General features: G+C 57.9%; 42 protein-coding genes and 2 pseudogenes (2 of these 44 running past the window's edge). 21 read left to right on the forward strand and 23 right to left on the reverse strand.

The genetic code is table 11. The features are described from left to right. The 4 genes in view from nodC to XI06_RS25210 are tightly spaced (at most 54 nt apart) and all read right to left on the reverse strand, a layout consistent with a single transcriptional unit that may run on beyond the window. Positions 1-957 carry the 5' portion of a chitooligosaccharide synthase NodC gene (nodC, locus tag XI06_RS25195; RefSeq protein ID WP_271606756.1) on the reverse strand. The gene continues 420 nt to the left of window position 1, outside the view, so the window shows 957 of its 1,377 coding nt (coding positions 1-957); it begins with the start codon at positions 955-957; the stop codon falls past the left edge of the window. A 16-nt stretch (positions 958-973) separates the two neighbouring features. Next, positions 974-1,633, reverse strand: coding sequence for a chitooligosaccharide deacetylase NodB (gene nodB, locus XI06_RS25200; RefSeq protein WP_271606757.1), 660 nt, complete (start codon positions 1,631-1,633; stop codon positions 974-976). Next, the gene (locus tag XI06_RS25205; RefSeq protein WP_271606758.1) at positions 1,630-2,262 is read right to left on the reverse strand and encodes a NodA family N-acyltransferase; all 633 of its coding nucleotides are present in this window, start codon (positions 2,260-2,262) and stop codon (positions 1,630-1,632) included. Before XI06_RS25205 ends, nodB begins: the two co-directional genes overlap by 4 nt. A 54-nt stretch (positions 2,263-2,316) precedes the next feature. Further along, complete coding sequence (locus XI06_RS25210; RefSeq protein WP_271606759.1) at positions 2,317-2,646, reverse strand: hypothetical protein; 330 nt, start codon at positions 2,644-2,646, stop codon at positions 2,317-2,319. 451 nt (positions 2,647-3,097) lie between these two features. On the opposite strand from XI06_RS25210, the gene nodD1 reads away from it, so the two are divergent. The 9 genes from nodD1 (at position 3,098) to XI06_RS25255 (ending at position 15,039) form a co-directional block, all read left to right on the forward strand. Beyond that, positions 3,098-4,042 carry a transcriptional regulator NodD1 gene (gene nodD1 / locus XI06_RS25215; protein ID WP_271606760.1) on the forward strand — a complete coding sequence of 315 codons (945 nt, stop codon included), beginning with the start codon at positions 3,098-3,100 and terminating at the stop codon, positions 4,040-4,042. Between the two features lie 635 nt (positions 4,043-4,677). Further along, the gene (nodD2, locus tag XI06_RS25220) at positions 4,678-5,670 is read left to right on the forward strand and encodes a transcriptional regulator NodD2 (protein ID WP_271606761.1); all 993 of its coding nucleotides are present in this window, start codon (positions 4,678-4,680) and stop codon (positions 5,668-5,670) included. Between the two features lie 357 nt (positions 5,671-6,027). Next, positions 6,028-6,450 carry a hypothetical protein gene (locus tag XI06_RS25225; RefSeq protein ID WP_271606762.1) on the forward strand — a complete coding sequence of 141 codons (423 nt, stop codon included), beginning with the start codon at positions 6,028-6,030 and terminating at the stop codon, positions 6,448-6,450. Positions 6,451-6,570: 120 nt separating this feature from the next. Next, positions 6,571-7,284, forward strand: a complete 714-nt coding sequence (locus tag XI06_RS25230; RefSeq protein WP_194394345.1) for a MerR family transcriptional regulator — start codon at positions 6,571-6,573, stop codon at positions 7,282-7,284. Positions 7,285-7,609: 325 nt separating this feature from the next. After that, positions 7,610-8,722: a branched-chain amino acid ABC transporter substrate-binding protein gene (locus XI06_RS25235; protein ID WP_271606763.1), complete on the forward strand. Its 1,113-nt coding sequence runs from the start codon at positions 7,610-7,612 to the stop codon at positions 8,720-8,722. Between the two features lie 475 nt (positions 8,723-9,197). Next, positions 9,198-10,229: an LLM class flavin-dependent oxidoreductase gene (locus XI06_RS25240; RefSeq protein WP_271606764.1), complete on the forward strand. Its 1,032-nt coding sequence runs from the start codon at positions 9,198-9,200 to the stop codon at positions 10,227-10,229. A 1,942-nt stretch (positions 10,230-12,171) separates the two neighbouring features. Continuing rightward, entirely contained in the window at positions 12,172-12,549 is a 378-nt protein-coding gene (locus XI06_RS25245; RefSeq protein WP_271606765.1) for a NolY, read from the forward strand. A 694-nt stretch (positions 12,550-13,243) separates the two neighbouring features. Continuing rightward, positions 13,244-13,471, forward strand: a complete 228-nt coding sequence (locus XI06_RS25250; protein ID WP_271606766.1) for a hypothetical protein — start codon at positions 13,244-13,246, stop codon at positions 13,469-13,471. Between the two features lie 842 nt (positions 13,472-14,313). Next, positions 14,314-15,039, forward strand: coding sequence for an outer membrane protein (locus XI06_RS25255; protein ID WP_271606767.1), 726 nt, complete (start codon positions 14,314-14,316; stop codon positions 15,037-15,039). Between the two features lie 347 nt (positions 15,040-15,386). On the opposite strand, the gene XI06_RS25260 is transcribed toward XI06_RS25255, so the two are convergent. Further along, positions 15,387-16,112 carry a LuxR family transcriptional regulator gene (locus XI06_RS25260; RefSeq protein WP_271606825.1) on the reverse strand — a complete coding sequence of 242 codons (726 nt, stop codon included), beginning with the start codon at positions 16,110-16,112 and terminating at the stop codon, positions 15,387-15,389. A 1,347-nt stretch (positions 16,113-17,459) separates the two neighbouring features. On the opposite strand from XI06_RS25260, the gene XI06_RS25265 reads away from it, so the two are divergent. After that, positions 17,460-18,176: a sulfite exporter TauE/SafE family protein gene (locus XI06_RS25265; protein WP_271606768.1), complete on the forward strand. Its 717-nt coding sequence runs from the start codon at positions 17,460-17,462 to the stop codon at positions 18,174-18,176. Positions 18,177-20,051: 1,875 nt separating this feature from the next. Beyond that, on the forward strand, positions 20,052-21,389 hold the full coding sequence (gene hemN, locus XI06_RS25270; RefSeq protein WP_271606769.1) for an oxygen-independent coproporphyrinogen III oxidase: 1,338 nt from the start codon (positions 20,052-20,054) through the stop codon (positions 21,387-21,389). A 405-nt stretch (positions 21,390-21,794) separates the two neighbouring features. On the opposite strand, the gene XI06_RS25275 is transcribed toward hemN, so the two are convergent. Then, positions 21,795-22,364: a hypothetical protein gene (locus tag XI06_RS25275; RefSeq protein ID WP_271606770.1), complete on the reverse strand. Its 570-nt coding sequence runs from the start codon at positions 22,362-22,364 to the stop codon at positions 21,795-21,797. Between the two features lie 1,370 nt (positions 22,365-23,734). Between XI06_RS25275 and XI06_RS25280 the strand changes: the two genes are divergently transcribed. Next, on the forward strand, positions 23,735-25,024 hold the full coding sequence (locus XI06_RS25280; RefSeq protein WP_271606771.1) for a carbohydrate porin: 1,290 nt from the start codon (positions 23,735-23,737) through the stop codon (positions 25,022-25,024). Positions 25,025-25,392: 368 nt separating this feature from the next. Here the strand turns inward: XI06_RS25280 and XI06_RS25285 are convergent. Continuing rightward, positions 25,393-27,069: pseudogene (locus XI06_RS25285) on the reverse strand (NEL-type E3 ubiquitin ligase domain-containing protein); the annotation flags it as partial. Between the two features lie 669 nt (positions 27,070-27,738). Here XI06_RS25285 and XI06_RS25290 point away from each other — a divergent pair. Together XI06_RS25290 and XI06_RS25295 are read left to right on the forward strand one after the other, a co-directional pair. After that, on the forward strand, positions 27,739-29,565 hold the full coding sequence (locus tag XI06_RS25290; RefSeq protein WP_271606773.1) for an NEL-type E3 ubiquitin ligase domain-containing protein: 1,827 nt from the start codon (positions 27,739-27,741) through the stop codon (positions 29,563-29,565). 245 nt (positions 29,566-29,810) lie between these two features. Further along, positions 29,811-29,945: a hypothetical protein gene (locus XI06_RS25295; protein WP_271606774.1), complete on the forward strand. Its 135-nt coding sequence runs from the start codon at positions 29,811-29,813 to the stop codon at positions 29,943-29,945. Positions 29,946-30,789: 844 nt separating this feature from the next. Here XI06_RS25295 and XI06_RS25300 read toward each other — a convergent pair. After that, a complete protein-coding gene (locus XI06_RS25300; RefSeq protein WP_271606775.1) occupies positions 30,790-31,185 on the reverse strand; it encodes a hypothetical protein in 396 nt (131 codons plus the stop codon). Between the two features lie 155 nt (positions 31,186-31,340). On the opposite strand from XI06_RS25300, the gene XI06_RS25305 reads away from it, so the two are divergent. Beyond that, positions 31,341-31,958: a J domain-containing protein gene (locus XI06_RS25305; protein ID WP_271606776.1), complete on the forward strand. Its 618-nt coding sequence runs from the start codon at positions 31,341-31,343 to the stop codon at positions 31,956-31,958. An 816-nt stretch (positions 31,959-32,774) separates the two neighbouring features. Here XI06_RS25305 and XI06_RS25310 read toward each other — a convergent pair. Further along, positions 32,775-33,758: a pectinesterase family protein gene (locus XI06_RS25310; protein ID WP_271606777.1), complete on the reverse strand. Its 984-nt coding sequence runs from the start codon at positions 33,756-33,758 to the stop codon at positions 32,775-32,777. 256 nt (positions 33,759-34,014) lie between these two features. Further along, positions 34,015-35,307: a glycoside hydrolase family 28 protein gene (locus XI06_RS25315; protein ID WP_271606778.1), complete on the reverse strand. Its 1,293-nt coding sequence runs from the start codon at positions 35,305-35,307 to the stop codon at positions 34,015-34,017. A gap of 809 nt (positions 35,308-36,116) precedes the next feature. Between XI06_RS25315 and XI06_RS25320 the strand changes: the two genes are divergently transcribed. Next, positions 36,117-36,299, forward strand: coding sequence for a hypothetical protein (locus tag XI06_RS25320; RefSeq protein WP_271606779.1), 183 nt, complete (start codon positions 36,117-36,119; stop codon positions 36,297-36,299). Positions 36,300-36,397: 98 nt separating this feature from the next. Here the strand turns inward: XI06_RS25320 and XI06_RS25325 are convergent, their stop codons facing one another. From XI06_RS25325 to XI06_RS25370, 10 genes are all read right to left on the reverse strand, one after another. After that, positions 36,398-36,754 (reverse strand): hypothetical protein, encoded by a 357-nt coding sequence (locus XI06_RS25325; RefSeq protein ID WP_271606780.1) that lies wholly within the window; start codon positions 36,752-36,754, stop codon positions 36,398-36,400. Positions 36,755-37,647: 893 nt separating this feature from the next. Then, positions 37,648-37,896 (reverse strand): hypothetical protein, encoded by a 249-nt coding sequence (locus XI06_RS25330; RefSeq protein ID WP_271606781.1) that lies wholly within the window; start codon positions 37,894-37,896, stop codon positions 37,648-37,650. Positions 37,897-39,921: 2,025 nt separating this feature from the next. After that, complete coding sequence (locus tag XI06_RS25335; RefSeq protein ID WP_271606782.1) at positions 39,922-40,833, reverse strand: hypothetical protein; 912 nt, start codon at positions 40,831-40,833, stop codon at positions 39,922-39,924. Positions 40,834-41,257: 424 nt separating this feature from the next. Next, complete coding sequence (locus XI06_RS25340; RefSeq protein ID WP_271606783.1) at positions 41,258-42,073, reverse strand: hypothetical protein; 816 nt, start codon at positions 42,071-42,073, stop codon at positions 41,258-41,260. A 3-nt stretch (positions 42,074-42,076) separates the two neighbouring features. Continuing rightward, positions 42,077-42,688 (reverse strand): helix-turn-helix domain-containing protein, encoded by a 612-nt coding sequence (locus XI06_RS25345; RefSeq protein WP_271606784.1) that lies wholly within the window; start codon positions 42,686-42,688, stop codon positions 42,077-42,079. After that, entirely contained in the window at positions 42,666-43,448 is a 783-nt protein-coding gene (locus XI06_RS25350; RefSeq protein ID WP_271606785.1) for a TIGR04255 family protein, read from the reverse strand. Before XI06_RS25350 ends, XI06_RS25345 begins: the two co-directional genes overlap by 23 nt. 1,741 nt (positions 43,449-45,189) lie before the next feature. Further along, positions 45,190-45,396, reverse strand: a complete 207-nt coding sequence (locus XI06_RS25355) for a cold-shock protein (RefSeq protein ID WP_265440490.1) — start codon at positions 45,394-45,396, stop codon at positions 45,190-45,192. A 678-nt stretch (positions 45,397-46,074) separates the two neighbouring features. Further along, the gene (locus XI06_RS25360) at positions 46,075-48,195 is read right to left on the reverse strand and encodes a prolyl oligopeptidase family serine peptidase (RefSeq protein ID WP_271606786.1); all 2,121 of its coding nucleotides are present in this window, start codon (positions 48,193-48,195) and stop codon (positions 46,075-46,077) included. 931 nt (positions 48,196-49,126) lie between these two features. After that, positions 49,127-49,579 carry a hypothetical protein gene (locus XI06_RS25365; RefSeq protein ID WP_271606787.1) on the reverse strand — a complete coding sequence of 151 codons (453 nt, stop codon included), beginning with the start codon at positions 49,577-49,579 and terminating at the stop codon, positions 49,127-49,129. Between the two features lie 520 nt (positions 49,580-50,099). Then, positions 50,100-50,309 carry a response regulator transcription factor gene (locus XI06_RS25370; protein ID WP_183233657.1) on the reverse strand — a complete coding sequence of 70 codons (210 nt, stop codon included), beginning with the start codon at positions 50,307-50,309 and terminating at the stop codon, positions 50,100-50,102. 594 nt (positions 50,310-50,903) lie between these two features. Between XI06_RS25370 and XI06_RS25375 the strand changes: the two are divergent. Next, positions 50,904-51,097: pseudogene (locus XI06_RS25375) on the forward strand (isocitrate lyase/phosphoenolpyruvate mutase family protein); the annotation flags it as partial. Positions 51,098-51,439: 342 nt separating this feature from the next. Here XI06_RS25375 and XI06_RS25380 read toward each other — a convergent pair. The 3 genes from XI06_RS25380 to XI06_RS25385 form a co-directional block, all read right to left on the reverse strand. Beyond that, the gene (locus XI06_RS25380) at positions 51,440-52,021 is read right to left on the reverse strand and encodes a DUF2285 domain-containing protein (RefSeq protein ID WP_271606788.1); all 582 of its coding nucleotides are present in this window, start codon (positions 52,019-52,021) and stop codon (positions 51,440-51,442) included. Between the two features lie 10 nt (positions 52,022-52,031). Beyond that, entirely contained in the window at positions 52,032-52,241 is a 210-nt protein-coding gene (locus tag XI06_RS43980; protein WP_442869473.1) for a transcriptional regulator domain-containing protein, read from the reverse strand. 449 nt (positions 52,242-52,690) lie between these two features. Further along, on the reverse strand, positions 52,691-53,362 hold the full coding sequence (locus XI06_RS25385; protein ID WP_271606789.1) for a type VI secretion system ImpA family N-terminal domain-containing protein: 672 nt from the start codon (positions 53,360-53,362) through the stop codon (positions 52,691-52,693). Positions 53,363-54,130: 768 nt separating this feature from the next. Between XI06_RS25385 and aepX the strand changes: the two genes are divergently transcribed. The 4 genes from aepX to XI06_RS25405 form a co-directional block, all read left to right on the forward strand. Then, the gene (aepX, locus tag XI06_RS25390) at positions 54,131-54,997 is read left to right on the forward strand and encodes a phosphoenolpyruvate mutase (protein WP_271606826.1); all 867 of its coding nucleotides are present in this window, start codon (positions 54,131-54,133) and stop codon (positions 54,995-54,997) included. Positions 54,998-55,240: 243 nt separating this feature from the next. Beyond that, on the forward strand, positions 55,241-56,059 hold the full coding sequence (locus tag XI06_RS25395; protein WP_271606790.1) for a phosphocholine cytidylyltransferase family protein: 819 nt from the start codon (positions 55,241-55,243) through the stop codon (positions 56,057-56,059). Positions 56,060-56,066: 7 nt separating this feature from the next. Continuing rightward, positions 56,067-56,675, forward strand: coding sequence for a CDP-alcohol phosphatidyltransferase family protein (locus tag XI06_RS25400; protein WP_271606791.1), 609 nt, complete (start codon positions 56,067-56,069; stop codon positions 56,673-56,675). Positions 56,676-56,829: 154 nt separating this feature from the next. Further along, positions 56,830-57,671 carry the 5' portion of a pyridoxal phosphate-dependent aminotransferase gene (locus XI06_RS25405; RefSeq protein ID WP_271606792.1) on the forward strand. Its footprint extends 277 nt past the window's final position, so only the first 842 of its 1,119 coding nucleotides appear in the window; the start codon lies at positions 56,830-56,832; its stop codon lies beyond the right edge, outside the window.

A 57,671-nucleotide genomic window follows, 5' to 3' on the forward strand; every position in this document is an offset into this window, starting at 1 on the left:
GGCGAGAAGCAACGGGCCGAGATTTTGCCCGACAACGTCTAGCGTCAGATAGCCATCGAGCTCTGGCAGCAGGCGTAATGCAAGGAACGTGTCCCGGAAGGTACTGCGCGCCCAGCGGAGTTGCTGGCGTAGATATGGCCCAAGGCTATCCGGGACGACTGTTGCTGCGATCGCGTCCGAGACGTATTCCGTTCGAAATCCCGCCTTGAGCATGAGGATCGTTAGATGGCGATCCTCGCCGAAATCGCTCGGCTTCCCACGAAAGAATTGGGCTTCGTATTGATCGAGAAGCAAGGCCAGCGCGGAGCGACGATACATGGCACATGGGCCGCAGCAGCACATGACGGCGCCGAAACGCGCCTGCGCCGCGCGCTCCTCGTTGCATGCCAACCAGTATTCCATATCGATCAACTTGGTCAGCCAGGTTTGGCTGCGGTTGCTCGCTATCAACTGACCCATGGCCGCACCGACTTCCGGGTCGTGCATCTTCAATACAAGCTTAGTGACGACGTCAGCGGCAAGTATCGTATCCGAGTCAACGTTGAGGACCAAGTCACCGGATGAGCCGCGTATTGCGGCGATCTGCGCCTTGCGCTTTCCAACGTTGTTTGCCAGCAAGATGACGCTGAACCTCGGATCGTTCGCATAGATTTTGTGTACAGGCGCGACAACGTCGCGATTTGCAGATCCGTCGTCGACCACATACACCTGTAGCTTTCCGGTGTAGTCTTGACTCGCCAGCGACTCCAGACATTGGGCGAGCGTGATTGGATCCTCGTTGAAGCACGGTACGATGACGTCTACACTGGGAAGGACCGCCTCCGATTGTCCCAGGTTGTCCTGCAGCGATGGGTTCGTCGCCGGTTGGGCATAAAGCGCTTGCGCGCTCTTGTAGATCGTCGAGAGCAGCGCATAAGACGAAACAGCGACGGCGCTTGTTGTAGCGAGCAGGTCCATAGGGTGTCAGTTTTTTTCAGTGAAGTTGAGGGAGTGGACGGATTACAAACCCGCGCCGTTGTAGCGCCGGGATCAGATGTGACAGCGCGATGGTGGTCTGATCGCGTAGCGTGGCATCAGTGCACGGTCGCTCCTCATCAGGAGGATATCCGTCGTGCAGGAGCACAATTGCACCCGGGCGAACGCTCGCCAGTACTGAATTCACAATTCTATCAACCCCGGGGCGGGACCAATCCCTCGGATCGACCGACCAGTGCACAGCTGTGAGACCAGCGCTCGCTGACACAGCGAGCACCTCTTGTGTCCACATGCCGTAAGGTGCTCGCATGTGCCTGGGTGAGGCCTGCGGGCACGCCGAACGGATCGCCTCGCTCGCCGCCAGAACTTCATCGCGTACCTCCGCTGGTCCGCATCTGGATAGATCCGGATGCGTCATCGTGTGGTTCGCAACCTCGTGCCCTTCCGCGATCATTCGTCGAATGAGTTCAGGTTGTTCGGCCGCGTACGTGCCGATCACGAAGAACGTCGCCGGAGTCCGATGTTGCGCCAGCACATCGAGCACCTCTGGCGTGCAAAATGGATTTGGCCCATCATCAAAGGTCAAATACACGGGGCGACTTCCACTCACGTCAGCGTAGTCGCAACGGACAGCAGATAGGGGGAAAAGCTCTTTCACAACTCGGGCCCGTTCCGATCGATGATCGTCCCGGCCGGCCACTCGCTCATCGAGCGTCCAACCGGAAAAACCACCACGATCACGTCTTCGATGCGGATCGGCGACAAATTGGGATAGACATCCGGATGCGTGGAGCGGACGCGAATGCCAGATATGAGGGTGGCGAGCCCCTGCCTTTCGACCAGTCGGGTCATATGCTTCTCAAGCGCAGGCCGAACCGTGCCAAAGCCGAATGGAATCCCAAGCTTCTGCAGCATGGGATACATCACGCGCATTGCCTGGCTAATTCCCAGGCCTTCAAGATCCGGGCGCACCGCATATAACCCCAGTTCGCCCACGAGAAGGTCGACCCCACCAACGTTGATGAAACGGCGTAGTAGCCCGACGTGAGCAGCTATCCCACGCGCGTCGTAACCGATTACGCGGACCTCAGGTCTTGCACCGGCCCAACTTCGGTTGCCCTCAAATGGCTGCGCATTGAACGCACCGGTCGGCCCGTAACTTTTGCGGAAGAACTCGGCGAGCTCGGCATGATCAGCGAGCCGCAGTTCGCTTTCCCAGCGAAGGCTCCACTGCACTTGAGCGCGCGCGGTAGGAGCTCCCGCAGTCCGGGATGCGGCAATGTTCATGGCGGGCTTCCTTGCGCCAGTGGAATTATGAGCGGAGATGGTCACGAGAATTCGCTAGTCGCCGAACCGCTGATCAATACTGAAATGTGCTGCCTTGCCCCCTCGGAGCGCCGCACTCCTCGCCTGCACCGCGCCATGCGCCTTCGCTCGCGACGAAGCGATCTCATGGTTCGCACTCGTCATCCGGCCAATGCCCTGCGCGAGATAGGCCGGAAGATGCCGGCGAGGCAATTGGACTAGCCAGAACCTGCCTGCACCACGGAGCTTTTCGGCCTCGTCTAACATCTCTGTCGACGTTTTGACGTCTGCGGGCAGGCCTTCGATGCGCGGCGCCTCATCGATGGCGCAGCCGAGTGGCATCAGATCACACTGGTTCTTATACATCTTCGACACGCCCTGAATGCGGTGGACAGGCGAGCCATTTGGAGAGTCGCCTGAATGACTGGGCATCCGCAATCTGCGCCTGCCGCTATTTCCCGACACTAGAACGCAGCTGAACGCGCTCTCAAGTGTACGCGGGTAAACCTGCAATATGGAAACGGATGAAACACGCATACCAAGGTTTATGGAGATCTGCCTGGCGTCTCGATCGAGCGGCTTTCGCACCGAGACGAAGCGACGCGGCTCGCACGGCGCGCACATAGCCGCGCTCGAAGCGGATGCGCCGGCTGCTCGCACGTCCAGGAGCTTTTCTCTGAGCCAGCGTGAGCGAGCAGCAGCCATCGTGGTATGCCTGATTACTTTTGCAAACTGATGTTTGCTATCCAACGTCCAGCAATTTGGTAAAATCGATTGTTCCGATGGAACACATCCACACGATGGATAGACTTACAACATGCGGTTCAAGGGACTTGATCTAAACCTTCTCGTTGCGCTCGATGCTCTGATGACGGAGCGCAATCTCACAGCGGCGGCGCGCAAAATTCACCTGAGCCAGCCCGCTATGAGCGCTGCGATCGCGCGGCTGCGCACCTATTTCCGCGATGAACTGTTCACCATGAGAGGTCGCGAGCTCGTCCCGACACCTGGCGCGGAGGCGCTTGCAGGTCCGGTGCGCGAGGCCCTGCTGCATATCCAACTCTCGATCATATCGCGGGACGCGTTCGACCCTACTCAGTCGAGCCGACGCTTCAGGTTCATCCTCTCCGATTTCATGACGATCGTCTTTCTTCGCAAAATTGTGGACCGCATTGCACAGGAAGCCCCCGCGGTGCGCTTCGAATTGCTGCCATTTTCCGATGAACCCGATGAGCTGCTCCGCCGGGGCGAGGTGGACTTTCTCATTCTGCCGGAGCTGTTCATGTCGAGCGCGCATCCTAAGGCGATGCTGTTTGACGAGACCCTCGTATGCGTCGGATGCCGCGAGAACAAGCAGCTATCGCGGCAGCTGACATTCGAGAAATACATTTCGATGGGGCACGTTACGGCGAAGTTCGGACGGGCGCTCAGACCAAACATCGAAGAGTGGTTTTTGCTTGAGCACGGCGTCAAGAGACGCATTGAGATCGTTGTGCAGGGCTTTAGCCTGATTCCGCCCATATTGTTAGACACAGGCCGTATCGGCACAATGCCCTTACGACTCGCCAAACACTTCGAAAAGCGGATGCCACTGCGGATCGTCGAACCGCCGCTCCCGCTGCCCACATTTACTGAGGCTGTGCAGTGGCCTGCGTTCCACAATACTGATCCGGCGAGCATTTGGATGCGGCGGATATTGCTGGAGGAAGCATCCAACATGGCATCTGGGCATCTGGATCCTCCAACTCGCAGGCGCTGCTAGGCTCACCGTAAGCCACTCTCGGCACGATCCAAATACGCTAACAATCCTTCGACCTAGTCGGCCGCTTTCGTCACTTCTACGTCTCTGAGGCCAAGCTGCCAGCGACGGGCGATCGGCTGCGAAGACTTGCCGAGTCGTGAGCGTGGTGACCTCGCAGATGAGGCGCTTGCACCGCAAACAGGCGACGCCGGGCACTATCGCGGCACAACACGCCTCCTCCGGTACAATAATGTTTGGCTTGCCGCAAAAAATCGCTTGAACCACACACTGCGTCAGGTTGTAGGTTGGCCGCCGTGATGAAAGCTGTGCTAGGCGGCTCTCGACTGGACGCTTTGGCGAACTCACGGTACTGGCCGGACATTGGGTTGATCTGCCATTAACCAACCGGCCGGGTCCTGTTGCGTGGGTCGCGGGAACCGGCGACACCGATCACCTTTGGGACTCCTGACGGCTTCCGGCCGCTGCTGGTCGGCCTACCGCCTTGCTCTCCATTGTTGCGGTCAATGCACGAGCGTCTTTTTCGCGGTCGTGGGATGGAAACGATGTCCATTCGTGCGAGCCAATAGGACCTCTCCAGACGCAGCCATCACCGCTTGGTGTATGCGCCCAATTACGTTCGTGCCGGATAAGAAGACATGCGTTTCAAAGGTCTGGATCTAAATCTTCTCGTCGCGCTGGATGCTCTAATGACTGAGCGCAACCTCAGCGCAGCGGCCCGCAAGATCAATCTTAGTCAGCCGGCCATGAGCGCAGCTGTTGCCCGGCTGCGCTCCTACTTCCGTGATGAGCTGTTTGGGATGAGGGGGCGGGAACTTGTCCTGACCTCACGCGCGGAAGGACTCGCAGCCCCCGTACGCGAGGCTCTAACGCACATCGATCTTTCAATTATCGCGCGGGACGTGTTCGATCCAGCTCGATCGAACCGGCGATTCAGGATCGGCCTTTCTGATTTTATAACAGTCGTATTCTTCCGAAATGTCGTGGAGCGCGTCGCGCGAGAAGCACCGGCCGTCAGCTTCGAACTGGTCGCGCTCACCGATGAGCACGATGAACTTCTCCGCTGCGGCGAAGTCGATTTTGTTATCCTGCCGGAATTGTTCATGTCCGGAGCGCACCCCAGGGCGACCCTATTCGAGGAGAGACTGGTCTGCGTAGGTTGCTGCTCAAACAGCCAACTACTACGGGGGCTTACATTTGATCGGTATATGTCGATGGGGCACGTCGCGGTTAAGGTCAAAGGCGCGCGCAAGACGCCGGTCGAAGAATCCCTTTTACTCGATCTAGGTCTCAATCGGCGCATCGACATTCTCGTGCAGAGCTTCAGCATGATCCCGCCCCTGCTGGTAGGCACCAACCGCTTAGGGACGATGCCATTAGGGCTCGTAAAGCATTTCCAAAGAACAATGCCCCTTCGCATTGCGGAGCTCCCGCAGCCATTCCCCGCCTTCACTGAGGCGGTTCAATGGCCCGTGCTTCACAATAGCGACCCGGAAAGCCTGTGGATGCGAGAGATATTGTTGCAGGAAGCTACCCGCATGGCAACTGGGCAAGAGGCCTTCATCATCTGCACTTCGGAGCGGGCTGATACTGCCGGAGATTTCGCACGATCCGTCTCGCCGTTGTCGTAAGGACGTTCGTAAGATCTGCGAACCTCATATCCCAACGAATGTCTCAACGCATACAGTTTTGGCTCGCCTCGCTCGAATTCATGGACGCTCTATAAAGATGATCGCAACAGACGGCTATCATGACGACGTTGTGTACGTCTTCCGCACGTTGGCAATAGGCTCGACGTGCGAGCGGCGGGTCAGACTGTTGGCCTGGTTTTAGAGACAGGGACGTACGTTGCACCCGGCCGCCGGGCGCACCTGCTGTCGATACAGCAGAATCGGCGCCGGGCTACCCTCGTCAACTCTCCGAATCAGCAGTGGCCCCCGAAGAGCGGAGACGCTTCAGCTTCTTCGGAAGCCGTACCATCACGCACCGTGAGCGTGATGGTCATTGATCATGCACATGACCACGATCTCTTGCGCCGTCGAGGCAAGCATCGCGCACGCATGTTGCCCTGTCGCATCACATGGGAGTACATCGCATCTTCGTCGCTCCGCGCCGCGGGTCTGACTTCTTTTGGCCCTATCGCAGCCAAACGTCTTGACGACGTGCGCTGCCATGACGCAATGACAAGCAAGGAGCTGAACTTGGAGCAATGCAGCGGCGTATTCGATCCGGAAGAGCTTTCCGTCCTGGGACGCTTTTATGATAGTGCGATCACCGCGCTACCCCCATCGATGCGAAGTCCGGAAAATCGCACAGCAATCGCCAAACTCATCCTGGAGCGTACAACGGCTGGCGAGGCTCAACTGGCATGCCTGACGAACTTGTTGATCACCATTTCCCCTCAGGGTTGATCCCCCGCCATTCTGAGGATAGTCACCAGTCTCGCGCTGGAATGGAAGACGATCCAGCTAGAGCTTTGAAATAGCTTGAATCACACGTGACGTCAGGTTGTAGGCTTTGAAATGAACAACATGAGCAAAGCTACACCACGAAGGCGTCGATGGCGCATTGGCGAACTTGCAGAGGCGACCGGAGTAACGGTACGCACGCTGCATCATTATGAACACACCGGGCTCCTAGCAGCTTCAGAGCGTACTGACGGCGGCCACCGGATGTACGACCGCGAAAGTGTGCAGCGGGTTCACCAAATTCGAGCGCTACGTGAGCTTGGCTTCTCCCTTGTCGAGATCCGTAAAGCTATGGAGGGCACGACCTCACTTACCGATCTTCTGCGCAAACATTTAGAACGGATAGAGCTTCAAGTCGCTCGAGCAACTCTGCTGCGAGATCGCTTGCGCAACATGACCATCGACAGTGATATCCAGGTAAGTGTGGATGAGCTGCCTGCCACGCTCAACGCCATGTCGCGGGTCGAGACGCATAATCAGACGTCCCGATGCACCTGCAAGTTAGCTGCAGATCGCGAAGAGCGGTGGCGGCGGATCCGCGACGACCTGCGTGATTGTATGGATCGAGGCGAGCATCCTTGCGGCGAGCGGGCAAAGGCTGTCGCAGTTGCAGCACGCTTGCTGATCGGCGAAATCGCTGGCGCCGATTCACGCGTTTCGATGATCCTGAAGGTACTTGCACGATTAAGCGCCCCCCGTAGTTTGGCTGGTTGGGATCCCTGCCTGATGCAATATCTCGATCTGGCCCTTGGCGGGTTGGAGGATCAGCCGTACTGATGTCCTCCTGGCCGACCGCAAGGCATTGCTGATCGGCCCTGGCAATCTGAAAAGGCGATGGCGCTTGGCTGATCGGCGGCTCTGACGCGGTCCGACGGAAGCCGGACAGCCCTCATGACCTCCGATCGGCGATTCCTGAGGCACAGATCGAGGCTCCGTTAAAAAGGGGCTTGAACCGCACGTAACGTCAATTTGTAGGCTCAACCGTGGTCGAAACTGGCCGACCTTGACGCCAGGACTTCACCTGGCACACGGCCTCGACGTGCAGGCAGGCCTGATCACAGCTGCTCGCGGTTCACTTCAGGTAAGCATTGGGAGCTCTACGATGTTAAATGGGCGTTACGCTTCTGCTGCGAGTGCAGCGCTTCTCTTCTGCGCCCTCGCCTCGGTTGCGCGCGGCTCCGAGGTAAATATTGCCGTAGTTGGCCCAATGAGCGGAAGCAGCGCTGCCTTCGGCGCGCAAATGCGCGATGGTGCGGCTGCGGCGGTGGAGGCGCTCAACGCTTCTGGCCTACTCGTCAATACTAAGGTGATATTGACTGTCGCCGACGACGCTTGCGACCCGAAGCAAGCTGTCGCAGTTGCGAATAAGCTCACAACAGAGCGGATTCGGTTGGTCGTTGGCCATTTTTGTTCTTCTTCGTCGATCCCGGCTTCCGAGATTTACGCCGAAGCAGGCATCATTCAGGTGTCACCAGGCTCGTCAAATCCTCAGCTAACAGAACGCGGCCTGGAGACTGTCTTTCGGATCTGCGGCCGCGACGACCAACAGGGCATCGTTGCCGCAAAGTATATTCACCGAAACTACCCTAACGACAAGATCGCGGTGCTCGACGACAAGAGCACCGCAGGTAAGGGTATCGCCGACGTGGTTGACGCACAGCTTCGGAAGTTCGGTGAACAGGTCATTCGGCGAAGCTACGTAGCCGGTGAAAAGGATTACAGAGCGCTGGTCTCAAGAATGAAGAAGGATCGGGTGCGCGTCGCTTATATCGGCGGCTATCATACCGAAATCGGATTGTTTGTACGCCAGGCGTCAGAAGCAAGAGCGGGACTCATCGTCATGGCGAACGATCCGTTGATGACCTCTGAGTTCTGGGCCATTACAGGCAGCGCCGGAAATGGCACGTTGTTTACCTTCATGCCGGACCCCGCCAGGAATGCCGATGCGGCCGGCGTGGTGGCCGAACTCAAAGCTTCCAACCTGACCGCTGAAGGCTACACGCTTTATGCCTATGCGGCCGTGCAAGCATGGGCAGAGGCGGTGAACCGGACCGGTTCTTTCAATGCTGTGCGCGTAGCTAGCGCACTTCGTTCACGACCGACCGATACCGTGATTGGCCCAGTCCGGTTCGATAGAAAGGGAGACAATGCGGCTCCTGGCTTTCTGGTTTACCGCTGGCGAGAGGGCCGTGTTGAAACTGTCGAGCAGAACTGATTGGCGTCATCGCTATCTCCCCGAAGCCAAAGCGACACGGATAATGAGACGCGCTCAGATCGGAGAAGCGATACTCGCAAGCTCTCTCATACTTGCAGCCTTCGGAGCGTTTTTCGCGTTCGTTGCAGCGCTTGCAGAGCTCCCCGACGTCGCCCTGACGGAGACGCTACGTCCGATGATAGACAAATAATAGCCGTGCCGGGCTGATCTGGCTCGCGAGGCATAGGACCTCTGAAGCGAATAACGATGCTTCTGGTCGAGCATAACTCGCCTTTGGAGGCGATTCGCGGACGTCTATCAACGGCGCGGCGACGGCATTTCGAATTCTCGTCACCCGCTCACACGGTGCAGGCCCAGATCCACGCACTCAAAGAAAAACAGCCTGGCCGGTCCAAATGACGAACGAGACCTCTTTGAACTCAAAGGCACGCAGCAACCAGGACCCGCCATCTGACCGTAATCGGAGATTGATCGAGTGAAGAGTGGCCTTTCTTCAAGACTAAGGTGCGGCATTTTCGACCATTTAGATGACGACGGCCAAGATGCCGCACGACAATATGAAGATCGTCTCAAGCTGATCGAGGTGTGCGACTCGCTCGGCTTCTACGCTTATCACCTGGCCGAACATCACTGCACACCTCATGGCAGAGGGCCCTCGCCGCACCTGTTCCTATCAAGTGTCGCGCAGCGCACCCGGCGATTACGGCTCGGTCCGCTCGTACTGTTGCTCAACCTTTATCATCCATTGCGCGCATTCGAAGAGATCTGCATGCTTGACCAATTGAGCGGCGGCAGGCTCGAGATCGGGATAGGCCGCGGCTCCCAGCCGATTGAATGGGGCTATTTCGGCATCAGTGCAGACGCCGCACCAAGTCGTTATGCGGAAGCCAGTGAAATCTTGAATATTGCGCTGAAGGGACACACGCTATCTTATCAGGGAGACCACTTCGAGTTGAGCGACGTGCCCTTAGCGTTGAGGCCCCATCAACGTCCCTATCCGCCCATCTGGATCGCAAGCAATCGGGCTGAGTCGGCGCAGTGGGCCGCGGCAAATGCCGCCAATCTGGCGTGCATAGGCCCCGCCTGCGTTGTCCGGAACGTTACGGACACCTACCGTTCCCATCGACCCCACAGCACAGCCGCACACGGCCGCGAGCCACTTCTCGGGCTGGCCCGCATGATCGTGATTGCGAAGTCTGATCAGGACGCTCATGCGGCGGCCGAAACTGCGTATCGCCGATGGCTGGAGAGCTTTAAGTTTCTTTACGAGCTTAACGCCATTCCGACACCGCGCGCCCTTCCGCTGACCTTCGATGCAGCACTTGAGAGCGAATTGTGCGTCGTTGGAACGCCGGCCTCCGTCCGACAGGTCCTTCTCCAGCAGATGGAAGTGGCGGGTGCCAACTACTTGCCTTGCCAGCTTGCATTCGGAAACCTTCCGCTGGAGATTTCCCTGTACACCGCAACTGCAATTAAAGCTGAAATTCTCGATAGCTTTGGCGGATAATGTTCGCGTTGGGGGATCGTATGCGTGGCAAGTATACCGACGCACTGAGGTTATCCGAGGCTGGTTGCCATATTGGTTGTCCTTGCCCGGGGCGCAAAGGCGACCGTCAGCCTCAATGGCGGCGATATCTGACCGCCTCGCGCTCCTATTTTGGGGACAGCTTTGGCTAAGTTGTCTGCGAACCGCTTTATCAATTATCCGCGGTCGAACGCTCTTCGTCCGCTTCGATCTCGCGGACCTTTTCAATGAAGACCCGCGATTGCTCAGGGCTCATCCTGCATCTGCGGGCGGCCGGAGCTGGTCGGACAGTCCGGACGAGACTCTATGACCCTCCCTTCGGCTTATGGGGATCGATGAGTTTCTCTCACCTTCGTGAGATCTGGAGTCCAATTTAGAGGTATTCGCCTGCGCTCGCTGCTGGGACCTTTCTGGGCCGCCGGTCATCAACGAATCAGCAAGCTCGTCTAAGAGGCCCATAAGCTCACTGCACCAAACCGGCAGGAAACAACTAACTGACCCGCTTTCGATGTAAGAGGTGAGATTACGCGCGTCCGCGATCCACGAACTGGATGCATCCCATCGACACTTTCGATTTTACCAATTTCAGCCAAATACCCATAAGTCGATCGCCGGTTTCCGGAAAGCACATTCCACGGATGTCGTTTGAGCAATGAACCGATTTTACTTTCAGCATAGTCGCAGGGCGCTTCAAGGTTCTCGTGGCTGCTTCGCCAACGACAGCCATCAATCTTTGGAATCGACGCACGAGCGGCGTAAATGCGGTCAGATCGCTAATCGCAACGTCTGGCGCGTAATCTGTCGCGCTGGCGCCTCCCCCTTTGCAATCATACTAAGGCCCTCCAGGAAGATCGACTCTCACGCACACTGCTTGGCCAAGGCAAATGCGCGCGCTGCATAGAATTGGAGCAGGCGAACCGTCCTCTAGACCGGTGCAGGCTGCACTTTTTGCCCTGACCAGGCGGGCAGCACCGACGATCCGACGCTGTTGCGGCCTCCAAACAAAGCAGTGCAGTTGTCTATCTGACCACGCTATTCTCCGGCCAGGACGAGGCACTGATGTCGATGGGCGTGATGCGAACAGCCTCGCGATCTTACTGCCACCCCTACACGTGGTGTGATCGTGGATTCTCACTCTGCTCGCGTCCTCAGTCTTCGTCGTCGGGCGGCTCCCGCACCCATTTCCTACAGACTGACGCTACCCTATCTCATTCTATGCGCCGGCCCTCTTCGCATATCCCGGCGCGATTATCCCTTCTCTGCAATCCTTACATCGCCACCGGAACGAGGGGTGGACGCGATCTGCCGGTCTTGTCTCTTATCGCGCCCCTTCCAGGAGCCGATCCGCCCCCTCGCCGGGCCAGCATCGCCTGTCAACGAATGCAGAGAGAAACCGCAGACATGTGAAGCGGATGTTAATTCTGGGTTGCCTGGCATGAGCTGGGGCATAAACGTCTGGCATGATGATGAGACCGGTCTGGACCAGCTGACGGCGCGCCGCCTTCAGCAACAGCTTCGTCCAGCGCCGAGCGCTCTTGGCACTCTGCCTGGCAAGGCCTCAGGTTACGTCTGGATTGCTATGTCAGGCGACAAGCAATCGCGCAGCAGTTCGAGCCGCAATTCTCGACTTGCCGTCATCGCGGCGTGCCCGCCGGCTGGAGTTACTGCGACTGTCGACGCGCTGGATCGGCTCAATGGTCGAATCACATGACAGTTCACAGCGTTCTCTGGTCGATTCCGCCTTTGCGCTCTCTTCGCGGCACATGCCTGCAACCCTCTCTCTTCGGCGACCGCGCATCCGCACTTTGGCTTGTGCAGCAGCCATTCGCTCTATCGCCCCGTCTGCCGTCTCACGGACGAGAAAGCACGACGCAACCCTTACTCAGCCTGCTTCCTGCATTTAGCTAACTTTGGAGCAAATACCGTGGAACTTGACCCTTCCAATTCACGCTCAGAGGACCTCGAGGATCGCATCGACCTGCAACTTGACCTTGTAGCCGCCCTCGTACGCGAAGAAGGCAACGAGCTCGAAGCGATCCGACTGCTAAACGCCTTGACAAACCAAATGATTATGGCGGAACTCGAGCTCGGCCAGCTCGGCGATGCTAAAACCGGGGGCCCCGCCCGCGACCAGCAAACGACGCGACTCTCGAGAGACCGTGGCGTTTACTACCCAGAAGACCTTCAGGTTTTGGGACGCCTTTTCGATCAGGCCGTGGCGGCATTACCCGAAGTGCTCCGAACTCCCGCTAATCAAATGAAGATCGCGAAAGTAATTCTGTCACGTGCAGCAGCAGACTGAGATTTCATTTGGCTTTCTCTGCGGTTGATGCCGCTTTTATCGATCGTTTATCGCTGGGCTGACTGCTACGGCCGTACGCGCCAGGGATCGGCGACTTGGCGTTTATGGGCTCACCGTCGTAAGCACGCCGGTCCCGCTGGCTTTTCCGTATCACAACTGTTCCCCACCATGTCCGAAAGCGCGAGCCCGCACGGAGAGCAGGAGGCCACAAAGGTCGAGCAAAGGACGACGCCCCGCGGACACACGTCAGAAAGCAAACAAGCAGTGGCCGGAAAACGCCACCCGCTTCGATAAAGCGTTTTAGCTAGAGACCGCGAAAGGGAGGGGAACAATCCATTTTCATCGATCTTCGGCTTTAGTCGTGATTGGCATGGCGCTGATCTTCCGATCGCAGGAAAGAGAGCCTCAATTATCCGACAGATCCCGAGCAAGAAGAGCACTTCGGCAACGAAGCCGCGCGAACAGCGCGAGCTCGTTTCAACCGCTTCAGAATTATTCGAATGCGGCCGGCAATACGACATTCGGGGTCATCGGAACTTCAACAAACATCTATAAGTTCATTGAAGCATCGAGAGCAGCTCGATGGTCCGGGCGTTCTGCGGCTCTGATGTCTTACCTGCTGGGACAAGCCACAGACGCTCGGCTTGCTTTTGCGAAGGTACTTCCTTGTATCAGGACGGCGTGGAGTGTTGAGATGGATCAGCAGACGCAAGATGCTATCGTGAGCGTCGCATTTGATAAAGCCTGGCGTTTTGTTGAGAAGGATCCGTTGCTAGCGCATAATCGCAAGACGGTCCTCCATAGCCGATTGTGCACTTTCCTTGAGTCTTTGATAAGGAAGGGCGAACGGAATACGCTGAATCTGGCTAACGAGGCGATACGCAGCTTGCGGGCTGAACTGGCGCGGTCGACCGAGCAATAGGCGCTTGAACCCGTACTGCCACATAAGCTTGGCTTGTTGAGGCTCTTGGGGACCTTATGCGGCGGAAAAACACCGGGGCAGAGCGTGGTGGAGCTTACCCTCCGCTCATGTTCCGCCCCGCTGAAGAGGAGCACGTTCGCGACGACTATCGCTCCTATGCAGCTCTTATGGTGGCCCCAGACCAGTCACCTGGAATCCGGTGCAAGTCGGCGACGGGACAGCCACGCTAATATTCGCTGGCGCCAGGAAAAGCCATACCGTTTCCTCTCCTGACCCTTCGCTCGGCACGAGCCGCGCAACTTCAAGCAAGGGCCTCCTGAAGCACAGCCGCATCACATCCGTCAATCGAGGCCACGGTTGAGTAGCATTGTGCTACACTTGCGAAAAGTCCTGAGCCAAAAGCGATCCAGGCTGTGATCGATCATCGCCGCAAGCGGCAGCACGACCGTCCTGCCGGAAGAATGAGCTTGAGCGCCCGCGGCGGGTCCTCGATCAGCGGTCTTCATTTGCCGACTCTCTGAATAGCGAGCATGCAGGGACATGCTGACGCGGCCTGGCTCTGGCGCCAGTTAGCGATAAAGGAAGCCAAACAGTTCGCGTCGCGACCCATCAGACGCCATCACGACCGGATCGTGTTCGAAGAAGACTCCGCGCGAAACACGCCACTGTCAGGCCCCAGCATTTCGGTCGAGGCAGTGCATGGCAAATGCACGCTCCACAATCTGACGCGGCGTACGATTGGGCTCATTTCTTTCGATGACATGTTGTGCGGCAGTTACAGCAATTCGCGAGCATATTGTTAAACGCACGGCGCCGGGGGGCATCGAAAGGAACAAACTTAAATGAAGAATTTTCTGATTCTGACCGCAACCATCGGCGCACTCGGTGTCGCGGCTCCCTCGTTCGGCACGGACTTGGCGGGGCAACCTGTCAAGGTCAAGGCGGTCCCGCTGCCGGTCGCAGCCCCGATTATCGATTGGTCCGGCTACTATATCGGCGTCAATGGTGGCTGGGGAACGAGCCGGAACTGCTGGGATTTCAATGGTGTCACTCCCGAGGGCTGCCATAATTCGATTGGCGGCACCATTGGCGGCCAGATTGGCTATCGTTGGCACATCTTCAACATGGTTTACGGCATCGAAGGACAAGGCAACTGGGCTGATTTCAGCGGCTCCAATGTCAGCACCGCCTTTCCGGCAGACACCGTTGGCACCAAGACAGATGCATTCGGCCTTCTCACGGGCCACATCGGCTACGCGTTCAATGCCGTGCTACTGTACGGCAAGGGTGGTGCTGCAGTGACCAGCAACACCTATCACGTCAATTCGGTGGCTACTGGCACCGAGATTGGCAACAACAGTGATGTGCGCTGGGGTGGCGTGCTGGGCGCCGGTGCCGAAGTCAGCCTCACGCCGAACTGGTCAGCTGGCGTCGAGTATAGCCACTTGTTCATGCAGCGCAGCAACATAAGCTTCCCAGCCGCCCTTGGCACGGACCGCACCCACCAGGACATCGACCTCATCACGGCGCGGCTCAATTACAGGTTTGGCTCGCCCTTTCCCAAATAGAGACCTCCACGCGGTGGCGTGAATCGGAACCCCGACCCCGGTCGGGGTTCTTTCCTCAGCTGCTCCTCTCCCTGCCAGCCTCAATCCAGTTCCGAAGCACCAAGTGCGAGCTCGTCTGAGTAATGGATCCAGAGGCTGGTTGGAGTGTGGCCGAGATGCCACCAACACACGGTTAGGAACAGGTCAGTCGATTCCACAATTTATCGATCTCGTGAAGTCCCACAACCTCACCCAGCGTGAGATAGCGGACTTGCTCCAAGGAGCGTCGTATCTGCGCCGCAGGTGCCATGCTCAACGTGCCAGAAGCTGGAAGCCCACGATTGGCTGCTAGTGTCCCGTTCTCAAATTCAAAGAACATTGAGGCGAACAGCTATAGCGACCGCTTGAATTCGGCTGGTCGCATCCAGCTTGCGCATCGCATTCTTGACATGAAAGTTGACTGTATTGTCGCTGATTCCCAGAATTTTCCCAATTTCCCATGACGATTTCCCTTCTGCCACCCACCGCATGCAACTGAGCTCCCGCGGCGATAGTGCCACTTTTCTTTCGCAGCCATTATCGCAGGGACGAGCGATGTCGCCATAGGCGGTGTGAAACTGCCAGGCCAGGGCGTTGAGATGACCGATGCGGTCCTGAGGATCAGCATCGTCGAACGCAGATGCAAACGACACCACAGATATCCGACCCAACGGGCCAAACAACGGCACGCTCATGCCATGCTTCAGCCCCGCCTCTCTCGCCTCCTCCAGTACGCGTCTTTCGTCCGGTTGAAGCTGATAGTGGTCGGCGAGGTGATCCCACAAAAACGGCCGCGAAAGCATCGGCGTACGCCGGACCACCGGATCGATAGTATGGTACTTGCGCTTGAAGTATCGGTCGCACCAGTCTGGCGGCCACTTCACAGCCACAGTCGGGGGTGGATACTCCGCCAGCCGAAGGGGCTCAACGAAGTTGAGAGCGCCGTATGCGACTTCACCGAAACCTTCCTTGGTCGCACAGCTTACAAGAAGCTCGAATAGTGCTCTGAGTGAATGAGTCTGGTTCGCGCATTCGGTGAAGCTAAAGAGGTCCATGGTGGGCGCTTGAGTACGACGAGCGAGCTCCCCGTCGTCGGGTTCGATTGCGCTTGTTTCAGGCGGCGCCAAATTCCAGTCCATGAGCTGCACTCGAGGGTTAGTTATTCGTGCACTCTGAGCGCTCGCGCTGTGCCCGGCGTCATTCGCCAAATTCGTCTTCCTGCCGCCGACGCGCCGGCATGGTCGCATCAAACACCCGAGATAGGGCCATCATCCCTGCCTCCGAGACTGAGCGGCAGTAACCGGTCCAGTCCGCCGATAGCCTACTCGCCAAATTGGAGATCATCGCCGGCCATCCGTGCTGAAGGATTGTGCCATCGTTACGAATCCAACTGTGTCCTCTTTGATGTGCCGGAACTGGCCCCGGGCCCTGGACTGAGCTGACGACAGGAACCAAATAGGCCCTCTGCTAGAGGCTGAGCTCTGTTGAGCTTGCATGGCGAGAAACCGCAGTCGCGTCCGAAGGACCGTTTGGTTTGTGTCGAGGCCGAGCACGACGAGATCCCGGGCTCTGATCTGCGCGATAAGGCTGAGCTCAAGCGGCTTGGCAGCGCGGGAGTCCAGGAGCGCCTCGTGCGCATCCATTCCTTGCCTAGAGACGAAGACAATACGAGATTCATGTTTTTTCCCAATCTTGCGAATTGCCATCGCTAACCGATCGCCGATTCTCCGCCGAGCGACGGCGCCGGCGACGCGATCGATGAGCAACACGGAACAGTCGGGGCAGAAGCCCTACTCCCCGCATCATTGTGCGGCCTCTCATCGAATCCGTCCGGCGGGCCTGGCGCAAACGGACCGAACGTGCAGAAAGAGGCCACCTTAAAGGCGCAACGAGAGATACTCGTAACCGCGAGATCTGCTTGATGCGGAGGAGATTTTGCATGCGCTTCTCCAGCAGGGAGACGACCCGCGCCAAACTAGCAAGTGTCATACCAACTGCTGATTTCACAAAACCAAACGTCCCGACAGGCTTCGAACTCGCATGGTTGGTGCGATGTAGGTCCGTCGAAGCATTCATGACATGCGGAGGAAAGGCGACAGCACCATTGCGAGGTGCGACACGGTGAGCTACAGCAACAAATGCAGCTCACCTCGGCGGCCCGTCGAGTGCCGCTCCCTCAGGTCCTCTTCCAGCCCAGTCAAGTACCAAGTTCGGCAATTGATTGAAGGGTCCAAACATGGCACCCGTCAAGGAACTTGAACTGACTGCACCTCCGGCCAGCGATTCCGGCGAAGCGCTTCGATCCGTTCCTAAGCAGAAACACAGTTAGACCGCACCTGATTGCGCGATTCATGATGGGCTCGGTGGAAAAAGGCGAAGATCGTCGCCAAGATCGGTGAAGCATGGCTTGTCTGCTCTTCGCGATCATCTCACTGCTCTATGCGAGCGTTGGCCAGGCTGGTGGCACTGCATTCGTCTCGCTAATGGCATTTTTTGGTATGTCGTCGACAGAGATGCGCCCGACGGCGCTTGGTCTCAACATTGTCGTCGCGACTTATTCTACGTGGCTCTTCAACCGCAACAAGGCCGTTGACTGGGCCATCCTGCGCCCGCTTCTCTTTTCATCCATGCCAGCGTCGCTTGCCGGCGGCTTGATTGTGCTCGATGACCACATGTACAAGACGCTGACGGGGCTCGTTCTTCTTCTGGCGAGCGCCGTGATGATCATGCAGCGGGGACGCGCTGCTGATCGTGTTTGCGAAACTCCGCTCACAGCAATCGTGAGCATTGGCGCGGCCCTTGGCCTGGTTTCCGGTCTGACCGGGGTGGGTGGTGGAGTGTTCCTCGCGCCGACGCTCATCACGCTGAATTGGGCATCACCGAAGCAGACCGTCGCGTTATCACCCCCTTTTATTCTGGCCATTTCCGCAGTCGGCTTCGTCGGAGCTCTTTTCACCGGCCAATTTCCCTCTCCGGATTTGCCTCTTTACGCTATCTCCGCGCTGGCGGGTGCGGTCGCTGGAACGGTAATTAGTCTGAACTGCCTGAACCCGGCAGGCATCAGATATATCCTCGTGGCGGTTCTGGTCGTTGCCGGCATCCAATTGGTTCTCGCTTGAAAGTCTCAACGGATCGGCAGGAGATCCAGCACGGTCAGCTCGGGTGGGCACATGATGAAGGCCGCAGCTTAAGTCTGGTCCGCGCGCCTTGCCTCACCACCGCGAAAGCCGCCAACGCCACCATAAAAAGCTGTAGGGTCGAGCGACGAGGGGCGGATCACTCGTGCATCCCAGCTCATGGTCATGAGCCGAGCGGTTCGTACTTAGTTACATTCCGTTCGCGCCTCCCATTTGGCGGGAGGGCCAACGTTGGCGGGGCGCGCGAGCGGGATGAGGCGTACCTCCATTCGTCTATTGCTTGCGCGGCCCTCTAATCTAGGGCGCAGTAACGCAGAAGAGCATCTAGTGGAGGCGATCGGGGAGACGCTCTCGCTAGCCTGCGGATCGCGCCAGGGGGCGCAAGACTTCCTCAAGAGCGGTGCCGGCCTGGAAGATCTACTTCAATGTAGAACTGCAACGCCGCGCAATCTCGTGTCCGGTGTGTGTGTGTGTGTGTCGGTTACGTTCTCATGGAGAATGTCAGGGAATGATGTCCTGAGCGTCAGAACGTCGCAGGCCGTTCGAGATGGCATGGATGCGAAGGCGCGGCAATGAGCCGCCTCGGCCACGAAGCCGTCAAAATGTCGCGCGTGCTGCCTTTGAAATTAGCCGCGCCAAATAGCCATCCTTTTACCGGTCCTCGATGAGTTCGATGCCTCGGCAATCTCGTTGAGACCTGGCTAGCTCAGCTCTCATTTCCGCCAGACGAGCTCCAGCTTCGATTGGCCTACCGAATCACAAACTTCCCCGATCCGTTGTGAATGGACTGAAATGCCAAGATGCGAAGGCTATTTTCATGCAATGAACAGGCGCCAGATCTCCCAGCCGGCTCCTGTATCGACGGCTCCAACTCGCAGCATCGCGAACATAGTGACGGGTTTGGTCGACGCCTGACCAGGCGGTCTATGTGAAACTGAGAGCTGCAGGTGCATCGCATCGATACGACGCCAATGAAAGATAATGGAATAGATATGCGCGATCTGGCAGGGATCGATAGCTCCAAAGGCGATGTAAAAAGAAAACAACCCAGTTGATGAAGCAGAATAGAAACTGCGGCAGATAGTGTCTCGTCCGACGCATCTGGCCGCACTTCGCTTTGCCATCAGCAAGACGTTCAGAGTCGCTGTGAGTTGGTGAGTTGTGTTAGACAGCGACGAGGGCCGCCGAACCAAGGCGCCCCGACGCACTTCGCCGGGGGGCTGAAAGTGCGCTGGGGTCGCCCAACATCATCAGTACATCCGTGATGATGCTCGTGGCAATGAGACAACCAGCATGGCGGAATTGAGGCTTATGCGTTTGATACTAGGGATCAACAATCTGCTTTCGCCAGCTGCGCCAAAGATCCTGAATCGCACGTTGCGTCACGTTTTGCTATTGCGTTCCTCGCGCTCTCATCTAGCAGCCAACTTGTCTTCCGTGACACGCCGCGTTGGCAGGCATCCGTTGAACTCGGTGAGCAACCAAAATCGGCTCTTGAAGATCCACCGGCAAGCTCAATTGCTCCTGGTGAGACCTACAAGTCCATGTCTTCGTCGCAAAAATGGCTGGCCGTCAGCCAATGCGACGTGCCCTCGGATGAGCGATTGATCTTTCGCGCCGGCTCGTTCGTGCATGTCTAGCCGCTTCAACCGTACTCGCACGAGAAGTTCCATGTCCTAAACGTCCAGATAACCGCCAACGAACGGCTCTCACGCCCTGCTGCTCTTAAGCCGGTTTGCAGTAACATCGAAAACGGGACCAGATCTCAGAAACCACTAGGCGGGTTTGACTTAACGCAAAGACACAAGAGAGGTCATTGGTCAGCTTCATGCTCTCTGAGCATGGGAAAGTTAAGTCTTGCAGACCCCCCTCCTAAATAAGTATTGCGATGCTCGCCTGCCTTGGTACACCATCTATCCCACCGTACCGGATTTCTCCGCGACGGTCGGCGTCAAGACTTGCGAGACGTGGCTGAGGCGGCTGCCGCCCGACGAGCCCGTTTCGCTCTATATCCACGTTCCGTTCTGTCACTCTATATGTTGGTATTGCGGCTTCCCTACAAGCGTCAGTCGCAGCGAGCGACCGGTCCGCAATTACTTGGCGGCACTGCGGGACGAGATAGGCTTGGTCGCAGAGCAAGTGCCGCGCGCTCTGCCGGTGAGCGACGTGCATTTCGGCGGTGGGACGCCGACCACCATTGCACCAAGCGATTTTCTCGCCTTGATGAAACTCCTGCGCCACCGCTTTGCATTCAGCAATTCAGCTACCGTCGCCATAGAAATCGATCCGCGTGGGGTCACGGCCGCGATGGTGGAAACGTTGGAAGCGGCGGGGATCAACCGCGCGAGCATAGGCGTGCAAAGCTTTGACGGCGTGGTTCAAAGGGCGGTCAACCGAGTCCAGAGCGAGGTACAGACGACTTCTGTCGTCGAAAGCCTTCGCCAGCATGGGATAAGGCGCATCAATTTCGACCTTCTCTTCGGACTGCCGCATCAGACGGTGCGGTCTTGCGTGGACTCCGCGAGGACGGCTCTGGTCATGCGGCCAGACAGGTTTGCGGTTTTCGGCTATGCTCACGTCCCCTCCTATATGAAGCGTCAGCGCCGGATCGATGAGACGGCGCTGCCGGATAATGTCGCCCGCGCTGAGCAAGCCGCGGCTATTGCAGATACGCTGGTCTCGGCCGGCTACCGCCAGATCGGGCTCGACCATTTCGCCCTGCCCAATGACGAGCTGGCGCTGGCCCAGAAAGCTGGTCGGCTGCGCCGCAACTCTCTGGGTTATTCGGCTGATACCTGCAAAACCGTGATCGGCTTAGGTCCGTCAGCCATCGGCCGTCTGCGTGACGGTTACGTCCAGAACGAGATCGCAACCGCTTCCTATCACCAACACATTCAGGCTGGTCGCCTGGCAACCTCAAAAGGCTACTGTCTTACCGCCGAAGATCGCCTCCGCGCCGCAATCATCGAGCGTCTGATGTGCGATTTGCAGGCCGACGTACCAGCGATCTGTGCTGCTCACGGATTTGATCCGATTCCTCTTCTCGATTCGGCCGACCGCCTGGGAATGCTTGCAGAAGATGGGATAGTGGACATTGAAGAGGGGTTCATTCGGGTCAAGCAGGAGCACCGGTTTGTCATTCGCGCTGTTGCTGCCGCGTTCGACGCTCATCTCGACCGCATTCCGATTAACTAAGCCACGCATGTGAGCAGATCCAAAACCTCTAAGCTCTTTCGCGAGAGAGCGCTCCGAAGAAGCGCCTCGGGCAGAAAAGCCAGTTTCGAGAATGTGGCGGCGACGTGATGACACGAGCTATGAGATATGGCCTCAAAACTGGCGATAGCCGACTGGAAGAGAGCTGATTTGAAGGAAAGGCGCAGCGGATTCCGCCGTTCAGGGCCAAGGCTCGTGCGGAAAGTGCTCTGCACCACCTGCCCTGGAGTGCTCTCGATGATAGTGACGGCCGCAGTACATGCCGCTGGAGACGACGGCGCCCGCACAAGCTTCGGGTATTCTACGGCCGGAGGCAGCTTTGCGAACCTACGGGCCACCTCATCGGGCACAGTTGGAGAATCGACCACACCTGCAGCGCCTCAGACCTCAAGGCTCGGCTGTCTTCGGTCCGGCGGTCACTGGCGCGCCTCCGACGGAAACAGGTCCTTGTGGTTTGGACCGCCCGAAGCGTTTGCTGGCGACGCTCGAAGCAGCCCGGGCTGGCGAAGGAGGCTCGGAAGCAGCAGAAGGGACAGGTGTTAAACTCTGCAGCGACTCGATCCGCGAAGTCAGTATGGTGATCTGATCCAGGATCCCTTTGAGGTCATCCCGCTGAGCGTTGATCCGGCTGTTGAGTACTGCGATCTCATCGCCGGTTTTCTGCTGTGCCCACCTTATCTCAAACAAGGATGCCCTGTCCTCCAATGACAGGCTCATCGTTGAAGCTTCCGGCGTCTCGACAAAGGCTTCAAGGTTAGCCCAAAGCCAGGCGCCAGCAGCACACGAGCCAACGAGGACAAGCGGGAGCACCAAAACCGGGAGGATCCGTCTTGACGGCCCGTGCAAGAGCGGCCGCAAGTCTGAAGCGGCCGCTTGATCCATCAAGTCCATTGTCCCTCGCTCAAGATCCCATTCCAGCAGGCTTGTCTCGTCGATGCCAAAGGCTGCGATGCTCACGCGCTCCAGGAGCTGCGAGAGTCGACAATAATCAATCTTGCCGAGCTTCCCGATCGGCTTCCCTGCTCCTATGAAGCGCTACTTCTTGAGCAACACCAACGCGACAATTTGCGCGCGTTCTCCATGATAGCGTCACCGGCGAGCAACGGCACTCATCTTCGATGGCGATGTCGCAGCATTTTCTCACTATCCAGAAGACACCTGGAGATTTTCTTACACACGAATGCAAACCGTCTACTCATTCCTGCACTGTGTTCGATCGAGCGTCCTCACAGCTTGCCGAGACCAGCAACCTCCTGCGGCACGCGCCACGCAAGCGCCACGGCTGATCGGCCGAGCGGCAACGGCCGATTGGATCCGCAATCATCGCACCTGATCAACTACCAAATCCGGCAGCTTGTTGGAGATGACGCGCTCGTGCCAAGCGTGACCAACGAACTCCGCGCGCGTCAAGGATTCGGATGCAAGACAGGTCGTGCCGCGCTCACGGCAGCCAGCAACTGTTCGCCGATACCAGCCAAAGCTGCTCGATGGCTGCTTCCTCCGGTCTCCTGGGCCATCACGTTGGACGTTGTGGCGAGGTTGCCGCCCGCGCAACTTCAAGTCTGGCGATCGTCTCTTATTTCGCTGACAACGATACCGCTAAAGCGCTTCGTGAACCCAAGCCTCTTGCACGGCGAGCCTTGCTTTCCAGTAGCTTCCGTTTCGTCCAGAAGGCCGCCTTCGATGCAGATGCGCGACACCGCCAGACTCGCCTGACACGCAGTGAGCAGGGCGGACATTCGCAATGTTTTGCTGGCCCGGACAGCAAGCCCCCGCGCCCCCGTCGTGAGCATTGGCCGAGCCGGCGCCCTCCTCTGGCTCTCGGCGCGCCGGCGTCATGCACGAGCAAAGTTTCGGACCAGATCATCGTCGCGCCGCGGGCTGAGAGCTTCAGGAAGCCTGAGTGGTCCTCTTGGGATAGATCGTGGTCTGGCTCGTCCCCCTCGCCCTCGGACACGAAAACGCAGGGAGCTCACTCTGGCCAATCAGGCCGCATTTCAATCGATTCATGGCCGGCAGACATTGACCCGAATTGCGCCATACGTGATTGCCTTCTTGCGACGAGCTCGCCTCGGACAAACTCGGCTACGGCAGCACTCAGACCAAGGGGAAAGCAATTTTGGCTTGTTATCGCGCTTTCGCTAGCGGCTTATCTGGTCGGCAATTCCGTACTGGCACAAACCGCGAGCGGACTTGATCCTAGTAACCACTCAGTGGATCAGGCCAGCAAAAGAGGAAAGAGCTCCGATCGTGCCGCAAGGCTCCCGATCGACCTGATCCGTCAGGCAATCCGCCCTCCTGCCCCGGCGCCAGCAGCAGGTCCCGGAGTGCCTTTCGAAAAGCGCGGCAATGCGGGCAGAGGTGCTCAGAGGAGACCGCAAAAGACGATCGATCCCTTCGATCGGTACGACAAGCTGCGGGAAAAAGGGTTGTGGTTCAACATACCTGGCCCTGCGGACACGATTGATCAGGACAGGGACGGCGTTAGATCGGCGCTGGCCGATGTCGGCATCGGATACATCGGCTGGACACACAACAGCTTTGTAAATAACCAGCTGCCGAATGCGGCCAGAAGCACTATCGCAAACCAGCTCTATATGGGCCAGAATCCGACCTTCGCGTCGGCAAACTTCATGATCGTCACCTACGATCTCAGCCGGTTTGGCGTTGCCGACGGACAGATTGTCGTAGGAGCCGAGCAGCAATACTGGACGTGGGATCGCCCGGGACCAGATCGAGCGGGAATCAACACCCTCGCCTACTACCAGACTTTCTTCGACAGGACGCTAGAACTCAAACTTGGCTACCTCAGAAACCAAAATGAGTTCACCGGCACATTGTTCGGAGGGATTACAGGATCGAACATGTCTGCCTTGTTCCAGGCAGGGATGAGCACCAATGCTGCGCCGACGCCGGCGGTCAACTTGAAGTACAATTTTGACGATCGCTTGTACAACAAGGTCTCCGTCCAGCGCTCAATCAGTCCAGATGGTGCCTATGCCCACATAACCGAGAATCCCACCGGCTTGAACTGGAGCACGGCCAATGCGGGCATCCTTCTCGTTGAAGAAGCCGGCTACAAGAGCAAGGCTGCTGCCGGCGTACCCGACACGTGGCTGCGGGCGGGCGTTGGTTTGAACAGTAGCCGCTACACGAATTTGGCGGATCCCAAGCAACAAAGAGAGAGCGGGAATAACTTTCACTACATCGCCGCGGACAGGCAGCTCTGGCAGATTGACGCGAGTGGGACGCCGTCTCGCGGCATCTATGGCGGCTTCTCCATCATGGGAGCTCCGCCTGACTTCAACAGGATCAGCCAATATTACGAGCTTCGTCTATATGCGAAAGGGCCTTTTGATAGCCGGCCCAGTGATCTGATTGCAATCGTTGCTAGCAAGACGAGCTGGAGCACATTTGCGGTGAATGCTGCCCTGGCCAAAGGCCAGCTTGCGCATCGCGATACCACGGCAATCACCGGAACCTATACCGCCCATCTTGCTCCGGGAATATATGCAGGCGTGGGACTATCATACATTCATAACCCCACAAGCATCACGCACACGCCCCAAACTGAACACGCGCTCAATCTATTGGTGTCTACGTTGATATTCTTCTGATCCTCGCAAGCGCCCCTTCTGCTCCCATCACCGCCCGAACAGTACTGCCTCGTCAAACCGAGCTATGGCTGGCTGCGGCGGCGCCTCCGCAGCCGATGATTTCACCACCGCGCGCCTTGGTTTCCCCGACAACTTCTTGACCGAGGAGCTCCCGTCCCGAAGCGCCTCGACAAGACGAAGATACGCCCCTCGCCTCGCACACGGGAATTTTTGTCGCTCGGCAAGACTGAAAGACCCCTCATCGAGGGCAGCGCATTGCCAAGGCGCAAAAGCACCTTGGCAGCGATGGGCGAGCCTTCACGATCGATCTTTAGGTGCCGCCACAGAGCAATAATCGATATCTCTGCGGCGGTTTGTGAGCCTGATAGTTCGAGGCCATGCTCGGCAAGCACACGGTGCATGACCTCGCCTTTGATCTCGCCGGCGATCTCGTTTCGGACTTGGGCTCCGAGCACCCGCTCGGCATCTGGATCGCCCAGAAGACCATGCTCGGCGAGTCGTTGACCCAAGCGGGTTTGAAACTCTTCGTCCATGGCTTCGACCACCCGGTCTCGCAACGCGGCATGTTCGTCCGGAGCGATGCGCCTCAGCACGGTCTCCCAGGGTTGCCAGCCGCTGGCCATGCAGTCGGTGAACTGGCTTGCTTCCCGCTCCCGGACCAGCTCGAGCGCCCGCGTCGCATCATCCTCGCTTACGTGCGAGACCGCCAGGAAGCGCATGTCAGGGGCGAGATGACTGAGCTCCAAGGGCTCGCGCAGCCGATGTTGATAGGCCAGATAGACTTCGATGTCGTCTACGTTCGGGTTGCCGCTCGCGAGCGAGTTGATCCTGTCGCGCGCGATCTCGTCCAATGCCTCCAAGCGGAAGGCGGCGCGGCCGCGCTGAATCAGATCGCCAAGCCGATCGTCATATACCCCGTCCTTGACGTCAGCGTTGATGCGCGCGGTCTGCATACCATTCCAATGCAAGGTGACGCGATCCTCGCAGCTCGTGTTGGCCCCGGAAGCCTGCGCAAAGAACTGCTCGCGCAATGTCGGATTGGCGGCCGCATGCCGCAGACCATCAGCTACTGCCCGCCGAAACTCGTCATTACCGTAGTTCACGGTGCCTCGTAGCCTCTCGAGGAACTGTGCGTAGTCTGGGGCGCCGGGCTCGTCCGCAAAGTGCTGCCATTCGGCCAGCGTGGCCGGGTCGTCTGCTAGCCAGTGTGCGGCAGCCTCATGCAGGGATTGCTGCGCAAGCTGCGGTGGCGCTTCAGCCGCCGCCAGATGAGCGAGGAGGTCGTCCGGCAGCGCGTTATCCCCCAATTCGAGGCTCTCCAGATGCGGGTAGTCGAGGCTATTGTTCGGCATAAGAGCATCTAAAAGACCTTCAGGCAGGTTGGTCAGCCGGTTACCGCTGACATTGAGTTCAATGAGCCACGAGGGGAGGGACTCGGGGAGTTCGGTCAGCTGATTGCCACTGACCGCAAGCGAGGTGAGCCCGCTCGGGAGAGCGTCCGGCAGGCTGATGAGCCGGTTGTCGCTTGCGTTCAGGATCACGAGCCCGGCCGGAAGGTTTGCCGGCAGACTGGTCAAGCTGTTGTCAGCAACCTCCAGCTCAGAGAGGGTCGCCGGAAGATCGTCCGGCAAACTGGTCAAGCGATTATGGCTAATGAGAAGATGCTGGAGACCGGGTGGAACACAGCAGGCAGGCTGCTTAGCTCGTTGCGCCTGGCGTGTAGTTCCAGCAACCTTGGCGGCAGGGCGGCGGGCAGAGCGGTCAGCGAGAGCGAGGACAAATCCAGCGAGCGCGAGCCAGTGGTACCGGAATTCCTGATTTGTCTGCGCCCCTGTCGCCTATTCTCGGCTTCGCCCTGCCCCTCTTCGGCAACCCAATTGTCGAGGATTTGCGCGCGCGCGGAGGCTGGGGTCCGATAACCCTGTCAATGTTTCGACCAAATTCGCGACGGCAAGATTGAAGCCGGCTAGGTAGCTTTCCTGCTCCACCTCTTCAAATGCGTCCGGGGAGGAAGCCGCGCTCCGCTGGGCGTGTCCTGTGTCCATCAATCTCTCCATCGTGAGAACTAACGAGTACACCTCCGCTTCCCAAGGCCGGGAAGCAGCTAGGTCCGCAGAGCAAATAATCATTCGAAGGCCTGTGCGCGCGGGCCGCGACTGTAGTGCAGCACCTCTTCGACACAGGCCGATACGAGCCCAACCTGGACAATAGATCGATACTGCTGCCCGCAGTCTGCCATCTCGTTGGCCAGATAAGTCCGGAGATCCGTCAACGGTGGCAGTTTCCGCCCTTGGCAGGCCCACCTGTCGATCAGCTGACGAGTGTCGCTGCAAAAACACCCAGATCGTTGGGCTCGCCACCAACGGCAAATACCAGCACGGCAGCGATTGTCTTGGCACGAGAGAGGACCGACGCGGACGTTGGCCGTTGGGGAGCTTGCGCTCTTGCTTCGCAGCCAGTTGGAGAAAGGCACCGCCGCCACGCGCGGGCTTTAAACTTGAGCCGCTGCTGCGTGGTTATGCGCGGAAACGCGTCAGCGGAAAATATCATACGATCGGGGGAGCGGCCGATCAAATCCTGCATCCAAGGTCATACCAGCTTCGTTGCGATCGATGCCACTTATGGCGACAGTTTGTCAGCTTATCGAAAGCTAAGGGTCCTAGAGCATTGTCACCGTGGGCTGAGTCTGCGCTCAATTTCGTGAGGAGGGTGGGATGGATCCATTTGAGACAGGACATATTCAGCGCAACGGTGGCATCCCATCTGTATCTTCCGGACAGCAGGACGGGCAAAACGAAGACGCGGCGCAGTGGAACGCGGTCGTCGCAGGCTCCGCAGCAAACCCCGGAAATTCCGCCCATATCGAGGGCGATGGAGATGAGGTGCTTGAGATTTGGGCTGCTGAACCGGAGGTAGGCCCGCTCGAGGATCGGGAAGAAGCGGTGCGCCGAGTGAATACTCTCGGTGAGACCACTACACTGGATCTCCGATCGCTGTCCCTTACAAGCCTGCCAAGACTTCCGAACGCCGTCGTTGCGCTTGATGTGCCCTTCAATCGGTTGACCACTCTGCCCGACAGCCTCCCTGCTTCGCTCCGGCGTCTTGACGTTAGGGGCAATCAGCTGACCACCCTGCCCGCACTTCCGACCGAGCTCAGAGGCCTCGACGTGAGCTCAAACCGGCTGAGGAGTCTGCCTGGGGTCCTACCGGCTGAGCTCGAACTTCTCGACCTCAGCCACAATCAGTTGCAGGATATTCCCGAGGTGCTCCCTGCTTCGCTGCAGTTTCTCCGCGCCAGCCACAATCAGTTGGCCAATCTACCGGAGACCCTTCCCGCCGCCCTCCAGTTTCTCGACGTTAGCGAAAACCAACTGACGCGTCTGCCGCGGCGCCTCCCTGCTTCGCTGGATTTTCTCGACGTCGGCCAAAACCAATTGACGAGCGTACCGGACGACCTGCTGACGCAATTGGTCGCTTCTGGCAGCATAGTTCTGACCGACAATCCTCTGCCCGAGCAGGTGCTCGCGAACCTGGATTCAATCCTAGGCGCCGAGGGCTATGCCGGTCCGACGGTCTACCATTCGCGCAATGACCAAAGTGAATTGTCCGAGACAGACGATGAACAGGCCGATGCTCTCATTGAAACGGTCGCAAACTGGCTCCGGGGAAATCCACAGGAGGGTGATCGAGAGGTGCTGGCCGCTTGGCGGAGCGTCGCTGAAGAGCCGGGCGCCCGGGAATACGCGCTCTTCCTTGGCAAACTGTTTGACTCCGTGAACTCTGGCAACGAAGAATTCCGGCAGTCCGTGGCCAATGATCTGCGCCAAGTGGCGAAAAACTCGGAATTGCGTAAGCGCTACTTTCAGCTGGCCCTGGACGCCAACCAGAGCTGCGAGGATCGCAGAACTTTGACCTGGAACGGCATGCAGACCGCACGCCTCATCGCCGAGGTCGAGAACGGCGCCTATAACAACAAGGCTCGGCTTCCCGATCTCATCGATCTGGGGCGGGTCATGTTCCGCCTGGACGCGCTGGACAGAATTGCGCGCGAGAAGGTTCACGCGCTAGGCTCGGGCAACAATGTCGAAGACATCGACGCCATTGAGGTCTCTCTTGCTTATCAAAATAAGCTCCGCGAGCGGCTGGGACTGCAACACGTCGCCCCGAACATGCGCTTCTTTGAGGTTTCCGGTGTGACCGACGCTGACGTTGACAGCGCCGAGACATCCGTGCGCAACCGAGAGGCGGCGGAATTCGCCGACTATTTGGCGGTGGACTGGCAACCCTGGGACGACGTTGTGAGTCGCATCGCACCCGAAGACCACACCAGGGCGCACGACCAGCTCCTTGCTGCAATGGGGACGGAGTTCGACAGCCGGCTGCAGCAACAGCTCACCGACAAAGGTTTGATCGGGGTCGAAGCTGACCTTGTCGAGGATGCCAAGCTAGAGTTGGGTGCCGCAGTTCGCAAAGAGATCGCCCGTGAGATCAAGGGGGCTCTCAGAGATAAGGTGCTCAATGAGCACGGTCTCACCCTATGAAGTGGCCTTTGCCGTAGTAGAGCAGGTTCCGGCCTGGTCACTCCTAGGTCGTCCTCAACCGGGATCGTTGTCCCAGCCCGCCGGTGCTTTGCCAGGCGGGCAGCTCTGATGGTCTCGGATATTGTCGAGACCAACCTTCAGTGAACGAAGCCCTCCTCTCTTCTGGGCCGACGAGACTCGGGACAACGAAATGCGCAACCGAGGCTGGATCGGAAAGATTCCAAATCTGGATCGAGAATCTGGCAATGCTTTTCATGCGCGTGATCCGTCGCGCGGCCGCCCCACGCTTTCTAGCGGTGCTCGCGAAGCTGCCGCTCCAGATTGATGGCTTGATCGGCATTGTGGGCACGCTTCAGCAAGGCGCTGCGTTCATCACCTGAAGACTTCGCTCCGCTTGATCTCGCATATCCTGCGCGAACTGCATCAATCTCGCTTCCAGAGACTCTGTTGCTTGAACCGCCTGCGCTTCAATCCCATTGCGACTTCCTTCCACCATTGCAACGATCGTACGCCCTCATGCTGCGCGCCGCAGGAACATTTCAGCTCAAACCTATAAACGACTCGCGTGCAACAATCCTTCGGAAGATATACAAATGTTGGTTCGTTCGCGAGAGTCTAGGTATGCCGCGAAGCTGTAGCTGCCTCACCCGCGTAAAAGCCCCAGCATGCGCAGCAGTCCCCAAACCATTTTGATTATCCAAATCATTGAATATCCTATCTGACTCCCGCCCCTTGAATTGAAGGCGCATTTCGGGAGCGCAATCGATTCACGACATCAAATAGGACGGCACCGATTCGCAGGCGCGCCCTTTTCAAGCAAAGTGGCGCTTTGCACGAGATGGAGTACCTATTGTCGGCAGCTGCTGATCTCAGGCCCCTATTGGGCTCTTGTGCGTCAGTCGCGCCGCCCAAGAGGTCGGCGTGGAAAATACATCCGATCCAGGTAAAGGGACATCACCCACTCGAGTAGGGCTTCTTCAGGAGCGTCAAAGGTTTGCTAAGCCGCCGCTACGGTGGCCAGGAATTTCTGCACTTCAGCTTTAGACGGTTACTATCCTCAGCCAGGGACGTGGCAGCGGCAAGCACCTGCGGTGACGCGGTGCCCGTCTGGTCCGCACCTCGATTGACTTCGGCGATATTTGTAGCGACCTGAGTCGTGCCAAATTCCCGCCGGCTGCACATTCCGAGCAATCTGCTGGTTTGCAGCGCCTTGCCAAGCACCTCCTACGATCCCGGCTGCCGTGCCAGCGCCAGCATCCACCCGTCCAACAGCGCAACGTTCGAGACTTTTGTGGGTCGGCTGGTGAGCAGGCCGCTTCGTCCGCGGCGGGCAGACGCTGTGACTTGCGTTGATCCGCGAACGAGCGGCTCCGAAGCTTCAAATCGAAACAATGCGCTTTCTGTTTCGCTACGCAAGGCGAAGGACTTTCCGAGCTTCGAAAGAAGATTCAGAAGACGTCGCTTGCCTTCGTCGTTGCGCAAATTACCGCCGAGCAATGCCTTCGCTTGGCTTTTGAGAGTACTCACCTCGTCCCATTCAAGACCCCCATGTGCAGAACCCGACAGCAAACTTCGATTGAGTCGATCTGAAATCTCAAAGAGATGATGGTCTGAATCCACTTGGCGAGTCCTGGCATGTCAATTGCTGGGGAGTGCCCGCTACATCATGCCACTAACTAGACGCAAAGGCCGAGTCAGACCCGACTTGCCGTCCAAACCAAGTCTCTAGCATAGAGCGGCTCTGCTAACTGCCGCTGCGTTAACGGAGCCAGGTCATGTTGATCGACACATCCGAAATCTTCAACTCCATTCGCATCAATAAGCAGGAAGCGCAGGAGCGCAAGCCCGCGGCGCTGTGCGAATGGCCTGGCTGCCAGAACAAAGGTACTTATCCCGCGCCCAAGGGCCGCGACAATGCGCGCGCCTATTGGCACTTCTGCATCCACCATGTTCGCCAATACAATCAGTCCTACAATTTCTTCTCGGGAATGGACGCCGAAGCGGTCGCGCGCTACCAGAACGACGCGCTGACCGGCCATCGTCCGACCTGGAAGATGGGCGAGAACATCAGCGCACACACAATGACCGGCAGCACTGCCAATTTCGAGGACGACTGGCATGCCCTCTGCACGCTCGTCGAGCTGAACGGACGCGCCGGTGCCCGCCACCGCCCGAACGCCAAGCCTGAGGCGCGCAAGATTTTCAATGTCCAGGGCAAAGCGTTGCAGGTGATGGGCCTGAATGCCAATGCGACACTCGGCGATATCAAGGCGAAGTACAAGGCGTTGGTCAAGCAGCACCATCCCGATGCCAATGGCGGCGACCGCTCCACGGAGGATCGCCTGGTCGAGATCATCAAGGCCTACCAGTACCTGAAGACCGTGGTGCGCTAGAGCTATCCCGAACATCTCAGCGGGCCTCAATGGCGCATCGGAAGTGGAGGACGGAGCTATCCGAGCTTTGCTCTGGCGACGCGGGCAGTTTGACTTCCCTGGCTAACGCTTTCGGGCGATCATGGCGGACAATCGACACGATGACCGGTTCGTTTCGTTCCGCAGCGGTCAGGTAAGGGGCCGGAAAAAGGCAACATCCTGCGCACGTGGCGGCTGCATCGGCCCAGCGGTGAGCTCGTGGATATGCCAAACGGCTCCTTCCAGCCCTGACGGTTGAGTCGCTACGACCGCCGGTTACACCTTCGAAGCTCCAACAGGAGTTGCGCGCGATCGATCCCTCCGTTGTTCGAGAGGCAACACGAAAGTACAAATCTTTCCGGGGATACTCGTTGGCTCTATGGAAAGGGTTTCGGCGCAGAAGCGACCCATCCAGGCCTATTCGCTCGGTGGCGCCAGATCAACGATCGATCACAAGAGCCCAATGGATCGCGGGGTTCACGGCTGGTTCTGACATGGCCAGGGGCTCTAGCGCTCCGCGCCACCCACTTATCTCAAGGGCTCTGCCGATCGCCGCGAGGCAAGGCAGGCATCGTGAACTTGATCGCGCTCCACACCGTGCATCGCGTTCATCAAGCACTGGGCTATCGCACGCAGTTGCGCGTTTCCCTGTTCGTGAGTAACCGTCTGGTGAGGCTTTCGATGACCCACAAATATGGTGCCCAGCGCGATGGCAGTGACAGCCCACGCCGCCGTCATATCCGCACTCCCCGTCATTCATCCGACGATCGCCGTCGTCTCGTCACCGTTGCTTTGTCTTCATCGATATGGTTCCCTTGGCAGCCAATCTGTGGCGCCTCCGAAAAACACGCTCAGCGACCATCTCGCAGCTTCGCCATCTGTCAGTTGATGAGAGTGAGGCTCGCGGGCTGAGCGGTTGGCCCCGACGCCGAAGGATCGGTATTCAGCATAGTAGCTTGTCCTCAACGTATTGGTCTTGCCGGGCGTCCATTCGCGCCACCCTTCCGCGATCACGGGGGCATCTATCTCCGTCTCCAGGAAGACCACTGTGGCATAGGGGCGCCAAGGGCGGCCAAGTGCGATATAGCCCGCAGCAGGGTCGGAAGTTAGCCTGCAATGATCAAAAACATAGCCACTGTCCTCATCCGGCGCTGCCTTGCTCTGAGCGGTATAGACGATCGATTGATTTGCGATGCCGTGCAACTCACAATGCCGGAACCAGGCCTTGGCGTTGCCAAAGACGAAATCGACATGCCCTTCGATGTAGCAGTTCGAGAAGTATTGTCGTGACATTCTGCCGTTTGGTCCCTTGCCGGCAAATAGCGTGTCCTGGGCACCGAGCAGGCGGACGCGCGTAACGACGTCCCTGTCGCCGGTAACGGACAGCGCTACCGCCTGCGAGGGGGGATTGGCCGGATTGAGGGCGTAGTCGTTCTGGATGGTCAGATTCTCGAGCCGCAAGTCATCGCCAGCGGCATCCAGCGTCGCCGAACGGGCGGTTCCTCCTACATTGATCGCGCCGTCGCCATACACAATGACCGTATCCTCCGGCTTCCTGCCAGTCCCTTCGATATGAATACCGGATTTCGAGATTTTGACCTTCTCGCGATAGACGCCCGGCGCGATCCGGACATTGCCGCCTTCCGCAGGCAAGGCGTCGATGGCTTGCTGCACGGTGTTATAGTCTGCATTTCCGGCATGCGACACCAATAGTGGCTGAGCGTACGCTGCCGAAATGAAGAAACATCCGGCCAGAAGCGCAGACGGCACCAAAATTCGCATGTGATCTCACTCTTCGTTCAGTTCGCGGCACGTTCGACGCAGCCGATATAAGGCACCGCCGCGGCATAGCCGCCGCGCATGGTCAAACACATTTTTTGCACAGAATCAGAACCTGCACGTCACCTTCGCATTCCCGTCCCTGCAAACCGTCGGCAATTGCAACCAACTCGGGGCATGAGGCTGACCTTCGTCAACACCGGTCATCTTGCCCCAGATGCGGAACTCAGCAGCCGAGTTCGGCACCGGGTGTAGTGCTTTACCAACCGCCGTCGCGGAATGCGCTGGAACATACCTCCGATCCGCGCCGCAGCGGCTTTGCAACTCGTCCGGGCAGCGGCGGTGATACGTCAGATGCGGTAACGTTCGCATGTTCAACTTGCCAAGTCGCGGAACTGGCAAATCGGACATCTTCAAGTGTCACGTCGAGTGCATGCCCCTCGTCTAGGCCGCGCATCAGCAACACACCAGTGTCGCCATGCACATGACGGAGAACGATTTGCCGATAGACCGGAATCCTCGTGCCTCGTGCGCGCGGATCATATTTTGTATCGAAAGCCACCGGCCACCTGTTGCCCCTCAGGCACACGTACTCATAAGTCACGCTCTCTACCAGACCGCCTCGGCCAACATCGCTCTTGATGCGCAAGCCAGACGTCGTACCATCCAGCGTCAGATTACGCACCAATATGTCTCTCGCCCCGGAATTCACCTCACTGCCGATAGACATGCCATGCCCCCAGCCGAAATAATTATCAATGATAGAGATATGGCTGGTTGAGCCATTATCACCGGCCTTGATTGCAACGTTGTCGTCACCCGTACGGATCAAGCTGTGGGTGATGGTCACATCCTGACTCGCGCCAAGATCGATGCCGTCGGTGTTGCGGGCATCCGCCGGCGAATCAATCGTGAGGCCCCAAAACGTGGCACCGTCGACCCTGCTCATCGCGACATGAAAATTGGGAGCGTTGCGCAAGGTGACACCAGAGAACGTGATGTCCTGCGCATGATCGATCTGGATCAAGCGCGGGGCGTTCTGGCTGCCGCCCTGAGCTTGGGCGCGACGCGCTAGCTGCCACCAGCTTTCCGCGCCGCCGCCAATAATTGCTCCGCCCTGACCGTCGATGATGCCCTCCCCGTAGATGCCGCCGCCACGCGTTTTTGAAAAGCTGATGAATGGCCGGCAGCCGTCGCCCTTTTCCGCGATGCGACCACATTGTCCGAGGCCCTTGTCGTAAGCAGCAGGTTCGGGAATGGCGATCAGCGTCGCACCGCGTCCGATCCATAAGGTCACGCCCGATTTCATGTCGAGTGGACCTGAGTGAAACTCGCCGCGCGCGAGATAAACTGCAGCCCCAGCGGGGCAATGTTCTATGGCGTCTTGGAGGCTAACTGTATCGTTCTTGCCGGACGGCACAGGGCGGTCGCAGACCGTATGAGGTGCAACAGGTTCGGCGATAGTCCGGCGGTCTTGCGCCTTTGCGGTGGGGCAGACAACCATGGAGGTGAGTATGGACAATAGGGCCCAGTTGCGAAAACGCTTTATCATCGACCTGCTCTTGTTTTGTCGCACGCGTCCTTGCCGCGTGCCTTTTCTGGTATTTGAGCGCTGGCTCGATCGAGCCGTTGCGCGCGTCACTGGCCCGCGCAAGATGACATTTATAAGACGCAGCAGAGCCTCGACCGTGCGATCGCGCCGTAGCACCTTCTCTATGCGCGAAAATGATGAAGCGTTGTAGATAGTCCAAGATCCAAAAAGAGTCTCGGCGTTCTCACACTAATTGAGTGTCCAACTGGTCCTGATTTTCGGCATCTCAACTGCAGGTGAATCCGCACTCCGTCGCATCGGCGTTCGATCAAAGACTCCACTACAAGAAGTAACAGGAGCGCCCACGCTCACTTGACACCGTAGGGCCACGAAGGCGCACCGCAAGATTTGTAGCGACACGTCCGGAACGAACGCGGGGGATCAGCTTTCACGGCGGCGAGATCGAGATCGAGCGCGCAGGGTTAGGGACAAGAACTGTTCACCGCCCCTGACGCTAAACTTTATCCAAGGCGATCCGCTGCGCTTCGATTGAGCTCCGGCTAATTGGCCGCTGCCAGATCGGCAAGGGGACGAAACATCCAGCACTCCCAACGACAGTCGAAAATGCGGCCGATATTTCGCGCTAGGTGGCGCTCGCTCCGCAAGTGATGCAAGCGAAGCCGGTTCGCCGAAAGGCAACGCGACGGCTCGATACAAGCTAAATGCGGCGTAGGCTTTTCCGGGAATTTAAGGCGTCGTGATAGCGAGTGCAGAGCGTCTCTGCGACAATAGCTTGTATCCTTTAACTCGCTGGGCAACCGGCGAGGCGGTTGATCCGCCGCCGAGGATGGCGGCTCATCTTCGAGCAATCGCCGAAGCTCTCCTGGCGGCATGTGCTCCTCGTTGAATATAAACGCACCTGGATCAGCCGAAACCGGCAAATTGCCGACCGGCTGATCCCGGCGGGATGGCACGGGCTCGTCATCCAGCAGTCCGCGGAGCTCGCCTGGTGAGAATGGCAGGTACTCGAAATCAAGTGCCGCGGCATTGGTCATGGACGGCATGTGGCCGGCGAACCGGTCCACTCCGCCCGGTGTGGGCGCATCATCGATCAATGGAGCAAACTCTCTGAAGAAAGCGGCGGCAGGGCATCAGAGCTGAAAAGATTTGGCTCTATCGAGCCGGAATGCTGATCGAATAGCTGACCCGGCAGCGGCGGTGTGGATTCATCATCCAGCAGTCGCCAAAGCTCCTCAGGCAAAATGGGCGCTCGAGCGATAACCCTCGCGAGCGTGCGACCTCCTGCGCGAGTTGAACCTCCGCGCTGTTCTTGAACCGCCCGCAAAGCCATACCTACGTGCTTGTTCTCCTTGAACACGCTGTCAGAGAGCTGATTTAGTGCATTATCATCACTGGCTTCGAGCGACTGGCCGCGCTCGCCGAGGTAATTCGCCACCTTGTAAAGCATTTGAGCATACTTCTCGGCCGTCAACGGCGACAGTTTTCGGCGACGCGTCGCATCTAATTGCTGCGCGAAGGCGTCTTTTCCCCCCTGGTTCGGCTGATCGTCTGGAACGGCGTGCTGTACCGATGGCGGAGGTGCTGCATTGGATATGGCGAAATTGTGCGAGTCGATGCCAGCCTCCCGTCCAGGATCACTGGGTTAGTCCTTATTCGGAGAAGCTTTCGAGAAGCTGACGAGGCTACCGGCCGGCACCGGATCGCATTCGCACTGGGAACCCTCTTCCTGGTTCTCACGAATTTAGGGGACTGCCGTTCCTGCCCTCCGGATCGCATCGTGATCGTTTGCGGACATAGTCAGCCAGTTCTCGTCATCCTCCATGCGATGCCGGATGAGCATGGTCGGCTTCCGCGGTCAGCACCGCCGGTGACCCGCATGCCTTGCCCTCCTGCCACCGCGGACCATCGTGTCATTGGTCTGCATTCGAGGCGCTCTGCAAGTCGCTCTTAGGCCACGTCAAAGAGGCTGGCGCCAATGGCATTGCCGAGTCCGTTCTGAAGCGGAAGCGCGGGGTGATGGCGGCAGGCCAGCAGTACGACGCGGCCATCCAGTACCTTCTATCGTCAGACGAGGTTAGGCAGGCCGGAGACCACAAGGGCGGGAAGTACGTAGCTGCACGTTGAAGTCTCGTTGTGCAGGGTTGCTGGCACCGAAAACCGATGCCAAGCCGTTACAATGACGCGATGAGATGCAACGAGATTATTCCACAATTTCAACGTACTAAGTGTCATTGCTGTTATTGCAACGAGACTATCTCACCCGCCTAAATTGGTAGGGAATGAGGTAACCGCCAGGCGGAGATATCATCTGCCCGGTGGAAACCGGCGCTCGCTGTGGCATTAATCGTCATCATCATCGGGCCAGTATTCCTCGTCATCGCCTCGATGCAGTTCATATGTGTCCCCAAGCACGTTTGATCCGGCATCGATTTGGATTGCGTCAAACGCATCCGGTATAGTGTCGAAGGCTTTACGAAGCCCTCCGTCTTTTAACGGATCGCCGATGCGATACACGTGGATGTTTCCCCCCTCGCCCCGTAACTCGTAGTACGTCCCGTCCTCGCATTGCACCTGCGCGACAAAACTCATCGGACGCTCCCGGTGGTAGGCCTATTCGCTAGATGCCTTGGTCCAAGGCGATGCGCCTCAACGGCGTACGGCTGCAGCTCCAACCAAGCAATGGCGCAAATGGGGTAGGGGCGGTCGATTCCCTGCCAAGCCATAGGCTCTAACTGTCATTGAAGCGCCCCTCGCCCTTCAGACACGTCTAGCGGTGACTTGAAACGCCTTAAGATGGACAAAATGACCGAACCTGCTGGCTCAAGGTGGAGAGCTTTGACATTCCCTTCAGAACGTCTACGTGAGCAGCCCCCGAAACAAGACGCTCTCGCCAAAGACGCGGCGATACGTCTCGTATGTGGCGCTCCTCTGCGCGCATCCCCTGGCCAACCCACCGCGGTCAACCAAAAAGCGCAGCCTATCGACAGGGCCGCATCCAGTTGTCCGGTTCGCCCGCTGGGCTCGCAACCCCATGCGTCTCGAGATCTTCACCAACTCCGCGACGAAACCTTTCGCCGCTAACGTAGGCGGCACCCTTCAGCGGTCCCATGATCGACTCGAAAACGCCACGGCAGCATTCTGATCAACAGGATCATCGACGCTTCGCGATTTGCGCTGTCGCGCGTTGCGTATTGAATTGTTTGCCGCAGAGTTGCACTGGCGTTCATCGATCGGCGATGAGACTGCTCGACGCTCAAGCCTCCGCTCCAGATTCGCCAATCCTGCCTTACATTCCTCGATAACCGATTGGGCGCGAAGCAGCTTGACCTTGAGTTCATCCTGTTGCCTGACTATTTTCTCGAGATCCCAATCGTCCTGCATTAGCTCATTGACCATCTGTAAAGCACCGATTGAAGGCCGCCGCTTAGCTTTACAAAGCCAGGCTCGGCATCTCGCAGGTGCCCGCGCTTGAGCCCCAGGCCAAAAGTGACGCAACCAATGGTCCTGAGGTATAACGCTTTTGCCTCGGTGTGCACCATCTTGTTGAAGACCGCCATTCGTGCCGAGCCTTTTACAAGACAATCGGATTCTGCCCGGCGAACCGGAGCGGGATCCGAAGATGGCAGAGTTCGCGGCGCGGCCGCACGGTTTGGAATGCGCATCAGGAGACCTCTGCTACCGATCAAGCGGGCAAGTTTCATCTGAATACCTCGACCGAATGCCTGAACGAGCATCATAGTCACAAGTGGTTTCGTCGCATTTTCAGGCAACCGGCATGCCAATGTCGATTGAGCGTTTTTATGAAGGAACGATGTCGGTTTCCCCGTAGCACGTAGTTGCAGGCTGCGCTGTTGTCGCTCTTGAAACAAACCACGTCTTGAACGAGACAGCCGAGGCCGCAACCACGACGCCCAAAGCAGCGCTAACTGTGGAGGGTCAGTATAGGGAGAAGATTCTGCGCGTCGCCCAGAATGCTCTCACGATTCTTGAACAGTCGTGTGAGAACATGCTGTTGTAGCGAGCATGATGCGAATGCGACCGCAGCGATAAGATCGTGTCAGCAAGGGCAAAGGATAGCCCAGATGAGCTTCGCGGACATTCCGTTCCAAGAACGTCCTGCCCAATCCTAGTAGTGAAACGATCTTTTTAAGTTCCCGCGCAAACGACGGCGAAACAGCGTAATCGCACGGAACCAGATCAAATTTCAATTCTAGGCGATTTAAGCTTCGGTGACTTGAGAACTTTGGCAGGATCGAATTGAAAGTTCTTATCTGGAAGAGGCTTTGCAAATTTTAGGATTTCTTCAACGATCTCTCGGGCTGATTCAGCGCCGTTCTTCATCTCAGCCTTCACTGTTAGAGACTAAATGCAGCCGACAAGCTTGCTGACCCGCTCGATAAGCAAGTCGGCCGAGTCAACGATTGATCTGGTCTAGTCTATCCCCATCACATGTTGTGGACCACCGCGACTTCACGCGGAGCAGTCCGGCCGAGTGCGTCGCCAAGTTTTTCGTGGGTCGGCCCCAGAGGCGCACCTCGTCGTCGAGCTTCTTGGTCTGCGTTTGGACAAATGAGATCGTCTGTTCAGATCGCTTTCCGCCGAACTTTTGTCAGCTCAAGCAGCTGGCGGAGGACTAAGTCGTTCGAACAAGCTTTGCGAATTAGCAAGGTGCAGAAGGTCGATAATTTCCCAAGCAGGAGCGATTATCGTCATTCCGCCTTGAACGACAAGGTTGTCGCCCTCCAGGACCGGATCGCCGCGTCTCTCCATCTCCGCCTTTTGCTTCCTAAACTCGACACTTTCCCAAAATTGCCCGCAGTGAATGCCAAGCAATCCGACGAACCACTCTTTGTGTGTCACCGACCGGCCATCGGATAGGTACGCGTCCCTAAAGTGCGGATGAGATTGCCGTCGCAATTGCATATACGGGGAGCTGATATCCGTCGTATCGGTCCTGTATACAAATACGGGTGATCCCGAGAAGCCTCCGCGGGAACGCATGTCTCCAAGGTACGCAGGGCGCCTTGCCTCGTTTTCAAGCTGGATCAAGGCACGTGGGTGTGCGAGCATTGACAAGTTGCCGAAGCGAGCGGCCGGAACGTTGCGGTCACCTCCATGACTCTCGGCGAACATCCCGATCATGAACAAATCTTCGCCCAAGCCTACCTCGAATTCTTCGACAATCTCTTGTGTGACGAACATTTCCTCTGAAAGCTTGAAGATCTCGTCCGTTTCCTGAAGCTCTTCCGTGATCTCGATCAGAGCAATGTCGTCACGTCCAGGTCGGAAATGCCATTCGCTCGGATCGTATTCTAAGAACCTGACCCCGCCATTGCTGTTCAAGCGGATAATTGAGGCGCCTCGGATCGCAACATGCCAGTTGGCGACGGCATAGCATCGTTGCGGGTCCGCTTCGGGCGAAAAGAGGAAGCCTGTTCCCTCCGGGCCTACAACGTTGCCCGTCTTGGGATCCCTTCGAAACAGGTAGAAAATACTGTCCTTCAGGTCTTTCCGAATTCTTGGCATAGGTTTTACCGAGCAGTTCAGCGTAGAGTCGTCGTGTTACTCAATAGGTTATCGTAGCTGCTTGCTAATTTAGGCACCGTGTCACTGGATAACAAGCGACGCCGCCGCAATCCCGTTGAAGGGGGAGAGTGTATCACAGCCTTGCACCCAATGGTTTCTTGCCACCTCCCGACGTTCCGAAATTGCCTCCCACATGCGGTGAGACGTCCGCAAGCGGTCCAAAACCTGAACCACCTCTGGCGCTAACACCTGGCTAACCGTCAGCAGGGGACGAGAACTGTGATAGAGAGCTGCTCGGCTGTCTTCCGAACGACCAGCGCGGGTGACAGGGGGAAAGCATGCGGCTGATGCTTCGAGGTGCCCCTCAGATTTTGGCCTCTGCACAATTCCGGCCGGGGAGACGAAGGAGTGCAACGCCGGCCAGTCAGTCGGCGGTTACAACCTCAAGATAGTCAAAGTGCCAAGGTTTCGTGGTGCGGAGCTGATAGAGTGAGATGGCATCGGCCGAGACAGCGATACATTCTCTCAGCTCGATGTTTCTCCACTTCCTGTCCCTGAAATAATATTGTCTGAAGAGGCTCTTGATCAAGCTCGCAGCCTTAGTCGCTGTTGCGGCGGCTCGAACGGGATCTTCCGAAACATTATACACGAGTAAAATGGAGAGCGCGTACGGGTCATCCGGTCCCTCGTGAACTACAGCTTTGCCCGTGTCGATGTCGAACAGCACCGCCAGCAGATCAGTTCCGGTACCCTTAATGGCGTTAGCAATCTTCTTGTGCGTTTCGGCAGGCCGTTCTTTGAGCCGACGATCGAACTCATCTGGGAAGATGGACCGATGATAGCGCGACGATAACCAGGATTGGAGCGTGAAATGCTCATCTTGGGTTAGCCTCACGTCCTGCTGAGGGGTCTCAGCCAGCAACAATTCCTTCTTGATAGTCTTCTTATCAGTCGCAAGAAAATCACCAGCCATTGAAGCCGCACCAGCTGAAAAGGTTAGATGGAGCCGGCGAGGGCTTTTGCCATTTGTGTAATGGCCGTCCACACTGCCTATTTTGCGGCCGATAAGGATTTCGCACATGGGCTCTACGGCCGCACTCTCTAGCACGTCGCAGTCGTGTGAGATGAGTATGGCAATTGCGCCATCAGCATCCGAAACGAGCAGCCCCAGCTTTGCAGCACTCGATGCGCTTAAAACGCAGCCTTGCTCCCAAGCAGTATCATTCCGAGTTTCTTGCATACGTCATGACTTATCGACCAACCCCGGAATCCCGTGCCCGAGCAGGTTCTGTGATTTTCTATCAGCAAACAGTTTGGCAAGTGCGCTCCTCTGTTCGGCCTCCAACCGAGCCAGCTCGACAAGGGCACGCGCTGCTTCAACTCCACTGCCTCCGCCGGCAACGATGTCGATAAGTGTTTTGCCACCGGCCACTTTGCGCCTGAGGAAGAGCGCGCGCTCTGGCAAATTTGCAGCCGCGATCACGTCCGAAGCTGACTTCAGCTCCATCACTTTCGCCAGGTTCTCAGGCTTGATCGCGCCGCCGTCCAACCAATTGTATAGGGCTTGGCGAGACACTCCTAAGCATCGAGCCAAATCTGCCATCGACAGATCCAGCGTCGATCTAATGTTCTCAATGTCGGAGGTGATCGATGGTGGCTTCGATGCGGGCTGGGCATCACGTGGCTTGCTAAAGATGTTCTTGCTCTGGCGGAGCGCATGGTAGGCTGTCGTGTAATCACCGCCCGTCCCGACACCTAGAAGCATCGAGAAGGTTACGAGAGGGATCAAAACGCTCCCGTTCCAATGATTGGGAGTCGTGCGCTCTACTTTTTCAATCCCAAACGCTGAGGGCATAGGGCGTTACCATCTGTTCGAAAGATCGGCCAATATCAGTGTGCAGCGAATCGAGTGCTTTTTCTATCCGATTCAACTCAAAATCGTCACGCTCTTCACTCCAACTATCGGTATCAATCACGGCGTACTGTCCGGAAATTTGATGTGAGAAGCGCTCGGGCAGCTGCAGCTGGAGAGGCTGCAGGTCTTCTGGGAAGGCCAGCCCTCCCTCTTTTTGGCTAATCACGATCGATCTACTTACCAGTGTCGAATGACCGCTAACCGTTTTTGTTTCAGACAGTGAATGGGCAAGTTGCCGATCTGGAAAGCTGCTACTGAGACCTAAAACACAGGGCTGAAGATATTTCGAAACGCTCTCCTCCGACCGAGGCAGCACAGCATCCAATACACGTATGCCAATCCGCTCGGAGTAACTTAGAACGGCTTCCTTATGAACAGTCTGAAGGCCACTAAGAAGAGCCGATCGGAATGGCGCGAAAGTGTCGTAGTCAGTTGTTTGAAAGGTTAGCCAAGACTGGTCGAGAACGAAGGCTGAGGTCTTCCGCGCGTTCCCGAACAGATACCGCGTAACGACTGCAGTTTTCGGCACAGCCGCTCCCAGCTCCAAATGTGCCATCTGGATCTTTTGAAAGTCGGGATAGCCCGCCTTTCGGAAGCTTTCTTGGATCGGAGGAATATAAGTGTCGAGAGCCGCCAAAGGGTTGAATCTGACTTGGGCGAGCGCGAAGTAGATCGGCGCATTTTTCATCTTCTTGCCCACGGCCAACCGCTCCACTGATCTGGTGTCAATTGACAACCCAGTTGTCACTTTACAAGTTACTTTACAGTTGTGAAGGCGAATTTTTTTCTAAGCCCTTCGCTAGTAAGATGGCGCTACCTCAACGGGGCAGAGAGACGGGACACTATGTGGAGCTTAAAACGCGAATGATTTCAGTGCCCTACAGGGATAGTCGACCAATCCTCGCTGTGATGAGCCTTGAGGGCAGACGTGCAGCCAATTTTCGCTCGGCTTTCGTCGCGACATGTTTCTATTGCCAGGGCGATGGGGCTGCTGCGCCTCCGGCGCTGGATCCGCTTGCTTGAAGCAGCAAATGTCCAGCGAAACGTTACCGAGCGGGAACTTTTCGCTCCAATTCCGAGGGAGAGAGCATAAAAGTTACCGAGTGGGAATTTTTCCAAAAACGACGCTGAGCGGCCGGAAAAGTTACCGATCGGGAATTCTGCTCCCAAATACGAACGGGGTTCATGAAGAGGAGATGGACGAAGGCCGGCCGGGAAATCCCCGCTAATCCCCATCGAGCGAAGCATCGTCCTTAGCGTCCGCTCGACGTCGAGCGGCGCTACCGGCCCCACAACCCACAACGGCGAGATAGCCTTCGCTCTGAAGAGGAGGCCAGCCTGATCGACGGCCCTGTCAAGGCAGCTGCTGCGCGTCGCGCATGGATAACCAACACCACTGAAAAATATTATCGGGGCCTTTCACCAAGTTGGCGAAACCTCTGCGTCCCGAGGACCGACAATTGCCGCGCTGGATCACAACTCGCTTCTAATTTAGCCCATGCGAGGTCATCACACCGAGGTGACAAGAACAGAAGTGCCGCCTGGGAGGGCGATCACGGACAGGAAGAGGCGATGGAGAGCCGCCCGTCAATTCTGCACGCTCTGCTGCGATACCTCACAGGCGCGGCAGGGTGGCAGCTGAGCAAATATGATCAAGACCTGCTCTAGCTGTCGAAGATTACGCGCGTCGCTTGCTCCGACAATCATTTCGTGGCCATGAACGACCGCAGTCGATTTGATTGATGCTGCGCGAGAACGACAGAACTCTAGCTAACATAGGTGCCGCGCTCCTCCCAGCCACGGCGACAGTCGAGGCGCTCCAGCGGGTCCGCTTCTCCTGCGACGACCCCGCGCCCTCTGACGGTGACTGCGGAGGGAATAAGTATTGCGACATCAGTGATCGCTTGCGCGGCGACTTCGCTCGGCGAGGAATTGGCCCAACCCGGCACTCGAGGCCGGCGCGCACGTCAAGCTGAAGCCCTGTTGGGGGCCACTCTCTTTGATCGGCGAAGCTCCTTTTCGAGGGCAGACAGGAATTGCCGCCGGTCTTGCGCATTTCCCAGCCAAGAGCATCGCGAAACACAAAGTCCGCCGGGATCCGGCCCGTGTTCTGCCAACCGCTTCATGCGCTCGTGGCGCGCGCGACGTGCACTTCTCGGCGTGTTCACGAGCGTACGGCTCGAACCGTTCGTGGTTAGCTCGCCGAAATATGTTTCCACAGCGGCACTGCCGGCACTGCGACGTGACGGGTACAGCTGTAACTCTGGCTGCAACTATTGGTCAATGGCTTCAGAAGATCGAGGCTCTCAAGCGGTTTGCGAGACAGCCCCACGCCTAGAAGAGACGGTCGAAGGCCGAACGCCCGGCGCGCCGTGACAAGGCATCGCCGGACAGGTGCGACAACAAGCTTTGCAGAGAGCAGTTTCCGGAGGCGGGGCAGATCAGCCAACCCGGAGATCCTCAGCTGACGTCTTACCCGAACGCCCGGTCTTGAGCTGATAACTTACCCGGGCCCCCTCTTCGAGAGTGGTGTAACCGGCCTTTTCGACTGCACTGATGTGCACGAAGACATCGGGGCTTCCGTCCTCAGGCCTGATGAACCCATAACCTTTGGTCGAGTTGAACCACTTCACAGTACCCATTGCCACGGCGGCATCTCCATAGTGAACCGTTGTGATCTAGCGAAGAGTCTTCCGGCCATCAAGACGGTCGGCAAGAGATACCCAGCGCTCTGCGCCGATCACGTGCTCGTTTTTTTATAGCGTGGTCTAGCTGCGACCGCATCGTGCAAGCGACAAAAATCCTGACGTCGACGACAGGCCCAGATGACGTTTTGACCTTCGCTTCACCCATCGCGCGCCATCGGCTCACAGAAGATTTCCGGAGCCTCGAACATGCCACTCTCACCCAAAGCCGGCGGATGCTCTTCATCGACGTCGAACAATAGGGCGGCCTTGAATTCCTTTGCGCACGTGGAGCAGGATTACCGCGCCTGCCTGCATTGAAGCAACCTGAAGTGCTTTCTCAAGCACGAAGAGGCTTGCATGGCTGCCCTTTGGCTGTTCGTCTTCGGACGTCAACCGCACATCGCGTCCTGTCGAATGAACAGGGCCCGCCGAGACAATCCTCAAGGAAGCGCATTTGGCAAGTTATCCGCTCGTCCTGTTTTGCGAGCCGGCAAACCCGTTCGACAACGGCGGAGCCTGTTCAACCGGTAGCTTCCGCATCTGATGAACTTCGATGAATTCAGCGAAGCAACGTGAAGACGTTTGAGATAATCAATGGTCTCGATTTTCTCTGCTTCGATCAGCCCGTCGACCGAACGTTTACTCGGAACAAAGCCGCCTCGATGCATAGGTGTATTCAAGGGCCAGTTGACGCGCGTGTTCTCTGAGATTGGCCGCGGCGCTGTGTCCACCGTCGATGTTCTCGTAATAAAGGTAAGGCTGGCCCAGCGCGGCGAGCTTCGCGGCAACCTTGCGGCCGTGCGCTGGATGCACACGATCGTCCTTGGTGGAGGTAAAAATTAAGGGAACGGGATAGGTCTTACCCGCCACCAGCTTCTGGTAGGGCGAGTAGCGTTCTATCCACGCACGCTGCTCGGCAATGGCGGGGTCACCGTACTCGCCGATCCAGTAGGCGCCCGCGCCCAGTTTGGTGTATCCAAGCATGTCAAGCAGCGGTACCTCGATGATCGCCGCGTTGAAGAGCTCGGGACGTTGGGTGATTGCCGCGCCAACGAGGAGGCCACCCTGGCTGCCGCCAATTACTCCAAGCCGGCGTGGACTCGTGATCTTGCGGCGGATCAGGTCCTCGGCAACGGCAATGAAATCATCCCATGTCGTCTGCTTCATTGCCCCTTGTGCGGCTTGATGCCATTGTGGGCCAAACTCGCCGCCCCCGCGCAGGTTCGCAACGACATAGGCGTTGCCCTGTTCGAGCCAGAGCCGCGCCCCCGACCCCAGATCAGAGGGCAGAAGCGGGACTTGGAAGCCGCCATAGCCATGCAGAAGTGTCGGAATTGCGCCATCAAACCTTGCATTCTTTGGTCGCACCAGAAAATACGGAATTGAAGTGCCATCACGGGAAGTGGCGTCCAGCTGCTCCACGACATGGTTGGACGCATCGAGGGCAGACGGTGTTTTGTTCAATTCCTCGAGCCTTTTGCTTTCGGCATCAAAATACCAGGCTGACGTTGGTCCGAGATAGCTCGAGACGGTAAACATGGCCCTGTCCGCGTCATCGTAGGTAACTGACAGGCTGACACCTGTATCCTGCGGCAGCGGTATCGGCGTCGCGGACCAAGCTCCTTGAACGTACTCATAAACGAACGCTTTGCTCTGAACGTTCTCAAGGATCGTCAGGATTAAAAACGTCTTTGTGGCGGTTAACTCGCTCAGGGCTTGGCGGGGCCCAGGTTGAAAGACAAGCGAGGCTTTGGCGCGCAGCGGATCCTGCTTCCATTCGTCCAGGTCATACGAGATCACCGAGCCCGCCGTGAAGCGGTTGTCCTCGGATGGCGTCCAGTCCTCATCAAGTTTCAAAAGCAGGCGGCCGCACACGAGCGTGACGATCTCAGCCTTCTTCGGCAGATTGAGCTTGACGGGCCCATCGGGGCGGAAAACCGCATATTCGAACTCGAAAGAGCTGATTGCGCGGACCGCGCCGATCGCGTGAATATGACCCTCGTTGTCGCGAAGCACGAGGGGCTGCGTCTCACTGTCGGTGGGCTCGCCACGAAAGATCTCGCGAGCCTCACTGAGCGACTGAGCGCGTTTGAGCTCCTTCACCACAAATGGGTAGCCGGCTTGCGTCAAAGTCCCCTCGCCCCAGTCCCGTGCAACAAGGACTGTGTCAGCATCGACCCAGCTGACGTCCTGCTTGCCCTCTGGGAGATAAAAGCCGCCCGCAACGAAGGTCTTGGCGACGCTATCGAACTCTCGTATGGACACGGCATCCTTGCCGCCATCGGAAAGACTAATTAGGCAGAGGCGCTTTTCAGGCGGAAGGCAACTGGTACCTCGAAAGACCCAATTTCTGTTCTCGGCGGCCGCCAAGGCGTCGACGTCGAGGATGGCTTCCCACTTTGGGACTTGGCTACGATCACTCTCACGCGTGGTGCGCCGCCAGACGCCGCGTACCTGGTTCTCGTCTTGCCAGAAATGCTCCGGACCGCGCCCTTCCAATGGAATATCTGCGGTCCGATCCTTCTGCAAGATGGAGAGCGCCTGTTCGTAGAAGTGCCGATAGCGAGGATCTGACTGAAGCACCCCGAGCGTTCTCTCGTTCTCGGCGCGAACCCAAGCCACTGCGGCTGGCCCTTCGATCTCCTCGAGCCAACGGAATGGATCATCCGTCAGTGCCAAATCGGTTCGCTCCTGTGAAAGCGTCGTGGAGATGAAGCAGGCCATCGAAATCAGTGTGGCAAAGAGGAGTGATGCCTTCATAAATTTGCTCCGGCTGAGGTCGAGCGGCCACGCTCACGGGCCGCGGAGCGTCCAGCAGAAGCGGCGGACAGCACGCAAGCGCATGACATAGCGCCGCTTGCGCTATGTCGCGCCCCCTCACTGCAAGCTGCGTGCCGGCTAAAGAGTCGCAAGTTTCAGCCGTTCGGGGCTCCGCGACCATGTTCGGTTGCCGCCATTGGTCGCCAAGCGGACATCACAGCGTGTCGGCGGACGGCCTGCGAGAGAGCACCAGCATTTTCGATTTTCAGTGGCAAGCCGGGGGCGCAGCGATGCTGCTTACCTGCGCATCTGCGGTCCTCCTGCTCGGCGTCACCGAGCGGGCTTCTCGACGGGCATCATCAGGACAAAGTCCAGCGCATTGATCAGCAGCCAGATCGACATCAGGCTAAGGGTGGTATGCATGGCGATCTCCGACCCGTCGGCTGTAGGCATTGCCGAGTTGGAGGAGCTTTTTCCTTACGAAAACACACACGAAGTGACACCGATAACTCGGGTCGGTAACTGGTTGCCGAGAGGATTGCGCTTGAGACGAGGAGAGTAAAAACGCCCCCGAAACGGCCTACGTAGCAACACCTCTTGAGATTGAGCCAACAATCAACAACAGGTACAAGCACCAGATCAAGTTCTTCTGCGCAACAAGATGGCGAAATGAAGCTGCGCATCAGCAGCAATTGAGGAGCCACACGGTCCAGCTTAAACGATCCTGATTCAGCCGGTTTGGACCGACGCACGAGCCGTGGTCTCATCGACGACGCCGATAACGAGACCAAGGGCGAGATTCCGATCGAGAATGCCCGCTGCTGCCGGATCATCCCGACCGGTCCAAGGCTAGTGCAACCCTCACTGCGAACTGTTCTGTAACGTTGCTGTTGCGGCCACCGAGCAAGTGCCGTTTTCCGGGGCGGAACGATCAACGGCAGCCGGGATAGTCCGCTTCCGGCAGATCCAGCCTCGCCACATCGCCCGCACCGGTCTTCACGAGCCGCAGCGGCTGTTCGCTCCCGTCGCCGCGGTTCTCCGAGGAGCCCATCCAGACCGCACCGTAACGTTCCACGACCGGCTCGAGGCCCGCCGCAAGCCCGCCGGTCTGGGGTTGATTGGGGTCGAACGGCGCAATGCGGTTCGAAATGACAACCAACTTCATTTCGGGCTTCTGGTTGACGCTATCGAAGGGGTCCTCTGAGTCGGCCGAAGCAAAAGCATCGGAAGGACCTGCACCTCCTTGCTGCTCCTGCTCCAACGGCATGTCGTGCATGTGCAGGTCAAAGGCCGCTTGGCCTAAGGGTTCATCTTGCTGGCTCGCGCCTGATGTGCTGCTGGAATCAAACGTTGCGGTGTCGAGCGCGTCATGGATCCGAACCATCTCGTAACTCCCTATGACGATGGTTGCGTGCGATGCAGTCGCAGATCAGCCCCACATACCTCCATTACGGACGATGGCAGGTCCAGCTTTCCGGAAGCTGACAGTCGAGCAAAATGGCCGGATTGCTGCATCCAACCAGGACTTTAAGGCGCTCGTGGCGGATGAGGCAACGAGATGCCGGATCAAGGCAAGACGGCGCTTGGCTTCACGGAGCTGATGAGCGCCAGCAGTGCGTGCCGCCGTAGCTGGCGAGGCGCAATGGGCCTTGCCGCTGGCGTACTGTAGCGAGGTCACCGTCCTGATCGGCACCATTTGAATGGCGCGAGCGCGCCTCGCCTAGTGGTCCACGGCGCCCCATGACGATCGGCGACGAAATCGAAGCAGGTTCTGTTAGTAGTAACAGCGTCTATAGCTCTACAGCTGCGACGCGTAATCCGCCTCGCATTCCGCCGGAGCAACCCACAGTCACCCCTTAGATCGCTGGCTCTACATGAGCGGCAACGCAACTGCGGCCGTTACCTTAAATAAGACCCAAGCGCCGCGCCTTGACAACGCACTGCGTCCGGCTGGTCGTTTCCAACTTTCGCATCGCATTCTTGACATGGAAGTTGACGGTGTTTTCGCTCACGTTCAGGATGACTCCGATTTCCCATGATGACTTTCCCTGCTCGATCCATCGCAAACACTGTTTTTCCCGTTCCGACAGCACAACCTCTTGCACATCCGCCATGATTTTCTCCTGGACTCGACAGAACAGGAGAGGCGTCAGCAAATGCAATGCCACTCAGTGGCGCCAGCAAACATCGGCGAGGCAGGACACATTCTTCGGCGATTGCCGCGACATTCGCGCGAGGCCGCCATCCCACTGCAGCCCTGTTGATGGGCTTGCGACATGTGTCGGAAAGACGACATCAGCATTACGACAATCGTGGCTGTCGATATTGCGTCCATCTCTAATGAGCCGGATATCACCCATTCACCAAGCACTCCTCCCCGCAAGAAGTGGGAGAATTCTCCTGGGAGCTGCAGGATCGGGCTCGCGAACCCAGGTCATCCATTTGCAAGCAAGGCCCTTCTTTGCAGCCTCACCAATCAACCGATAGCGAAAGCTTTGCGTTCGGCGCCACTCCTACGCAATTAAGCAAATCTGCGCGCCTCAAAAAACTACCAATGCTGGTCATTGGTCGGCATTCCCCCAAAAAGATATGTAGGGTGATGTTGGCGCCAATCGAGGATCGGCTTGCAGGATCTAGGCATGCAGTATCAACCACACGCCGTTGGGCCTGTCGCAGGTCGTTGATGCGCACACCCGTCGCCTATCGAAATGCTTCTCGCCCAGGTCTGCTCGAATGATGAGCTCTCGTTTTCTGATCGAACCCCAATGATGGCCTGTCCGCTACAATCGCCCAACGCTCAGGATTCAAGGGGCTCTGGGCCTCTGCCCTGTCGATTGCCAGCTCGCTCGGCTATCGCGATGCCAATGAAGCTTCATGGAGCCAGCTCGTCCAGAGCGTCGACGCCAGCAGAACTGGTTGCAAAGTCGACGTCCAGTGCGTGCCGATCGGAACGACTAGGTCAGACGGTCCGCAGTTTCGATCCTCTTGGTCCGGGACAGCAATGCGCCCCTGCTTCGCCTCGTGTGACGAGCGCCATCACGACAAAGATAGCACGTCGTCAGCAGCCAGATCATGTTCAGCCTCAAGGCTTTGTGCATCGCGATCTCCAGATCATTCACTGCAAGCATTTACTTGGATCGAGGCGCTCCGTCGCGGTATTCGCATAGAAGTTTTACGAGGAGACATAATCGCATGCCAGTGGACCGCTTGCTTGGGAGCACGACATGCGGCTCATAGCGCAAGCTCAGGTCGTGTCGTCACTGTTCTTGTCCTTGTTGCGCAGTAGGTCACGGTAGCCGCCGCGAATAAGTCTCAGTCCCTGGTGAACCAGACGAATGGTCCGGCTGCGCAGATCGTGCGTCTTCCAGCCTCGATCGGGGATGCGTGACTTACCAAAGAGACCCTGAGCGATATTGCGATAGCTGTTGCCTTCCAGCCACCCATCTGTCGCACGCAAAGCGAGGATGTGCCGGTGCTGGGCCCCGATCGAAGGAGCAAGAGGCGGCCGGCCAATGGGACGCTGTTCGAGAGCCATCCAAAATCGATGTGCAGCCTGCAAACGAACGTCGAAATTCCGGTCGAACGACAATTTAACGGCGACCAATGATCCGCGCCGTGGAAGTTCTCTCATCCAAAGCCGATGCTTCGCTCCTCCGAGCGGCACAATGGCATGCCATCCATCGGGAGCTTCACGAAGCACAGTGCCTCTCAGGCCGGCGAAATCAAGCTCGTACGGATTCGATGCAGTCGGCCCGTTGGCCATGCAAACGGTCAGCACGGTCGGCAGCGCCTCAGGCGACCAGAAAACCGCCTGTTTGTCGAACATCTCGTTCGGATCAGCTGCGAAACGTCAGCCCCCACTTCCGACGGAAGGGATCCGTCGCATCCGACCGTTTGCTGCCTTGCAGGCTTCTGAAGGCATTTTGATACTCGCGATCGCGGCGCAGCCACTCCCAGGCTATGTCGGCCGGTTCTGCTTTCCTGACATTGTCATATGCGCTCTCTGATCTCCACTCTGCACCCGACATCGCACGACTTCCCCGCATGTTTGAATGCACCACAGAGAGCCAAGATTTGCGACAATTTCTGGTTGCGCTTGCACTACCAACTAATGTTTGATGTACTTACCCGATGGAATAATCTACTTTTGCGATTGAATGGACGCGCGTCCGCTCCAGATACCCATCACACCTTGTTTTAGGTGCCCGGCGCAGCAGGCCAAGATAGCCCTGACGCACTGTCCCTGTGGGGCGCTCACGGATCTCGTGGCGCCTGCAAAAAAGGTCGAATACAACGAAGTGAGACCCCACAGGACAATGGAATGAGGGGACGCCGATGTCTTCAGTCCACCAGCCGCGTCCAACCGTGGAGGGCCCAGTTAGCGCTCGAGACTCGCCCGTGTTCGATCAACGAGGGACAAGAGGTCCAAAATGATAGCGCAATCGCCGTCGGCGCAAGGCGATCGCGCCAAATCGGTGCTGCTGGGTGCGCACCCTCAGGCAGTTGATGTGGGGTCCGCCAATATGCTTCGTCCCCGCTGAGCAGCTAGGACCGCTTCAGCCGCATGCTCGGTCGCTGTCGCCAGCGAGCACGTGGCTTGTTCGTAGTACGGTTGCAGTGTGCGGAGCAAAACCTCCAAAGTGCGCTGCTTGTCGACCAGCTTCCCGCTGAGCTGGCGAACGAGATCATAAAGCGCATCATAGGCAACGACCACTGCCGCAGCGTCGGCTTCAGTGGGCGCAGTTTCGGCCACCGCCGGCGCAAGGCGAGCAACGAGCCAATCGAGCGCTCCGATCCGGGCATGCTCCTGCTTGATTGGCGGAAATAGCCCCTCCCAATATACGTCCACCATCTCCTGCAAAAGGGTAAGGCCGACGGCAAGACCTACATATCCCTCGACCCTGAACAAACCATAGGTCGCCCAGCAGGCGACCAGAATGTCCTTTGACTGGCTCGACAGGATATCCAGCGATCGCATACCGATCTTGCCCCAATCAACCCCTGACGGGCAGTCACGCTCTACCCGACGAACCTCGGCTTCGAGGCGCTTGAATTCGGCGCCGCCGCGTATATACGCGCCGGCAGGTGCAGGGCCAGGCACAGGCGTAGCGCCGCAGCGCGACCTCGCCGCGATGTCGGCGCGAACCATAATCCAGTAATCGATCACGCCGACAAAGCCACACGGGCTCCCCAGTTGCCATGCGTCGCGTGCTTGGAACGGTCCAATTCGTGCCCGCACGATACAAGACATTGCGGACCGGTGATCTTGAGAGCCACCGCTTCCGCTCCTTGTACAGGCGCTGTTGCTGGACAGCTTCAATCAAGGTCTGTGCCAATCGGGATGGCTTGTTTCTTAACAGCTCTGCTTGATCGGGTGTCAGGGCTCCGACAGCACGTCGCGCAGCCGACACATCAGAGAATCTCGGCCCTCAGATCCGCCCATTCATTGGGCGGTGCTCGAGGATGCGGGAACTGCGGCGGGGGAAGGCCGCAGCCGACGATCATGCTGTCGCTGCTGCGTTTAGAGCACACGCTGGCGAACTGGGCCTCGCCAATCCCCTCAAATGGGCGCTTGGCTCCGCCCTCGTTTGGACCGCTTGACAATCCGATGGACGGGGGGCGCGATAAACCGTCCCCTGGCGCTCGCGCAAGCCGCACACCGCAGGGACAAATTGCAAGGCGCCCGACCGTAAACGATCGATCTAATAATTGTCCAGGCTTGGTCAGAGTTACCGTGCATTGACAGCGAGCCCAAGCAATTTGAGCTCGGAGTCAACTGCCAGCTCGCGTGATTGATCGAAATGACAGAGACATGTCACCATTCCCTGATGAACGTCGGCCGGTCAGACCACAAGGAATCGGCATGCAAGACCCGTCACCAAATGTCCTTGCCAAGGCCTCCATTCAATCCATCGGTTCCTCATACGTCGAACTGATGCGCGCGGAGGTCTGCTGCAACAGCGAACTTTCCTTCCTGATGGAAGCGCATGATGGCCTCTCCGCCGCGATCGCCAAGCGCGCAGGTTTCAAGGGCCTCTGGGCATCGGGCCTGTCGATAGCTTCCTCTCTGGGTTACCGCGACGCCAACGAAGCATCCTGGAGCCAACTTGTCGGTAGCGTCGAGCGGATCGTGGATTCGAGCCGGCTGCCGGTCCTGGTCGATGGGGACGGCGGCTTCGGCAACTTCAATAACGCTCGCCTGCTCGCGCGCAAGCTCCGTCAGCGCGGCGCCGCCGGATTAGCGCTGGAAGACAGCTGCTTTCCGAAGATGAACTCGTTCGTTGGCGATCGACATCCCCTCGCCGACACCCGCGAATTCGCGGGCCGCTTGCGCGCCGTGAAGGACACCGTTGCCGATGACCTCGTTCTGGTGGCGCGCATCGAGGCGTTGATCGCCGGGCACGGGATGGACGAAGCAATTTCGCGCGCTCACGCTTACGCCGATGCGGGTGCGGACGCGATCCTCATTCACTCGCGACGGAGCGCCGCAGACGAGATCCATGCGTTCGCGTGCGCCTGGCAGAACAGGCTGCCGGTGGTGATCGTTCCAACGAAGTACTATCGGACGCCTATCTCTGCCTATCGCAAAGACCGCATTTCGACGGTGATCTGGGCTAACCACTCCCTGCGAGCTGCAGTATCCGCAATGCGTCAAGTCTGCGGTCGCATCTTCGCCGAGGAGACCACTGCAAGCATTGAGCCCAATATCGCGCCGCTCGACGAGCTGTTCGACCTACTCGAGTACAACGAACTCGCGACTGCGGAAGCCCGATATCTGCAACCCGACGACATCGACCATTAGCTTCACATTTGATGTGCCAACCTCACTCATCAGCCTTGCGCGACCTGTTCGATAGACGCAGACGCGCTCTTGTATGCGCGTCATGATCGGATCTTCGCGAGGCGAGCCTCTTGAAACGTGATTCCACGACAAACGAAGAGCTCGAGAGCTCCGACGTCTGGCCGCCTAGCCAGCGCCTCGAGCTTACGGATCGAAGAGACGCGAGGCTTGTCTACCTGCTCGACTCCTTGGAACCAAGACGCGATGTCTATCGACGATAAGCGACCTCAATTGGCGAGTAGCGCTCCGGCAAAGGCCATTATTCTCGCCGCCGGTGTCGGCTCTCGCCTGCGACCGCTGACGGATTTGCGGCCGAAGCCGCTGGTCGAGGTCAACGGCACCTCCATCCTCCACAATGCCTTGCGCAACTTGGAGGCCATCGGGGTCAAAGAGGTGACGATCGTCGTCGGTTATCGCAAGGACGCTATTCAATACGCGTGCGGTCGACGCTTCGGTGCGATCGAGATCGATTATGTCGAATCGCCGGTCTTTGACCGCACCGGCAGCGCCTACTCCGTTTGGCTGGCGCGCGAGGCGCTGCTCTCCGGAGACTGCTTTCTCCTGGAGGGCGACGTCTTCTTCGAGGAGGATGCGCTGCGCTATCTGATCATCAGCCAAGCGCCCGACGTGGCTGCAATCGCTCCCTTCGATCAATCGATGGAAGGGTCGGCGGTTCTGTTGTCGGATTGCGGCTTCATCTCGGAGTTCCGAATGAAGCAAACCGGCGAAAACTTGGTCGGGAATGGGCCAAGCCTTTTCAAAACGATGAATCTGTTCCGGCTTTCAGGGCCGACCCTCAAGGCGACGATCGTTCCGGCTTTGGACGAGATCATCGGGTCCGGCGCGACCCAGGCCTACACAGAGGAGCTTCTTTCTTATCTCGTCGAACGGCGGGGCCTGCAGCTTGCGGCGGTGCGATGCGATGGCCTCAGGTGGTATGAGATCGACACGACCGAGGATCTGCAGGTTGCAGAGCGTATTTTCGGAAGAGCGAACGGCCGAGGCTTGCCCGGTAGAAGGTGAAAGTCCGATGCTCAAATATCTTTGGGATCCAGCGAACATCATCACGACGGTCGGTCTTCTTTTTTCTTCCGCGAGTATGTTTCTCGCTCTTTCCGGGCGCCTCGAGCTGTCCGTAGCCGCAGCGCTCTGGGCCGTTCTGTCGGATCACCTGGACGGGATCGTTGCAGGTCGCACGAAAGATCGCGACCCGGACGTTGCGAACATGGGAAAGAGCCTCGACGGGTTCGCAGACATTGTCTATGGGGCCGTTTTGCCCGCGGTCATCGTGATACAACTCAGCCAGCTCTCGCTTCTTGCCCTTGCGACCGCGACAGCGTTACTGGTAGCGGGGGCAGTCAGGCTGAGCTACTTTGCCAATTTCGGCAGGTCGTCCGATGGGCGCTTCCTGGGGGTCCCCTTGTCTTACGATGTGCCGCTGCTTGCGCTCTTATTCCTTGTCCAGCCTCTCATTCCCGCCGAAGCATTTTCCGGTGTCGTCAACACCTGCTTCTTGCTTCTGGCCGTCGCTCATGTGGCATCCATTCGCGTCCCATCGCCGAATGCGGCAGCGTACGCGACGATCAGCGTCTTCGCCATCGCATCCTCGGCAGCTTTAGCCAGTCGTTACTTCGAATAGCCGCGAGCGGTGAGCAGGAGACCACCGACTCTAGCGGCCAGCGGCACCGACCGGAGCAGGTGCTTACTAGGCAGGAGCAGGCGCCGGATAGCCGGTCCTTCAAGATCGGGGCGGCGCGTAATGAAGCGCTTATCTATTGACAACGACAGGTCCCATGACGAGCACCGCCCAGGTCAACGTGAATCCCAAGTCCTTCGACGACTCTGACCTCGTCAATCGCTTCCCAGGCGGCTATTGGAAGCATGACATCAAAGACTTCGTCCTTCTGGTCAATCCCTACTTTCCGCCGCGGTCGTTCCTTGACGAACTCAAAGACGCTTTACCGAGGCTGATTGCCTGCTATCCCTCCCCTCACGCGCAGATGGTCGAGCTCGTTGCCGAGGTCGTGAAAATCCCGGCGAGCAATCTCGCCGTTTGCAATGGCGTGGCTGAGCTGCTCCCCATCCTCCTCGGTCGAATGGGCCTGAAGATCGCGGTCCCGGTCCCATCCTTCAATCCCTATGAAACGATTGCCCTGCCGGGACGCTTGTACCGCTTTATTCTTCCGCCGCCCGATTTCGAACTCGACGTGCACCATTACGCGGCTTTCGCGCGAGCGAATAGAGTGAGCGGTGTGGTGGCGATATCGCCGAACAATCCTACCTCGCGAATGGTTCGATGCGAGGATCTGCTGTGTCTCGCTTCGGAGCTCCGAGATCGACAACAACTCCTGCTACTCGACGAGTCATTCATCGAATTCAGCGAGGCGGGACGCAGCGCGAGTCTTGAAAATCATCTCTTCGAATTTCCCAACGTCATCATTCTGAAAAGCCTGGGCAAGATTTACGGAACGTGCGGTTTGCGCATCGGATACGCGGCATCGGCGAATAGAGAACTGATCAACCAAATGAGAGCGGCTCTCCCCCCTTGGAACGTCAATACGTGTGCCGAGTTCTTTCTGAGCAAGCTTCCGCACCTTGACCACGAAGCAAATGAGTCTTGGGCGAGGGTGCGCAG

Origin of the sequence: Bradyrhizobium sp. CCBAU 11434, from assembly GCF_028128895.1 — a bacterium.
Lineage (GTDB): Bacteria > Pseudomonadota > Alphaproteobacteria > Rhizobiales > Xanthobacteraceae > Bradyrhizobium > Bradyrhizobium zhengyangense.

Excerpts from the sequence above, each read along its gene's own strand:
- XI06_RS25205 (WP_271606758.1), bottom strand. The coding sequence starts at position 2,262 with ATGAACATTGCCGCATCCCGGACTGCGGGAGCTCCTACCGCGCGCGCT.
- XI06_RS25210 (WP_271606759.1), bottom strand. The coding sequence starts at position 2,646 with ATGTATAAGAACCAGTGTGATCTGATGCCACTCGGCTGCGCCATCGAT.
- nodD1 (WP_271606760.1), top strand. The coding sequence starts at position 3,098 with ATGCGGTTCAAGGGACTTGATCTAAACCTTCTCGTTGCGCTCGATGCT.
- nodD2 (WP_271606761.1), top strand. The coding sequence starts at position 4,678 with ATGCGTTTCAAAGGTCTGGATCTAAATCTTCTCGTCGCGCTGGATGCT.
- XI06_RS25230 (WP_194394345.1), top strand. The coding sequence starts at position 6,571 with ATGAGCAAAGCTACACCACGAAGGCGTCGATGGCGCATTGGCGAACTT.
- XI06_RS25235 (WP_271606763.1), top strand. The coding sequence starts at position 7,610 with ATGTTAAATGGGCGTTACGCTTCTGCTGCGAGTGCAGCGCTTCTCTTC.
- XI06_RS25250 (WP_271606766.1), top strand. The coding sequence starts at position 13,244 with ATGGATCAGCAGACGCAAGATGCTATCGTGAGCGTCGCATTTGATAAA.
- XI06_RS25255 (WP_271606767.1), top strand. The coding sequence starts at position 14,314 with ATGAAGAATTTTCTGATTCTGACCGCAACCATCGGCGCACTCGGTGTC.
- XI06_RS25260 (WP_271606825.1), bottom strand. The coding sequence starts at position 16,112 with ATGGACCTCTTTAGCTTCACCGAATGCGCGAACCAGACTCATTCACTC.
- XI06_RS25265 (WP_271606768.1), top strand. The coding sequence starts at position 17,460 with ATGGCTTGTCTGCTCTTCGCGATCATCTCACTGCTCTATGCGAGCGTT.
- XI06_RS25290 (WP_271606773.1), top strand. The coding sequence starts at position 27,739 with ATGGATCCATTTGAGACAGGACATATTCAGCGCAACGGTGGCATCCCA.
- XI06_RS25295 (WP_271606774.1), top strand. The coding sequence starts at position 29,811 with ATGCTTTTCATGCGCGTGATCCGTCGCGCGGCCGCCCCACGCTTTCTA.
- XI06_RS25305 (WP_271606776.1), top strand. The coding sequence starts at position 31,341 with ATGTTGATCGACACATCCGAAATCTTCAACTCCATTCGCATCAATAAG.
- XI06_RS25310 (WP_271606777.1), bottom strand. The coding sequence starts at position 33,758 with ATGCGAATTTTGGTGCCGTCTGCGCTTCTGGCCGGATGTTTCTTCATT.
- XI06_RS25315 (WP_271606778.1), bottom strand. The coding sequence starts at position 35,307 with ATGATAAAGCGTTTTCGCAACTGGGCCCTATTGTCCATACTCACCTCC.
- XI06_RS25325 (WP_271606780.1), bottom strand. The coding sequence starts at position 36,754 with ATGCTTTACAAGGTGGCGAATTACCTCGGCGAGCGCGGCCAGTCGCTC.
- XI06_RS25330 (WP_271606781.1), bottom strand. The coding sequence starts at position 37,896 with ATGAGTTTTGTCGCGCAGGTGCAATGCGAGGACGGGACGTACTACGAG.
- XI06_RS25335 (WP_271606782.1), bottom strand. The coding sequence starts at position 40,833 with ATGCCAAGAATTCGGAAAGACCTGAAGGACAGTATTTTCTACCTGTTT.
- XI06_RS25340 (WP_271606783.1), bottom strand. The coding sequence starts at position 42,073 with ATGCAAGAAACTCGGAATGATACTGCTTGGGAGCAAGGCTGCGTTTTA.
- XI06_RS25345 (WP_271606784.1), bottom strand. The coding sequence starts at position 42,688 with ATGCCCTCAGCGTTTGGGATTGAAAAAGTAGAGCGCACGACTCCCAAT.
- XI06_RS25360 (WP_271606786.1), bottom strand. The coding sequence starts at position 48,195 with ATGAAGGCATCACTCCTCTTTGCCACACTGATTTCGATGGCCTGCTTC.
- XI06_RS25365 (WP_271606787.1), bottom strand. The coding sequence starts at position 49,579 with ATGGTTCGGATCCATGACGCGCTCGACACCGCAACGTTTGATTCCAGC.
- XI06_RS25370 (WP_183233657.1), bottom strand. The coding sequence starts at position 50,309 with ATGGCGGATGTGCAAGAGGTTGTGCTGTCGGAACGGGAAAAACAGTGT.
- XI06_RS25380 (WP_271606788.1), bottom strand. The coding sequence starts at position 52,021 with ATGTTCGACAAACAGGCGGTTTTCTGGTCGCCTGAGGCGCTGCCGACC.
- XI06_RS43980 (WP_442869473.1), bottom strand. The coding sequence starts at position 52,241 with ATGCGGGGAAGTCGTGCGATGTCGGGTGCAGAGTGGAGATCAGAGAGC.
- aepX (WP_271606826.1), top strand. The coding sequence starts at position 54,131 with ATGCGCGCGGAGGTCTGCTGCAACAGCGAACTTTCCTTCCTGATGGAA.
- XI06_RS25395 (WP_271606790.1), top strand. The coding sequence starts at position 55,241 with ATGTCTATCGACGATAAGCGACCTCAATTGGCGAGTAGCGCTCCGGCA.
- XI06_RS25400 (WP_271606791.1), top strand. The coding sequence starts at position 56,067 with ATGCTCAAATATCTTTGGGATCCAGCGAACATCATCACGACGGTCGGT.